Raw genomic sequence first — 52424 nt, 5'->3', positions numbered from 1 at the left:
CTAACTCCTCCCCTTTCAACTTCGCCGCTCTCTTCAAAGCCCGCTACGCTGCATGATTTTCTATTTCTTAAAAGAACTTTATCGGCCTCTGTCGCAGAGAGCCTGTATGTTTTACCGTTTCTGGTTTTAAACTTTCATTTTAAATAATCAGAAATCGCTTCTGATTATATTTTTTTAACCTTTTGCCTCGTTACCGAAGCGGCTGCAAAGATGCGAATAATTTAGTATATGTGTCAAGTGTTATTTTCACTTTTTTCAATATATTTTTTTACCTCGCAAATTTCAAAAAACAACCGCCTGTTTGATTAGGCGGGCTACAAATGTACGCAGAAATCATCGCGTAGCCAAAAGAAATTAACAAAATTTTAAAGCGATTTGTAACCACGTGAAAACTACCACATAGCTGCCCGAATTTTATGTTAATAACCTGCATAGGACAGGTAAAACCTGTAAGTTGTATATTTGAAATCAAATGAATAAAGACTTGTTTCCCGGCAATTTTCTTGATCTGTTAAATATTGAACCGGGCTTTGACCGAGATAATTTTATCAAAACGCATCAATTTAATGAGCCGCCAACTTCAATTAGGACAAATCCTTTTAAATTATCGGCACTAAAAAGCAATGAAAATATTGCCTGGTGCAAGGAGGGCTATTACCTTGACACCCGCCCATCGTTTACATTCGACCCGCTTTTTCATGCCGGATGCTATTATGTTCAGGAGGCATCATCTATGTTTATAGGGCATATTCTTAACCATATCAAGCCTAAAGGCAATGCTGTAAAAATACTGGACCTATGTGCTGCGCCAGGCGGAAAAAGCACCCTTATTAATTCCGCGATGGCCGACGACGACCTGTTAGTGGCTAACGAGATCATCAAAACACGCGTGCCTACCCTAATAGATAACTTAAGCAGGTGGGGTACAGCAAATACTATAGTGACCAATAATGACCCTAAAGACTTTACTCGCTTAACCAGCTTTTTTGATATTATATTAGTTGATGCTCCATGTTCGGGATCGGGTATGTTTAGGAAAGATCCTGCTGCCATGAATGAATGGAGTGAAGCCAATGTTAATTTATGCCATCAGCGGCAAGAACGTATACTGGCAGACATATACCCGGCTTTAAAGGAAGATGGATACCTTATATATAGTACCTGCTCTTACTCGCACCAGGAAAATGAAGATATACTGGATTGGTTGTGTAAAGAGTTTGAATTAGAAAGCATACGCATACCTATTAATAAGGAATGGGGGATTATTGAAACTACATCCACTGAACATAAAGCGTGGGGGTATCGGTTTTACCCTGACAAGGTAAAAGGTGAGGGCTTATTTGCGGCTTGCTTAAAAAAGAAAGATAACAGCGGCAACTTAATGTCCTTTAAAAACAATAACAACCAGAAGGTGCCGAATACTGAACTGGAACAAATAAAGGTTTATGTAAATGAGGTAGCCAATTACTATTTTTTTAAGGTGACTGATGACTGGATGGCCATTAATCATCAACAAAAAGAAAACCTTCAAATTTTGCAACGGCATTTATATATTAAAAAATCGGGTGTGCGAATTGGTAAATTGATGGGTAAAGATCTGATACCCGATCATGAATTAGCTTTGAGTTTACTGGTAAGTAAAGGTGCCGTATTACAGACACCGCTTGATCTTGATCGGGCTATAAAATACCTGCAACGAGAGAACTTAGTAATTGATACGGAAGAAAAAGGATGGAGTTTGATGACCTTTGAAGACCAGCCTTTGGGCTGGGCCAAATTATTGCCCAATCGTATTAATAATTATTATCCCAAGGAGTTGAGAATATTATCTCAAAAAATTTAAGCTTAAAACATTATGTCTGTTTTGGATGTTGATTATCATATTTTTTAAATCTGCTATGTCATACGATCTTAATTGGCATATAATTTTACTATTAAATAAATTATTTGTTTATTTTCAACCTTTTACTATTAATTTAAATTTTATAAATGGATAAAAACTCTACCCGCAAGATCATAATTTTTGATGACGATGAAGATATTCTTTCTATCTGTAAGTATGTCTTACATGAGCAGGGTTGGGAGGTGCATACTTTTACCGATTGCAATAACATTGTTGAGAAGGTATCGGGTATACTGCCCAATGTAATATTAATGGACAATTGGATACCTGATGTAGGCGGAATTGCTGCCACAAAGGCCCTTAAGGCTGCTGAAAAATTAAATGAAATACCTGTTATCTACTTTTCGGCAAATAGTGATATACAGCTATTGGCCAACCAGGCAGGGGCCGAAACTTATTTAGCAAAACCCTTTGATTTGGATGAACTTGAACGTATTATAAATACAGTAATATAACAACCACTATAAAGTAAAAACCCACCTGATAAATCAGGTGGGTTTTTTATGGGTGAATATTACGTTACTAAAAACCGCCGCCAAAGTTACCGCCACCTGGCCTGCCGCCACCGCCGCCTGGACCGCCTGCTCCACCATTAAACCTTCTTTCTGGTTGCTCAGGCGCTTTGCCGGCAAATTTTTGCAGCCTGATAGCCAGTGTAAACATAAAATAACGCCCTAACCTGTTAACATTGCTTTGGGTAAATGTATTACCGTTTTGGCTAGCCGAAAAACCTGTGTTTTGATTAAATATATCAAATGCGGCAACACGTATGGTTGCCTGATTGCCTTTTAAGAACCGGCGCTCTAAATAAGCATTAAATATGCTTGGATTGGTAACCGGCACTGAGCTATTATAACCAAAGTTTTTTTGCTTGGTATAATCATATCCTAATGTCCAGTCTTTTAATATATAATTCTTACCGCTTAAACCCATTACCCAGGTTTTAATATTTTGGTTGTTGTTTATTAACCCAATATTTGAACTATTATCGCTTTTATTAATGCTATAACTTGTAAGCGCTTGCACATCCATAATGTCATTTATATCAACCCTAAAACGCACTGTAGGGGTTAATGTAAGTGTTTTGGCAATATTTTTAACCGCTGCAGATTGTACATTATTAACATCTACCGAACTTGAATATCCAATGTTATTGGTATAACCTGCATTAAGCTGTGTTATTAATGTGTATCGTCTTTCCTGCCACGGTTTTGAATAGGTTACTTGCCCGTTTACACTATAAAACCCATCAGTATTCATGTATTGAATTAAGTTTGAGTTTTGCAAACGTTGTAAGTTGGGGTTGGCTGCAAGTACTGCGGGGCTTAAGGTTCTGTAAGTTACCGTATTTTGTACAATTTGATTATCTGTCTTTTGGTATGAGATATTAAAGAAGAATAAGTTACCAGACTCAATACCATAATTGTTATAGCGCAACTGCACTGTATTAGTAAATGCCGGTTTTAAATCAGGATTACCTTGTGTAGCAAATGAGGCGTTTGAAAAATCAATAACCGGCTGCAGCTGGGTAAAGCTTGGCTGGCTGCTTTGACCGTTATATAAAAAGTTAAATGCCTTGTTTCTTGAAAAATTATATACAAAGCGCGCGTTAGGTATCCAGTTAAACTGGTTAATGTGAGTTTTAATTCCTGTTGTTAACGATTGTCCGTCCAATACGCCCGGCTGAACGCCCAAACCTAACGTTAGATTATATTTAGTATCAATTAAGCGGTAGTTTAATGCTATACGGTTAGTTACAAAAGTAGAATTATAGGTATTGCTTAATAAATTAAATCTATTAATAGTATTAGCTGACGACAGAGTATCAGTTCGTTTATCATTTTCCTGATAAGATTGGCTATAGGTGTAATTTAACTCCAGGTAAGAAATTTTACCAATTGGCTCAAGATAAGAAACGTTTGCAGATAATGACCTGTTTTTATTACCCTGGTTAATATATTGTGTACCCGGCGAAGTTGGGATACCTACAGTATAGGTTGTTACAGGGTTATCAAATGATGTACTTTGTGACAGGTTTGTATTTAAATTAATACTCAAATTTCGCCTGCTGGAATTAAATCTATGATTGTATAAAGCTGTTAAACCAAAGGTTGGCGAAGTTGAACTACTTTTTGAAGTAGTTGTGTAAGAGGTTGCCAATACATTATTAAATGACCGGGTTCCGCTTTCTGTACCGAAAGAGTTTGTTTCTGAATATGAAAACGTAGGTGTTACCTTTAAATAGTTTATAGTATCTGGCTTCCACTCTGCATTAAATTGAAATCTTTGATTAATAGGATGGTCGTTTTGCCTGCTTATAGTATTATTTTCACTAGGCGTTGCATTGTTATTTCGCGAAAAACTAGATTGATTGGTTTCAGTTTGGTTGTTTGAATAGCTATAGCTACCATATACGGCTAATTTTTCGCCCCATTGATCGCGATAGTTTGCACCAATTGCACGCGCATCAGTAATACCACTTGCTGTAGAAGCCAAGCCACCGCCACCGCGGCCACCACGACCGCCACCACCACCAAAATTAAAGGTATTGGTGTTAGTGTTATTTGTGTTAGCTAATACAGTAATTTGCCTGTCACCTTTAAAATTGTAATAGTTTGCGGTACCCAGGTAACGTGTTTCATTTTTAACACCCGGCGCTGCAGGTAACAAGTCTCTACCAACTCCGCCCGTTGCCTGTAAGGTATAACCGTAATTTCTATCTGCCCTTATAGTCAGATTCAATATCTTTTGAGGATCGCCTGTTTTTATACCGGTAAGGTTTGCCTGATCACCGTAGTCATCAATAATTTGTATGCCTTCTAATATATCGGCTGGTAAGTTTTTTGTTGCGGCCTGTAAATCGCCGCCCATGTAATCTTTACCATTAATACGTACTTTAGTAATTGATTTTCCCTGCGCACTAACATTACCATTAGCATCAACGTCAAGGCCCGGGACTTTTCTAAGTACATCTTCAACCGGAGCATTCTCGCGTACTTTATAGGCTGCTACTTTATACTCCACGGTGTCCTCCTTAAATACTACGGGGTTAACACCAACAATAGTAACCTCTTTTAATTGGTTAGTTGTTGTCTGCAAAACGATATCGGGTAATACAACTACGTTTGTATCCGGCAATGTGTAGTTTTTTATTATAGCCTGGTAACCAAATAAAGAAATATATAATTTAATTTTTGCGCCTTTAACATTAGTAAAAGTAAATTTTCCGTCCACATTAGTTTGTGTCGTTGTGCTATCGCCAAGCTCTGATATTAACTTTACTTCTGTTCCGGGTTGGGTAACCTTTAGCGTATCAGTAACAACCCCGCTTACTTGCTTGCCCGTTTGGGCCTGCGTATTAGTTATTGCTAAAAAAGCCAATATAAAGGTTAAATAGATAAATTTCATGGTATAAAATGTATGCGTTTTTGATATTATGCTATTAACATAATTAGAATGCAAATGTTCAACTTATATTACATTTAAACATTATCAACCATACGATTGTTACAATTTTATTCACAAAAAACCCAAAACATTACAATTGTTACATAAAAATGGTCAATGAGTTGCTATTATTTAATGTGGGTTATTATTATTACTAACTACTAAAGCCCATAATAGGATTGCCTGTTAACCAGCGCTTCAATTATTCTAAAAAACAATTAACAATAGTTTATATAACGCTTTAAATATCAAAAACATATACTCATGTTTTTCGTTAATAATTAAAACATTAACCTATGAAAAACATTCGCGCTTCATTACATGCCAAGGTGCATGGCTGGATAGATACAATTGGATTTAGATTAAATGCTTCTGAAACCAATAATAAAAGTAAGGTTACATTTAACCATTACTTTTATGAAACATTTAATCTGATTGAAAAAGAAAAAAGCGGTGACCATAAAACTTCGCGATATTTATGTTTTGACCCTTATGGTGAAAAAATAAATGTACGGTCGCTATTGGATTTGCAAACTGCTTTTTTTGATAATTTAAGCAGGCTTAAATAAGTACTATATTCTGCGCTTTAAAGTCAAAATTACCCTCTCGGTTATTTCATTGTGATACACATCAAGCAATAATGATCGGTTATTGTGAGACTTAAACAAATTATCTATCTCTTCCAGGGTCATATTAGCAGTGGGTTTAAAATTTATGGCTGTTATCTCGTCATCTTCGCATATTCCTGCCTCATCTGCTGCAGACCCGGGCTCAACGCGTTCAACAATGATATGTTTATACCCCTTGCCCGCAGCATAATATTGCAACCCGCTCATATCGTGTTCAAAAGGTGCTTTAAACTCAACATTTGATTTTATGTACATTTCGTTACCAGAATAATTAAACACCAGGGTAAACCTTTTTAACACCTCCACGCCTAAATTGCCATCACGAGGTACTATTGGCGTCCGGCCATTATCTTCTGGAAAAGAGGCAAGCACATTTTTAATTTTATATTTTCCAAGCTGCATTTCTTTTACCCGCCCTTTATATCCGCTTATTAATCCGCTTAATCCTATACCAAGGTTAGCATTAATAAACTGTTGCGAATAAAGTGCTTTATCAGCTACCCTCTCTAAAGAAATTGCATGCCCTGCGCCTAAATCAACAATGAACTTCCTTACTTGCTGCGTGCCATTGCTAAGTGTTATAGGCGTTTTAACATATGGCTTATTCTCTTCAATACTTATTGGCAAACGGCTACCTTTTTTAAAACGGCGCATATTTTCGGGTTTGGTTACGGTTATCATACTATCTGTAAAATTAACCTTAACTGCCAGCTTGTTAAAAAACTCGTAGCCTAATAATCCGTGTATATGTGTACCGGCATACTGCGAGAGCCCGAAATGATCTTTTTTAAAAATAGCCGCTGATACATTATGGCTGATAACACCCGAAACATCTATACTTAATGGAGGTGTAACAAAAGCCTCGTAGGCTTCCCCATCGCCCAGCCCTGCTACTTTTATGGTTCGTTTGTTGGGTATATTTATTGAATCAACTAATGATGGGTCAGTTATGATCATAACACCAACTCCCGTATCCAATACAAAATTATAGGGGCCAGAATTGTTTATGTTAACTTTTACGACAACAAGGTTTCTAATTACCTTAAAAGGAAATATTATACGCCTTGAACCATCGCCTATACTAAAATATTGTGCACCGGCAGTTATAAACCAACAACACAATATAAAACATAGCCCAATAGATTTTTTATAAAGGTGGATAAAATGCACGTGCTTAATAATTGGAAATTAAATTTACAAAAATCTTATTAAGATTATGCTATTTATTTAACTGCCATTATTTTACGCTTTGTCTTTAGGTTTTAGTGCCGCTTTAATCTCTGGGTTTTGCACAGGTAATGTTTTAACTTCTACCTCTACTTCCGTTTGTCGTACAAATACAGCATATTCGGCCGGTTCAATGCGGCAGCCACGCGCTTCGGCATATACCTCGGTAAATTCCGCACCCATATATAATATAGCTGCGGTGTAATATATCCAAACTAAGATAACTATTAATGATCCCGCTGCGCCGTAAGTAGAAAAACTTGATGCGGAGAATTCAATATATAAACCAATTAAATACCGGCCTATCATAAAAAGTATGGCAGTAAAAAATGCCCCCGCCCTTACATCCTTCCATCGTATTTTAACATCAGGCAAAAACTTAAAAATTATAGCGAACAAAACAGATATCACAATAAATGTGATGCCGATATTAATTCCGTTTAACAGCCAAATGGTAACACCTGGTAAAAAATGTATTATCCGGTTACTTAATGAAAGTATCAATATATTTATTATAAGTGATGCCAGTAACAAAAATCCTAAGCTGATGATTAATGAAAATGATAAAAAACGGTTGGTAAGCAGTTTAACCCACCCTTTTTTAGGCTTTGCTTTAACTCTCCAAATGATGTTTAATGAGTCTTGTATCTCCACAAAAATGCTGCTTGCGCCAATTAATAGCGTAACTATACCTATTATTACCGCTACACCTGTTTTACCCGATAGTTGCAGATGTTTAATCATATCCTGTATTTGGACTGCCGCCTCCGCTCCTACATAATTTTTTATTTGCGGATACAGATTGTTGGTGATAGCATCCTGTCCTAAAAACAGCCCGGCTAACGATATTACTAATATTAATAAAGGCGCTATTGAAAAAACTGTATAGTAAGCCAGGGATGCGCTATGCTTAAGCCCATTATCCTCTACAAAACCATCAAAGGTAGCTACAATAATTTTCCAGATCTTTTTTAAATATGTCTTGTTAATAAATCTCATACCATTGTTATAACACAAAAAAGGCAGTTTGTTTGAGCAAACTACCTTTACTATTAATATAGTGGTAATTATCGGTTAGAAACTATCAGTAAATCAAGGTCTTTATATTGAAGCGAAAAGCGCTCGGCAATGTGCTTGTTAGTGAGGTTACCCTGATAAATATATACCGCTTCGCGTATTCCTGCCTTTTGCCAGATGAGGTTCTTAACGCCCCCTTGTTCGCCTATCTCCAATAATATTGGTGCAAAAATATTGGTCAATGCGTAAGTGGCTGTACGGGCCACGCGCGATGCTATGTTAGGCACACAGTAATGTATTACATCATATTTGCGAAATACCGGATGGGTATGGTTGGTTACTTCTGATGTTTCAAAACAGCCGCCCTGGTCAATGCTCACATCAATAATTACCGAATTTGGTTTCATGCGGCTTACCGTAGCTTCGGATACAATACACGGGCTACGGCCATCTTCGGCACGTATGGCACCTATGGCTACATCGCAGGTGGTTATAGCTTTTTCTAAAACTATGGGCTGCACTACCGAGGTAAATACCCGGTTGCCAATGTTATTTTGCAAGCGTCGCAGTTTATATATAGATGGGTCAAATACCTTTACTTCGGCACCCAGCGCAAGCGCAGTACGGGCGGCGTATTCGCCTACAGTGCCTGCACCTAATATTACAATTTCGGTGGGTGGCACGCCGGTTATACCCCCAAGCATAAGGCCCTTCCCTTCAAAAACATTACTTAAATATTCGGCTGCTATTAGTATAGATGTTGCACCTACTATCTCGCTCATGGCACGAATTACGGTTAAACATCCGCCTTCATCCAATAAATGCTCAAAACATAAAGCCGTTACTTTTTTATTTAATAAAGCTTGTAAACAATCAGCTTTTAAAGTCGCCAATTGCAGCGCGGATATTAAAATTTGACCCGGCTTCATCATGGCGATTTCCTGCAAAGTTGGCGGGGCTATTTTAATGATGATGTCTGCTTCGTAAACCTTTGCCGTATCAAAAACTATTTGAGCACCTTGCTCGCTGTAATGATTATCCAAAAAGTTAGCGGCTTTGCCGGCGTTGCTCTCCAGCATAACCTGGTGGCCGTTATTAACCAATAAGGCAACTGATAAAGGGGTTAAAGCAATACGGTTTTCCTGGAAAGAGGTTTCTTTTGGGATGCCGATATAAAGTTGATTTTTTTTATTCTTTACTTCCAGCATTGATTCTTGCGGCTGCATCATTGCCTGCTTGGCAATGTCCGAGAATCCACTGTATTTCCCTGAGCTCATAATCGGTTATTTTCTGGATGATGAAGATAGTAAAATCCTGTTTAAAATTAAACTTTATCTACTGTTATCTTTCGGGAATTATCTTCCTTGGTTTCAATACTAATACGCACGTAATTATAGGGTAACAGATCGGGTATTTTATCGGGCCATTCAATAAAACAATAGGCGCCCGAATAGAAATATTCTTCGCAGCCTATATCCAAGGCCTCGTTTTGGTTTTTTAACCGATAAAAATCAAAATGGTAAATTTTATTAGGGCCGGCATACTCGTTTACAATAGAAAAAGTAGGACTGGTAATTACGTCAGTGCTACCCAACTCGTCGCACAGCGATTTAATGAGCGTTGTTTTACCAGCGCCCATGTCGCCATAAAAAAGAAATATACGAGCATCTTTAGCATAGCTAACTATTTGTTGCGCAATGGCGGGTAAATCAGGAAGAGATGAAGCATTTAGTATCACCCTGCAAAAATAATATTTTTTACTTAGGCCCGTAAGTTGCAATAGGGATGATCACTTCTTCTAACGAAATACCCCCGTGCTGAAAAGTTTCATTATAAAAGTTAACAAAGTGGTTGTAGTTGTTCGGGTATACAAAATAAGTATCCTCCTTAGCAAATACAAAGCTCGAGCTTATATGCAGTTTAGGCAACATGGCATCATGTGGATTACGGATATGGAATACGTCTTTTGCATTAAAGTTTAAATTACGGCCCTGTTTGTAGCGTAAATTGGTATTTGTGTTGCGGTCCCCAATTATTTTGCTTGGCTTTTTAACACGGATGGTTCCATGATCAGTAGTTATTACAACACGCACACGTTTTTGCGCTAAAAATTTAAGCAAGTCAAACAACGGCGAATGTTCAAACCATGATAGAGTTAATGAGCGATAGGCGGCATCATCACTTGCCAGCTCACGTATCATTTGCATATCTGTGCGGGCATGCGACAGCATATCCACAAAGTTATATACTATTACATTCAGATCATTCTTCATTAAATTACTTACGGAGTCATTTAAAGCCCTGCCCTCATCAACGTTTAATATTTTATGATAGGAGTGCTTACAATCCTTACGTACCACGCGCTGTATTTGGTCTGAAAGGAAGTTGGATTCAAATAAATTTTTGCCCCCCTCATCTTCATCATTCTGCCACATTTCAGGAAAGCGCTTTTCCATTTCTAAAGGCATCAAGCCCGAAAATATAGCATTACGCGCGTATTGTGTGGCCGTAGGTAATATGCTGTAATAAGCGTCTTCTTCTTCCAGCCTGAAATATTCAGATATAATAGTGTTAATAATTTTGAACTGGTCATACCTCAAATTATCAATCAATATAAAAAACAAAGGCCCTTTACCATCCAGCTTAGGAAATACCTTTTTCTTAAATAACTGGGTTGAATTGGTTGGTGCCGTGTCCGGATTTTTTATCCAATCCAGGTAGTTCCTCTCAATAAACTTACAAAATTGTGTATTGGCCTCCGCTTTTTGCAGCGTCAAAATTTCGTGCATACCGGCATCTTCCAATTGCTGTAGCTGCAGTTCCCAGTATATTAATTTTTTATAAACATCTACCCATTCCTGATGTCCCAAATTATCGTTAAGTGTTATGCCAAGCGTTCTAAAATCCTGCTGATAGGCCATGGTAGTTTTTTGGGTTACCAGGCGCTTATTTTCTGTCAGTTTTTTAATGGTAAGCAGTATTTGTTTGGGATGCACGGGCTTGATCAAATAATCATCAATTTTTGAGCCTATGGCATCTTCCATTAAATACTCCTCTTCATTTTTGGTTATCATCACAATTGGAACATCGCTATTGATGTTTTTTATTTGCGACATGGTTTCTATCCCGGTAAGGCCGGGCATATTTTCATCCAAAAAAACCAGATCAAAGTAATTGTTCTTAAACGTTTCAACCGCGTCGTTTCCGTTGGTTACAGTAGTAACTTTATAGCCTTTATCGTTTAAAAAAAGTATATGTGGTTTTAACAGGTCAATCTCGTCATCAGCCCATAGTATCGTAATATCCTGCATAGTATCTTTATATAATGTTATTAACTTTTCGTATTGAACTAGTTAAGTCGATATAACCCTCAAAGCACGGGTTTTGTTAGCGATATAAAAAGGAATTAACATAAATTAACAAATATAAAATACACCGTGTGTGTTAATTTAACACTTTTGCATAAGATCTGACTCGTGTTAAACAAGAAAAAAATTATAAACGACCCTGTTTATGGGTTTATAACCATCCCTACCGATCTGGTTTATGACCTGATAGAGCATCCCTATTTTCAACGCTTAAGGTATATTAAACAGCTGGGAATGACGCATTTGGTTTATCCTGGCGCATTACATACCCGCTTTCATCATGCTTTGGGTGCCATGCACTTAATGAAGCTGGCTATTGATACGCTAAAAAGCAAGGGAAACGAAATAACTGCCGAAGAGGAAGAAGCGGTTGCCATAGCCATTTTATTACATGACATAGGGCACGGACCATTCTCGCACGCACTGGAACATACAATTGTTGAGGGTATATCGCACGAAGATATATCCATGTTGCTGATGGATAAGCTGAACAAGCAATTTAACGGCAAATTAGCTATGGCTATCAGCATATTTAATGGCACCTATGCCAAAGGCTTTTTACATGAAATGGTATCGAGCCAACTGGATATGGATAGGTTAGATTATTTGAACCGCGACAGCTTTTTTACCGGCGTTTCTGAGGGTGTTATCAGTTCAGAGCGTATACTAAAAATGTTAAACATTAAAGATGGGCATATTGTAGTTGAGGAAAAGGGCATTTACTCTATAGAAAAGTTTTTAGTTGCCCGCAGGCTGATGTACTGGCAGGTTTACTTTCATAAAACAGTAATAGCTGCCGAACAATTGCTGGTTAAAATACTAACCCGTAGCCGCCAACTGGCATTAAATGGCCATGATCTGTTTGCCACACCTGCCTTAAATCATTTTCTTAAAAAAACCATCAGCAGGGATGTTTTTATAAACGAGGACCACCATATTGAAACATTTACGGCATTGGATGATACGGACATTATATCGGCTGTTAAAGTGTGGGCATTAAATAATGATTTTGTATTAGCCAAACTTTGTAAAGATTTCATCAGCCGTAAGCTTTATCACGTTGATATTACAAATGAACTGCCTGATGATAAAATCATAGCTGATCTCTCTGAAAAAGCCGTTAACAAATACGGAATTACAGCTGCCGAAGCACAATATTTTGTTTTTAAAGACATTATATTAAACAATGCTTATACCGCCGGCGATGGGTTTATACGAATACTAATGAAAAACGGAACTATAAAGGATATTACCGCGGCCAGTGACAACTCAAATTTGGAAGCACTGGCCAAAACGGTAAAAAAATACATACTTTGTTATAGCAAGGATTTGGCTTAGTTTTGACAGCTTGTTGCGTATACAACATATAATATTAACTTTTAAATTTGTCTGATGCAATTTACGGCCCAGGAGATAGCCTTTATACTAAACGGAACTGTTGAAGGTGATGCCTTTGCATCCGTTAATCAACTGGCAAAAATTGAAGAAGGCAATACCGGTTCGCTTTCATTCTTAGCTAACCCTAAGTATGAGCAGTACTTATATAGCACCAATGCTTCAGTAGTAATAGTAAATAAAGACCTGGTGCTTTCTGAACCTGTTAAAGCCACCCTGATTAGGGTAGCCAATGCCTACAGCGCTTTTTCTGTGTTGCTTGAAAAATATAATACCATTAAACTCAATAAATCAGGAATTGAACAGCCTTGCTTTATACACCCATCGGCACAAGTTGGCGAAAATGTTTATATAGGTGCCTTTGCATATATTGGTCCGCATGTGAAAATAGGTGATAATAGTAAAATTTATCCCAACACCTACGTGGCAGATAATGTTACCATCGGCTCTGATACCACACTATTTTCGGGTGTAAAAGTCTATTTTGATTGTGTATTGGGCAATAATGTCATTATACATTCGGGGGCTATTATTGGGAGCGATGGTTTTGGTTTTGCACCCAACGCAGATGGCACTTATACTAAAGTGGCCCAGATAGGAAATGTAATAGTAGAAGATAATGTAGAGGTGGGTTCGAATACAACTATTGACCGCGCCACTATGGGCTCAACTATAATACGTAAAGGTGTAAAGCTGGATAATTTGGTGCAGATAGCGCATAATGTGGAGATCAACCAAAACACGGTAATTGCGGCACAAAGCGGAATATCAGGCAGTACCAAAATTGGCGAAAACGTGGTTGTTGGCGGACAAGTTGGTATGGTAGGCCATATAAGTATTGCTAAAGGCTCGCAGTTCCAGGCGCAATCGGGCGTCGGCCGCTCAATTACCGAAGAGGGGAAAAAATGGGCCGGCACCCCGGCATTTGCTTATGGTGACAACATGCGCTCGCAGGTAATTGTACAAAAACTACCTGATTTGGAGAAAAGAGTTAGAGAATTAGAAAAAATAATTGCTGAGTTGAAAAACGGGCAATGACTATAATGCTTTATGAATATTAAACAACGTACTATAAAATCTCCTGTTTCAATAGCAGGAACAGGCTTACACACCGGCCAAAGGGTAACTATGACCTTTAACCCGGCGCCAGAGAATCATGGTTATAAGTTTAGGAGGATAGATATAGAAGGGAAACCTATTATTGATGCTGATGTTGACAATGTTACCGATACTTCACGTGGTACAACCATATCGCAAAACGGCGCCAGTGTAAGCACCGTTGAGCACGTATTAGCTGCATTGGTTGGCTTAGAAATAGACAACGTTTTGATAGACATGGATGGCCCGGAAACGCCAATAATGGATGGCAGCTCTATCCAGTTTATTGATGCGATACAGGAAATTGGCTTAATTGATCAGGAAGCTGATCGAGAGTATTACCATATCCCTTATAATATACACTATACCGAGCCCGAGCGCAAAGTTGAAATGGTTGCTATGCCTTTGGATGATTACCGCTTTACTTGTATGGTTGATTACAACTCGCAGGTATTGGGTAGCCAGCATGCCAGTATCTCCAGTATAACCGAATTTAAAAAGGAAATAGCTTCCTGTCGTACCTTTTGTTTTTTGCATGAGTTGGAAATGCTGTTAAAACATGACCTGATTAAAGGCGGCGACCTTAATAATGCCATTGTAGTGGTGGATAAAGACGTGGACGAAGAAGAGCTTGCTCATTTGGCCAAGCTATTTAACCGTAAAGATATTAGTGTAGCGCCACAGGGCATATTAAATAATATTGAACTTCGCCATCAAAATGAACCCGCCAGGCATAAACTATTGGATATGATTGGCGACCTGGCATTAGTGGGCGTGCCGCTACGCGGGCATATCATGGCAGCAAGGCCGGGCCACGCGGCTAATGTGGCGTTCGCTAAAAAAATTAAGACCTTAATAAAAAAAGAAAGAAGCCGTAAACATTATAAAGTTTACGACCCCAACATGACCCCGGTATACGATACCGTGCAGATCATGAATATATTACCGCACCGTCAGCCAATGCTAATGGTTGACAAGATTTTGGAGCTAACCAAAAGCCATGTGGTAGGGTTAAAAAATGTGACCATGAACGAGGATATTTTTCAGGGCCATTTTCCGGGGACACCCCTTTTTCCGGGTGTTTTACAAATTGAAGCAATGGCCCAAACCGGGGGTATATTAGTTTTAAATACCGTGCCTGATCCTGAAAATTATATTACCTTGTTTTTAAAGATTGAAAATGCAAGGTTTAAAGATAAGGTTGTACCGGGCGATACACTGATATTCCATTGCAGCTTATTGGCACCGATACGCCGTGGTATAGCGCAAATGAAAGGTGTGGGAATGGTAGGCAGCCGTGTAGTTGTAGAAGCGGAGCTGATGGCTCAAATAGTTAAAAAAACAAAACCTGAAACCGAAGAATAATTATGATCCAGCCGTTAGCATACATACACCCACAGGCAAAAATAGCCGACAATGTTGTAATAGAACCCTTTGTTACCATACATAAAGATGTTGAAGTTGGCGAAGGCACCTGGATAGGATCAAACTCGGTAATTATGGATGGCGCGCGCATCGGTAAAAACTGCCGCATTTTCCCGGGAGCTGTAGTATCGGCCCCACCACAGGATCTGAAATATAAAGGCGAACCAAGCACGGTTACTATTGGAGATAATACCGTCATCCGCGAATGCGTAACCCTTAATCGCGGTACCGCTTTAGATAAAAATACGACTACCATAGGCAGCAATTGCTTACTAATGGCCTATGTACACGTAGCGCATGATTGTGTTATTGGTGATAATGTAATTGTGGCCAACTCGGTACAATTGGCCGGGCATATAAACGTGTATGATTATGCTTTTATTGGCGGCGGATCATTGGTACACCAGTTTGTTGAGATTGGCGCGCATAGTATGATATCAGGCGGATCATTAGTACGTAAAGATGTGCCTCCGTATACCAAAGCGGGCCGCGAGCCATTATCATACATCGGCATTAACTCTGTTGGTTTGCGCCGCCGTGGATTTTCGGCAGCAAGTATTAACGAGATACAGGAGATATACCGTATCATATTTCTTAAAAAATATAACATGACCAAAGCTTTGGATATTATAGAAGCAGAGTTTAAACCTACGGTAGAGCGGGATGAGATCATCAACTTCGTTCAAGGCTCGCAACGGGGTATCATGAAAGGGTTTGGGAACAGTTAATCAGACCATGGTCCATGGTTTATAGACCATAGTACCTAATACTTTAATTTTGTCCATGGACTATGGACTATCGACTATGGACAAGACAAACCAAATAAAAATCACTCTCGAAAACCTTGGCCGACGTTTTAACCGCGACTGGATTTTCAGGGGGATAGATTATACTTTTAATTCCGGCGAAAGTTATGCCATATTAGGCCCTAACGGCTCAGGTAAATCAACTTTATTACAGGTTTTAAATGGCAGCCTTACGCCATCGGCAGGCACTATTAAGTTTTTTGAGGGAGGTAGCATTATTGATATTGAAAAGGTTTTTCAACACCTAAGCTTAGCGGCACCCTATCTGGAATTAATAGAGGAGTTTACACTAACTGAAATGATTGATTTTCATTTCAAGTTTAAAGCCTACCTGCCGGGCATGGATAATAACGCGGTTATTACCTTATTGAATATGCCTGCCAGCAAACATAAAATGATCCGCTATTTTTCATCGGGCATGAAACAGCGGCTTAAACTGGCGCTGGCTTTCTGCGCTGATACTTCAATGCTTATACTGGACGAGCCTACATCTAACCTGGACACACAAGGGGTTGACTGGTATTTAAGCCTTGTACAGCAATACGCCAAAAACCGTTTAACCATTATTGGTTCCAACCAACAACATGAGTACGATTTTTGTACACATCAAATCCATATTACAGATTATAAAAAATGATATTTATTTACAGCATTACCATAACTTCAGTAGGTATCATCCTGATCCTGTACGTATTGGTAAGCCTTAAAAGTATCAAACCATTAAAAAGTCAACCCATTATTTCTGACCATCCTGCATTAGCCATTATTGTAGCCGTGCGTAATGAGGAGGAGGATGTAGAAAAAGCGTTGCAAAGCCTTTGCAATATCAATTATAACAATTACCGGCTTATTGTAGTTAACGATAGGTCAACGGACCGAACAGGAGAAATATTAAGCCGGTTCAATCATCCCCATCTTCAGGTTATTACACTTACCGATCTGCCACACGGGTGGCTGGGTAAAAACAATGCCTTATATCAAGGCTACAAAAACAGCACGGAGGACTGGATGCTATTTACCGATGCCGATATTGAATTTCATCCTGATGCAATAAGCCGGGCCTTAGGCTATGTCGAAAAACACCGGTTGGACCACCTATGTGTTTTACCGGATATTCGTTCAAGATCGGCCATATTAAACAGCGTAATAGCAACATTTGGAATGATGTTAATGCTATTTACCCGCCCCTGGGATGCACGTAAACCAAAAAGGAGTGGGTCAATAGGGGTTGGGGCGTTTAATTTGGTTAAACGTACCGCATATGAGCAAGCGGGCACCCATGTAGCCATAAAGCTGAGGCCTGATGACGACCTCAAACTGGGTCAAAATATAAAAGATGCCGGGCTACAACAAGATGTATTAGGCGGCAAGGAAACTATTAGCTTGGAGTGGTATAAAAACACCGGCCAGTTTATAAATGGGCTAATGAAAAACACTTTTGCAGTGAGGGACTATAACGTATTATGGACCATTGCTGATGTATTAGCCACTTTGTTTACAATAGCGCTCCCCGTTCCTATCATGCTTATTTTTGGAGATGCCGATATCAGGATAATGGGCGGATTGTTATGGGCAACACAAATGATATATATGATAGCTACACCACCCAACAAATGGTGGTATGCTTTAATGATTCCTTTTGCCGGATTACTTATGGCTTATATCATAGCCAGATCGGCCTACATAACCCTTAAACAAGGCGGCATTTATTGGCGGGATACTTTTTATTCATTAGCTATGCTCAAGGGTAAATAACTTGCTTATTTGGCTGTAAGTACCTAATTTTGCGCCTCAAACAAAAAATTATGGCTAAAGCATCAGACATAAAAAATGGAAGCATTCTTCGTTTTAACGGAGAGTTAGTACAAGTAGAAGAATTTATACATCGCACCCCGGGAAACCTGCGCGCTTTTTATCAGGCACGCATGCGTAATGTTAGAACCGGCAAAATAGCCGAATATCGTTTCCGCACAGATGAGGAGGTTGACATTGCACGTGTAGAAACCAGCAATTATCAATATTTATATGAAGATGGCGACTCATTAGTGATCATGGATAATGAAACTTTTGATCAGCATAACGTACCTAAAGCCCTGTTTGGCCCTGCTATAAAATTTTTAAAAGAGGGAATGAATTTGATTGTTGCTTTTGAAAGCGATGAGCCTATTACCGGCCAGATACCCAATTCGGCAGAGTTAGAAATTACTTATACCGAGCCCGCGGTTAAAGGCGACACATCAACCGGTGCCATGAAAAAAGCTACCGTTGAAACCGGGGCCGAAATTAACGTACCATTATTTATTAATATTGGCGATAAAGTAAAAGTTGACACCGCCAGCGGAACTTATGTGGAACGCGTAAAATCATAAGCTGAAAAGCTATTTAAACAGAAAAGCCTCCCATGTGGAGGCTTTTCTGTTTAACAATAGAGGTGTTCCATTTTGCGTAAGTGAAACACTTTGGAACACTATTAATTTATCGATTTTAAAACCCTGTTCCAACGTACCTTGTTGAAAAAATTCGCTGTCGAATCCGTACTCATAAATGTAAGCATTGCTTTGCCAATAATATGATCTTCGGGAACGTATCCCCAAAAACGCGAGTCTAAAGAGTCATGGCGGTTGTCGCCCATCATCCAGTAATAATCCATTTTAAAAGTGTAGCTATCGGCTTTTTTGCCGTTTATTAATATATCCTTACCGTTAACGGTTACCTTATTATTTTCATAAACTTCGATAGCGCGGCGATATAACGTCAATGTTGAATCATTTAGCGCTACTGTCCAACCTTTTTTGGGTAGTTTGATGGGGCCATAATTATCCACGTTCCATTTAAATTTTTCATGATGCGGGAAGATATAAGGGTCATACATACCCGCCCGGGCAATTACCGGGGTAATACTTTTAATGTTTGAATAGCTTTTTAATTCTGCCAGGTGATCTGCAGGGATGATCATCATATAGGTATTAACATCCTTTTGTTGTAACACAGCTATATTAAAGTCATGCAATAGTTGAGGATTAATATCAACGCCATTGGTTATCACTGTGTAGGACGTTTGTAATTTTGGTGCATTTTTAGCCGCTATACCGTTGATATAAACCTGCGAGTTGACAATGCTCACCACATCGCCGGGCGTGCCCTGGCAGCGTTTAATTAAAGTGGTGCGCTCGTCAACAGGTAAACCTAAATCAGCTTCTTCGGGCTTATTAAAAACTACTATATCTTGCTTTTTTATAGAAGATAAACCAGGCAGCCTGAAATAAGGTAATTGAATCCCATCCCAATAGGTTTTAACGCCGCCAATAGTAGGCTCGGTGAACGGAATAGCCAGTGGCGTAATGGCCATACGCGGACCATAGCTGATCTTGCTTACAAATAAATAATCACCCGCAAACTGCGTTCCTTCCATTGATCCGGACGGTATCGCGTAAGCAGAAAACAGCAAGCCACGTATTACCGTAGATGCTACTAATGCAAACAAAAGGGCATCACCCCATTCGCGTAAAAATGATTTCTTTGGCTTTGGATTGGTTGTGCTTTTTTTAAAATTGATGTTCCATTTCATAATTCGGCGGTTTATTGTTTGTTAGATAATTAAACCGCCGTAAATGTTACAAATCCAGCTCCAACAATACCGGGCAATGGTCCGAGTGGCGCGCTTCCGGCAATATGGCTGCCCTCTTAATTTTATCCTCTAATTCCTTACTGGCCATGGCATAATCAATACGCCAGCCCAGGTTTTTGGCGCGGGCATTAAAGCGGAAACTCCACCAGGTATAATGGTGGGGTTCATCATTTAAATGGCGGAAGGTGTCTATAAAGCCCGATTCAATAAAGTTTTCCATCCATTCCCTTTCCTCGGGTAAAAACCCTGATGAATTAGCGTTTGATTTAGGGTTGTGGATATCAATAGGGCGGTGGCAAATATTATAATCGCCGCATATGACCAGGTTAGGGTGCTCAACTTTTAATAGGGTCAAATATTTACCAAACTCATCCAAAAACCTAAATTTAAACGCCTGCCTTTCCTCACCGCTTGAACCTGACGGAAAATAAACACTCATTACTGATACTTCATCAAAGTCAACCCTAATGTTTCTTCCCTCGCGGTCAAAATCGGGGATACCGCACCCATATTCAATATGATTTGGAGTACGCTTGGTTAATATGGCCGTACCGCTATAACCTTTTTTTTCTGCCGGGAACCAATAGTGCTGGTAGCCTAATGCTTCTACTAAATGCAGGTCGGTCAACACATCAGGCGTAGCCTTAATTTCCTGCATACAAACTACATCTGCATCAGTTGCCTGTAACCAGGCCAAAAAGTTTTTATTAATTGCCGAACGTATACCGTTAACGTTGTAAGTAATGATTTTCATAATTGTGATTTCGGATGTCGAATTTTCAATTTCGAATTTAACTTAATTTTTGAGTTGCAGTATTTTGTCCAAATGGCGACGCTCCCGTTTTTTCAGCAACTCTATTGTCATTGATACATTATCTAACGGTCGGTCTTTAGCATCCTTTTTTACCGCGGCTATGCGGTCAACCATGTCAATGCCGCTTACAACTTCGCCATATACGGTATAGTTTTGATCTAAATGCGGTGACCCACCAACAGATTTATAAATAGCGCGTTGCGATAAAGGTATTTTTCTACCCTGTAGCCTTCCCTGTTCCAGTTTATCCAGTTCTTCATCAGTAAAACGCTTACCTTCTACAATATAAAACTGGCATCCGCTTGATGCCTTGCTGGGTATATCGTCCCGCGCGGCAGCCAATACACCCCGTTTATGAAACAGGCTATCCCTAAATTCGGCAGGTACCGTATAACCCACATCACCATTACCCAATTCGGCACCTGGCTTAGCCGTTTTTGAATCCGGGTCGCCGCCCTGTATCATAAAGTTTTGTATTACTCTATGAAACAAGGTGCCATTATAAAAGCCTTTTTTAACCAGTTTAATAAAGTTATCCCTGTGCTTTGGAGTTTCATTATATAAGCGAATTATACAATCGCCATAAGCTGTTTTTATCCTTACATAATAGTTTGGCTTGGCCGTAGCTGTTAGGGTTAAAAATAAAATAACTATGGTTAAAAGCCTTTTCATATCAGTTCATATCTTCTGCGGGTAATTCAGTTTCAAAGTATTCAATTATTAATGATTTTAAAACCATTTCCTGTTCCATTAAGGTATAATTAGGTACCGTTTTTACCAGTTTCCAATGCGGCCAACCATCCTGGTCCAGGCCTTCCAACTCATAAAAACCCATCAAGCTAAATAGCTTGCAGGTGGCAATATGCATCAATTCTTCCTTTTGGCGCTTGGTAAACTTTTGCGGACCCTGCCCCAGTTCCTGCACCCCAATTAAAAACAATAATACTTTTATATCTGGCTTTTCGTTATCAAAATCGGTGGCTATCCGCTCCTGTAACGCGCTAAATTTTAAATTAATTTGTGCCGGTGTCATATCAGCAAATATACAGGTTTAGTCACCTTCAAACATGCACTTCTTTAATCTGACGTTTGGATTTAAATTTTAACACTTGCTTAACATATAAATCCCTATTTTTGCCATAATCTATTGGGATTTGAAACAAAATAAATTAAATATTATATGCTCATGGCTGTTTTTGCTCTGCTTTATTGCGGGCCAATACACCGTTACTATTCACCAGCATAATATTTTAAAGCAAAACCAACGCACAGCCGGTATTGCGAAACATAACCAAGACCCTACAACTACCCTGCAAGAAAAATGTTACCTGTGCGATGCCATGCATCATACAAACATGGTGTTAAACAACCCTTCCTATTACCACCCAATTGTAATTACTAACCATGTTTTTAGGGTTGGCGATTATAATTTTAAAAGTATCGCGCTTATTCTTGCTGCCGGACGCGGTCCGCCTGTATTTTATTCTGCATGCTAACTTAGCGGCATTGATTCATTATTGAATTGCTTTTCTCAGGACGATATCCTTCCTGAATTATTCATCCATTTTATGTTTTAAAACGCTGTTATGCTAAAGAATAACTCGTTTAATATTATTAGTTATCATGAAAATCAAGCTCAAATTATTCGCTTTATTATATATGCTTTGCCTTGCCGTAGTTTCAAGCGCGGCCAATACAAATATATCAGACTTGAAAGGTACAGTAACCGATGCCAAAACCAACCAGCCTATTCCAGGCGCTACTGTTTCAATACCGCAATTACGTTTAAATATAGTAACTGATGTCAACGGTAAATTCTCATTCACTTCACTGCCACCACAAGGCCGATATGTAATAGAGGTAAAATATATTGGCTATCAATCTATTGTAAAAACCATTGACTTAGCATCGGCTGAAGCGCTGAACATTGCATTAACCCCAAGTATTTCTGAAATACACGAGGTTATTATTACCGGTACACCCATTGCTTCAACCAATAAATCAAATAGTACATCGGCGGCTGTGGTATCCAGAAATGAATTACTGGTACCCGCAGGAAACCTGATTGATGCGCTCGCCAGGCAGGTGCCCGGTGTAAGCCAAATTACTACCGGTCCGGGTATTTCAAAGCCTATTATACGCGGGTTGGGTTACAACCGTGTAGTGACCATTAACGATGGTGTAAAACAACAAGGCCAACAATGGGGCGATGAACATGGCATTGAACTGGACCAAAACGCCGCCGACAGGGTAGAAGTATTACGCGGCGCCGCTTCGCTGCTATACGGATCAGATGCTATTGGTGGGGTAATTAATGTTTTGGAGCCATTAGTGCCGCAATCGGGCAAGGTAAAAGGGGAGTTTTTATCTAACTATTCTACCAATAATGGTTTAACCAGCAACTCGCTGATGCTTACCGGAAATAAAAATGGTTTGGTTTGGCGCGGACGCGGATCATACCAAAACGCCGGCAATTTTAAAACTCCCGATGGCTATTATATTAACAGCGGTTATAACAATACCAGTTTAAGCGGGATGCTGGGCCTCAATAAAAAATGGGGATACTCGCACCTTAATTTTTCTTATCTTAAAAATAACATCGGCTTTCATGAAGCTGAGCCCGGTGATGAATTATATACTACCGACCAAACCCGTACGCTTGATTTCCCCCGCCAGGATATACGCCATTATAAACTGGCTTTAAATAACAACATTGTAATTGGCAATAGTACTTTAAAGCTTGATCTGGGCTATCAAAAAAATCAACGGCGCGAATTGGATAGTGCCCTTCCATCATTATTTTTTGATATGAATACCTATTCGATAGACGCCAAGTATTACCTGCCCGAAAAAAATGGATGGCAGCCTTTACTGGGCTTTAGCAGCAGTAACGAAGTGAGCCGCAACAAGGGCGAAAATGTGCTGATACCGGAATATGATCGCTTTTCGGCTGGTGCTTTTGTTTATGTTAAAAAATCATGGGAGAAAAATACCTTTAATGCGGGCCTTCGATTTGATCATATTAATAATGATGGTAAAGCATTTGAGCAAGGCGGCACACCCATATTCCCTGGCTTTAAAAACAGGTTTAGTAATGTAAGCGGCGCTTTAGGGTATACGCATGTATTTAATGATGCCCTGAACTTTAAAGCCAATGCCGGTTCGGCATTCCGTGCGCCCAACCCTGCCGAATTAGGATCAAACGGAGCGCACGAGGGCACAACCCGTTTTGAAATAGGCAACCCTAACCTTAAAGCCGAAAGAAGCTACCAGGCTGACGCTACATTGGAATTTGGGCATAGCGTGGTTACCGGAAGCATTGGTGTTTATGAGAATTATATCAATAACTACATATACGCATCCGGCGCACAAGGCGATCAAACTGTTATCCCTGATGATAATGGCAATCCACAAACATTTGATGTTTATCGTTATGGGCAGGTGAATGCCAATTTATACGGATTAGAAGGTAGCCTTAACCTGCACCCTACAGAATTTATACATTTGGATAACACCTTTAGCTATACCCACGCGCAAAACACCTCGTTTAACAAACCCTTACCGCTTATACCTGCAGGGGTTATACATAACACCATAAGGTTTGAGCCAAAAGTTAAGGGCTTAAATGATTTTTACTTTTATGCCGGGGTAGATAACTATTTTAAGCAAAATCGCATTGATGCCACATTTGAAACCAGTAATAATGCCTATACTTTACTCAACGCGGGTATTGGCACTACTGTACATTTGGCGGCACAGGCTTTAAAAGTATATGTAGCAGCCTCTAACTTAACCGATAAACGCTATTATGATGCTTTAAGCCGCTTAAGGCCGGGCAGGTTGGCACAAACAGATCCAACTTTTGGGGTTTTAAATCCGGGGCGTAATATTACGTTTGGTGTTTATTTGCCGTTAAGTTTATAGCCATTAACAGCACACGTGCATATTTAGCGCGTGTTGCTTTTATGCTTGTATAATACCTTGCTAATGTGTAAGTTGTAGGCTAAATTATTACTCATGGCCGAAGCTGCTGTTCAAACAAAAAAGCGAATAGATTCGATTGATATTTTACGCGGTATAGTAATGGTTGTTATGGCACTTGACCATACCCGTGATTTTTTTACCTTCAGCAGTTCCGATCCAACTAATCTTAAAGTGGTATCATCCGCTTTATTTTTAACCCGCTTTATTACCCATTACTGTGCAGCTACCTTTGTTTTCCTGGCCGGCACCGGTGCCTATTTATCTCTTAGCAGGGGTAAACATAAACATGAAGCATCTAAATTTTTAATAACACGCGGCCTTTGGCTAATATTCCTTGAGCTAACAGTTATACACTGGGCATGGGGTGGCGATACTTTTTTACAGGTAATTTGGGCTATAGGCGTTAGTATGATCGTATTGGCACTATTAATACACCTGCCGAAACCCATTATTTTACTATTTGGGTTGGTGCTTATTTTCGGTCATGATCTGTTTGACAAAGTTGATATTGCTAAATTTACTAACGAAGGGAAAACTTTATGGATATTTTTACATCAGCAGGGACAGGCCCATCTTTGGGGGAATAATTCTGTTTTGGTATTATACCCACTTATTCCGTGGATAGGGGTTATGGCAACCGGCTATTGCTTTGGCACCCTGTTTACCATTGATGCCGCCAAAAGAAAAAAATGGTTACTTATATTGGGAATCTCGGCCATTGCCTTATTTATAATTATCAGAAGTTTTAATTTTTATGGCGACCCCGCCTTGTGGACCGAACAATACAATTTACACCGCACCATCCTATCATTTATAAACGTATCCAAGTATCCGCCTTCGCTGGATTATTTATTAATTACACTTGGGCCAGGAATGCTAATGCTGGCTTATTTAGAAGATAAAAACAACAAACTGACTGATATTTTTGTAGTGTTTGGACGGGTGCCCTTGTTTTATTATATCCTACATATATACCTGATACACCTCATGGCTATTATTACATCAAGCATTACGGGCACAGATAATAATTTCAGCCTACCCGTTGTTTATTTATTTTGGATAGTTGCGGTTACTATTTTATACTTCCCAAGCAGATGGTTCATGAAGTATAAAAAGGAACAAAAAAAATGGTGGTTAAGTTATTTATAAGAATTTACTTTTTTCCATCTCGGCCCATATTTGATCGCTTATGGATCGCATACCTTTATCCGACGGATGATCGGCTATGCCTGGATTGGTATACATACCCAGTGCAAAGTTTGACAGGTCATTTTGTAAGGAAAGAAGAGATATATAGATACTATGGCGGCTCATTACTGTATTAGCCAAATTGTGATTAGGCCAAACTGAACCTGCCGCAAGTATTTTAACTCCTGTATTGTTTACTTTTAAGTAGCTCAATAACTCAACATATTTTGCTTCAAACAATGCAGCTTCATTTTCTCGCAATACATTCTCACCAATTCTTAATATGATAATATCAGGTTTAGCATCACGATAAGCTTGCAGTTTGTTAAAATCATAGGTGTCAAACTCCCTTTCAAACTGGGCAATATTTACTGCGTCAACTGTTGTATTGATATTTAGTGCTTTTAAACGGGCTGTTAGCAAATGCACAAAATCTTTCTCTACTGTACTGGCCGCCATGCCACAGGCACAATTCCATCCTTCTGATGGGTTTGCCGGGGCATAGGTAATGCTATTACCCAATATTAAAACTTTATGAGAAATTGAAGGGTCGGGCACTTTTTTAACTTCCTTTTTGCTGCATGCAAATAAAAACCACGGCAGAAAAAAAATTAAGTACCTAAGTAAATTATTCCTCATCCGGCTGGCGATCTTCTTTGCTTATCTTATCAAAGATCTTATCCATACGCTCTACATATTCGCTGGTATCGTCAATAAAAAACTCCAACTGTGGTATTATTCTCACCTGGTCTTTTATGCGGCTGCCCAGTTTATAACGTATTTCAGAAGCGTGCAGCTTTACTGTTTGCAATGCCTGCAACGGATTTACCGCGTTAAAAAAACTTAAAAATATACGTGCTATAGCCAAGTCGGGCGTAACCCGTACTTTGGTTATAGTTAAAAGAGTATTGGGCAGATAGTTCATACCTTCCCGCTGAAATATGGCGGCCAGATCCTGCTGTAGTACCCCGGCAAATTTTTGTTGACGTTTTGACTCCATAGTAAATTTATTAACGCCGATATGGCAAATGAGTTTTTATTTTTTACCCGCAAAGCTAATATAGCAAAAGCTCCACACTTTTATTAATTAATTACAGCTTACCGGGATTTCTTTAGATATTTTAATAACCTTGTAAACTACCAATGTACTGTCAAACGCCATATTAGCGTCTCCTTTAACAGATGGCACCTTTTCGCCGGTTACTTCAATATAAACCGGTACATAGGGTTGTTCTGAAACCACTAATTTAGAATACTCCAATTCCAGTTTATTTGAACTATCAACTACCCAAAATGTTGTGGCTCCATTACAATCCTTGAATGACCTGTCTTCGGCACCAAAGCTGTACATCCCTTTATATATTATGGGTTGGCTAGTTTTCTCTTTAGGCTTTTCTTTACATGCCGGGAAGAAAAAAAATGCTGAAACCAATAAAAAAAGCAGCTTATATAATTTCATAAAACAAATTTATAAATCCTGTTTAATATCATCCAGTCCTTTAATACTTAATTGCGCACTTATAGCTGATGCTACAACGGATATTATTCCTACTGTTAAAAATACAAGGCCAAAATCGCTCAGTTTCATATCAATAGGGTATGCATCAATTACGCTCATTTTTCCGCCCATTTTTATCAGGCTAAAACGTTGTTGTAATATACAAAATGTTACGCCTAATATCATGCCCGCTATACAACCTACCAATGATATCAGCATGCCTTCACAAAAAAATATACCTTTTATTATTTGCTTATTAGCCCCAAGGCTGGTTAAAACAGCAATGTCTTTCTTCTTATCAATAACCAGCATAGTTAATGTGCCTATTATATTAAATATTGCTATGATCAATACAAACGTAAGGATCATGAATATAGACCATCGCTCAAAATTTAAAGTCTTATAAAGCTCAATATCCTGTTGTGCCCTATTTTTAACCGTAAACCTGTCGCCTATTTTGTCTTCAATTTCCTCTTGAACGACATCCAGGTTTGTACCCGGTTTATAATTAAGCTCGATAGAGGAAACATCCTCTGGTTTATCCAAAAGCTGGCGCAGGAAACTAATAGGCACTACAACTATATCATCAAAGTCCTGCTGAATAGAAAACACGCCTGAAGCGTAAATATTATCACTATTAAACTGAGCTAACGGGTCAGGTGAATTGACTACTACATGTTTTGGCGACAATATATTCAAGGGCAGAAACTCATTGTTGATATCCATGCCCAAACTGGACTGTACAGAAGTTCCTATTACTGCATAACCTCTACCATTACTTTTTAGTGTAAATGATCCGTTTTGGATAATACTATCTAATTTAGTGTTGCGCAAAAACTCATCGCTCACACCTTTTACGGTGGCTATATAAGTACGTCTTCCATACTTGATTAGTGCCCGCTCCTGTAAAACTTCCGTGAATGAAAACAACCTGGCATCCTTATGCAGGTTGCTAAAATAGGGGGTATTGGGGTCGAACGTTTTTCCTATTTGTGCCTCAATTTTTATTTCCGGTGTAAAATTACTGTACAGAGACAGGATGACTTTTTCGAAACCGTTAAATACCGATAATAATATAACCAGGGCCGCGGTGCCAAACAATACGCCCATCATTGATATACCCGAAATAATATTTATAGCGTGCATTTTTTTGCTCGAAAACAGGTAACGCTTTGCTATATATATGGACGTGTTCAATAGAGTTATATATTTTAATATTGTTGGATAATTTACTTAAAAAATGGATTGTGTTTCTTCTCAAAACCAATGGTGGTTTCGGGGCCGTGCCCGGGGTATATCGTACAGGTATCAGGCAGGGTAAATAGTTTATCTTCTATATTTTTTATCAATTGATTATAGTTGCCGCCGGGTAGGTCTGCGCGCCCTATGCTGCCTCTAAATAGTACATCGCCGCCTATCAACAGGTTTGCATTGGCATCATAAAAACAAAGATGGGCGGGTGAATGCCCCGGAGCAAAAATTAAGGTTAAAGTAGTATTGCCAAAAGTGATGTTCCCGCTTTCCGGTAAAAAAACCTCCGGCGAAGGCGAAACCTCATACCTGAAACCCATAGCCGGTGCATAGGCTACAACGGCCTCCAAAACATCCAGCTCGCCTTTATTAAACTGTGGCTTTAAGCCGTACTGATCAAATATAAATTTATTACCCAGCACATGGTCAATATGGCAATGGGTGTTAAGCAATAAAACAGGCTTTAAATGATTGTCTTTTATAAAATTTACAACGGCATTTTGCTCGGCAGCAGTGTACATTCCAGGGTCAATAATAACACACTCGCCGGTTTCATCATATAAAATATAGGTATTTTCCTGGTATGGATTATTCTCAAAACGTTTAACAGTAGACATATTATGCTGCTTTATTTCAATACGTCAAAAGTAAGAATATATATTCGCCAAAGCTATTTAAGGCAAATCACTCCCATTGGCAAAAGTGTCGCCTTGTCGCAGGTCGCCGGTATCATACCCTTTTTTAAACCAGTACATCCTTTGCGCGCTGGTACCATGCGTAAAGCTATCCGGTGTAACACGACCCTGTTGCTCCTGCTGCAGGCGGTCATCACCAATTTGATTGGCGGCGTTTAATGCCGATTCCAGGTCGCCGGGTTCAATAATAATATTGTTATGGCGGCTTTTGTTGGTATAATGCATCCATATCCCTGCATAAAAATCCGCCTGTAGTTCTAACTTAACAGATAGCTTATTATACTCCGTTTCGCTCATTTGTTGCCTTGCCGCGTCCATTTTTGCTGATGTCCCTAATAGATTTTGTACATGGTGCCCCACCTCATGTGCTATAACATAGGCCGCTGCTGCCTCGCCCGGCGACTGAAACCTGTTTTGCAATTCGTCAAAAAATGAAATATCCAGGTAAACCTTGCTATTGGCCGGGCAATAAAACGGCCCGGTAGCTGATGAGGCAAAACCACAGCCTTCAGCATCAACACCTCCGGTAAAAAAGTGCAATATAGGGCGATCATATTTTTGGCCGGCTTCTGTAAACAAGCTATCCCAAACCACAGCAGTACCTTCAAATATTACCCGGGCAAACTGCTCTTCGCGGCTTTGGCTGCTGCCGGGTTGCGTGTTTATCTGCTCGGTATTTTGGCTTACATTTAATAACTGCGATGGATCGATCCCAGTAAACATATAGATCACTGCACCTATAAGCCCTAAAATGCCGCCGCCTGCCAGCAACCCACGGCCACTGCTGCTGCCTGTTTCTACATCGTTACTTTCTCGTCCGCCAAACCATTTCATAGTGTTGTTTTTTGTTTAGTTAACAGGATTAGTTTTAGTATTGTTTGATGACAGTATACTACAATTAACTATCGGCTAATGCGTTCTGTTATTTTGTCAGTATAAATAACAATAATAAGCTAAAATAGCTATCGGAACACTTTTTGAATGACCTTATTAAAGATAATTTATTATGGATCACTTAGGATTAATATTAGGATATATAAGTAATGGCTCGGCATGGCTACTGATGATCGGTATCGCTTTAATAAGCTTTGCTGTACAGTGGCGCTTTAAAAGCAAATTCAAACAATATTCGGAGATCGGCTTGCTATCCGGCCTTTCGGGTAAAGATGTGGCCGAGCGTATGCTAAAAGATAACGGCATTTACGATGTACAGGTAATATCTGTTGAAGGACAGCTTACAGACCATTACAACCCCGAAAACAAAACCGTTAATTTAAGCCCGGATGTTTATCATAGCCGCAGCGTAGCAGCTGCATCTGTGGCAGCACACGAGTGCGGACACGCGGTACAACACGCCCGTGCTTACAGCTGGTTAACATTCCGTTCGGCTATAGTGCCTATTATTAACGTGGCTTCTACCTTAGTACAGTGGACATTATTTATTGGTGTTATGTTGTTATTCATGGCCAACAATCCTTACGTACTGGGTATAGGCGTAGCCGCGTTGGTGTTGGTAACTTTGTTTAGCTTCATCACCCTGCCGGTTGAGTTTGATGCCAGCCAGCGCGCGTTAGCCTGGTTAAACAATAACTACACCGTTATGCAAACCGCCGAAGAACATGAGCAAGCTAAAGACGCCCTATGGTGGGCCGCTATGACCTATGTAGTAGCCGCGTTAAGCGCCTTAGCTACTTTGGTTTATTATGCTTCGATGTTATTTAATAGGAGAGATTAATCCCTCCAGTCCCTAAAGGGGGAGCTTTTGAAACATCGCTTGCCTTATAATATATAAACAAAAGCCCTCGTTTTTCTAACGAGGGCTTTTTATGTGGTCTCCAAACTCCCCCTTTAGGGGGTTGGGGGGCTTTAATTCAACCTATAAGGCGCTATTAAATAAAACTCAGGGATTTGTACGTTGAACAAGGCATTATCAATTAGGCGGGTCATTTGATATTCGCCTTTCATGCTGCCCATATCTGTTTTTAAATTACAGCCTGATACATATTCGTGCGAGTGGCCCGGCTCAATAACGGGTTGTAAACCTACTACACCTTCACCCTCTACTTCGCGCTTAGCTCCGTTTGAGTCAAATATATACCAGTGCCTGCTTAGTAAACGTACCGCGTATGTGCCCATATTTTCAATGTTCACCTTATAAGCAAACATAAAATGGTCGTTTGACGGGTTGGAATACTCCGGCTGATAAATGGTTTCTACTGAAACCTTAACACCTTCTGTTATATAAGTAACCATGTATTTGGTAATCGTTTAATTCAAATATATAGCATCTATTTAAAAATCATGCCATTATAGGGACATAATTTTTGCCAATCTATACTTTTTTTACAAAGATGTGGGATAAAGGCTACTAAATTTCTATAGCTGAGGCTATTTGATTAAACCTGGGCTCATGCTCTATTTCCTGCAAAATAAAGTCAAGTTCGTCAAATGTGCCGGCCGTAACTAATTTCATGCGGTACTCTTTAAAATTATCTATCCCTTTAAAATAGTTGGCATAATGGCGGCGCATTTCAAATACTCCTGTTTTTGGGCCCTTCCATTCAATAGACTTTTGCAAATGCGTTTTACAAGCATCAATACGTTCGGCCATAGTTGGTTTATCTAAATGCTGGCCGGTTTTAAAGTAATGCTTTATCTCGCGAAAAATCCATGGATAGCCAATGGCAGCTCTTCCTATCATCATACCATCTACACTATACTCCATGCGCCAGGCAGCAGCCTTCTCCGGCGAATCAATATCACCATTGCCAAAAATGGGTATCTCAATATTCGGGTTCTTTTTGATCTTGCTTATCAATGTCCAGTCGGCTTCACCTTTATACATTTGCGATCGGGTGCGGCCATGTATGGTTAAAGCTTTAATGCCTACATCCTGTAAGCGCATAGCAACCTCTTCAACGTTTTTGGTGTTATCATCCCAGCCGAGACGGGTTTTTACGGTTACAGGTAAATGGGTAGCCTCAACAACCGCTTTGGTCATCGCTACCATTTTATCAATATCCTGCAGCAAACTGGCACCCGCACCTCGGCAAGCTACGTTTTTTACAGGACAGCCGTAGTTAATATCTATCAGATCAGGGTTGGCTTGTGATGATATAGCCGATGCTTCGCGCATGTGCTCAATATCACTGCCAAATATCTGTATGCCTATAGGGCGCTCGTATTCAAATATGTCCAGCTTTTTACGGCTTTTTGCCGCGTCGCGGATCAATCCTTCAGACGAGATAAACTCGGTGTACATCATATCTGCGCCATGCTGTTTGCATACGTAACGGAAAGGCGGATCGCTCACGTCTTCCATCGGTGCCAGCAGCAGCGGGAACTCTCCTAAATCAATATTTCCTATTTGTACAGACATCCTTATCTTTATCCACTGCAAAAATACGTATTTTAACACAAATGACCACAAATCAGCGCAAGCAACCCTCTCCGGCTATTCAGCTGATCTTATTTATTGGCATTGCCGTCGGGGTTATGATGATAGGGTACCTGTTAGGGGTATTGGCAATATTTGCTGTTTATGGACTGGAAACCTTAATGCAATTGGCACAATTAAACTTAACTAACCCTGATACTATTAATGCTTTATGGATATTGCAGGTTGTAAGTACTACTATTCCGCTATTTATTGCGCCTGTGCTTTTTGCCAAAGTTATTGTTAAAGAACCCCAGGAATATTTGAGGCCCACATGGAGCTTTCCACCCGTATTATTGGTGCTGGTTTTTTGCATCATGTTCATATCATCGCCCCTGATCGAATTTTTGGCTAATATCAATCAAAAAATGTCGTTCCCTCCATCATTAAAATTTATATATGATTGGATGCGCGAAAAGGAAGATGCCGCCCAAAAGCTAACCGGCATACTATTACAGATGAAAACGGTTGGCAGTATGATCAGAAATGTCATCATAGTGGGCCTGCTCACCGCCATTGCCGAGGAATTTATGTTTAGAGGGGTTATACAAACCATTTTTACCCGCTGGACCAAAAATTATCATGCCGCTATATGGATTACCGCCATATTATTCAGCAGCTTTCATATGGAGTTTTTTGGCTTTTTACCCCGGTTGATGTTGGGTGTAGTTCTGGGTTATTTTGTAGCATGGGGCGGCAGTATATGGCCGGCAGTTTGGGGGCATTTTATTAATAACGGCACCGCTGTAGTGGTAACCTATTTATATCAGCATAAAAAAATAAAAGTAAACCCGGACGACCAGCATATGTTTAATTATGTCGCCTATATAATTAGCCTGATAATTGTATTATTTTTACTATTTATGTATAAAAAACTGGCAACAGAAAAAACGTAAATACAGGCAGGTTAAATGGAAAAAGACTGGATCAAAATTTTTACTTCTTCAGATTTTTACCGGTCAGAAATTGTAAAGCAAGTGCTTATTGAAAACCAGATAGACGCCGTTTTACTAAATAAGCAGGATTCATCATACCGCACTTTTGGAGTCATTGAAGTTTATATACACCAGGAAGATTTTAGCAAGGCTGTGGAAATAATGGCCCTGAACCAACTTTAAACTATGAAATTACGCGCCATAACCGGGTTCTTTTTTATTATTGTGATGCTGGGTTCTGTTTTATTAGGACCATATGTATTTGATATATTTTATTTAGTGCTAAGTGTTTTTTGCTTATGGGAGTTTTATACCAACGTTAAAAAAAGCGGCACTAACCCTAACTGGATAACCGGTATAACCAGCGGGATTTTGATCTATTCTGTTTATGCTATTATAACGCACCATCACGATTCCTTCCATGCTAAATTACCGGCACTATTGCCTGTAATACTAAGCACTATATTTATACAGGAACTTTTTAAAAAACACGAAAAGCCTTTTACTAATGTAGCCTATACCTATCTGGGTATATTTTTTACAGTGGTGCCGTTTACCTTTTTTCATCGCTTAGGTTATGTAAACAGTGCTTTTAACTTTCACTACCCGATGGCATTTTTATTAATGCTGTGGACCAATGATACCGGTGCCTATTTAGTGGGCACCAAATTTGGTAGAACAAAATTATTTGAAAGGCACTCGCCAAAAAAAACCTGGGAGGGCTTTATAGGCGGTGTATTGATTACAGCCGGTGCGGCTTTTATTATCAGTAATTACTTTGTAGACATTACAGTAACGCACTGGATAATTATGGGTGTATTAATTAGCTGCTTTGGTACTACAGGCGATTTGATAGAATCTATGTTTAAACGCAGCATCAACATCAAGGACTCCGGCGGCTTATTACCCGGACACGGCGGCCTGCTTGACCGTTTTGATGGCCTGCTTATTGCTGCCCCAGTTGTGTACGCTTATTTATACTTCATTACAAATTCGTAGTTTTGCATTAAATTAATACCAAATGAAATTTCATAAAGAAGGATATACCTCAATGGCACTTTGCATTCTGTTCATATTTGTACTGAATGCATTTATACAATTTTACTTCCCTACCGCCTTTTTTGTGAAGTGGTTGATCTATATTTTATCCTTTGCCTTATTTGTTACTATCCTGCAGTTTTTCCGCAGCCCGGCAATTACTATAGCTAAAGACGAAACTCAAGTGCTTTGCCCTGCTGATGGTAAAGTGGTGGTTATTGAAGAGGCTGACGAAACCGAATATTTAAAAGACAGGCGCATACAGATATCTGTTTTTATGTCGCCTATAAACGTGCATATTAACCGTAACCCTATAAGTGGGGTGGTTAAATATTTTAAATATCACCCGGGCAAATACCTGGTAGCATGGCACCCTAAATCATCTACCGAAAATGAGCGTACTACGGTAGTTACCGAAACCAGTACGGGCATACCGGTTTTGTTCCGCCAAATTGCAGGCGCATTGGCCCGCCGTATTGTTTGGTATGTAAAAGAAGGTGATGTGGTAGAACAAGGCGATGAGTTTGGCTTCATCAAATTTGGATCAAGGGTTGACATCTTTTTACCGTTAGGTACCAAAATCAATGTTGAGTTGGGCCAGGTTGTTAAAGGCGGTAAAACCGTATTAGCCGAGTTGCCTGCAGCTAAACCAACACCCACCAAAAAGGTTAAAGAAAAAACTGCTTAATTTTTTTTGAGCGATTGGTTACCACCATCGCTGAATATTATCGTCTTTTTTAGGCTCAGGGGCTTTTCTTGGCGGAGCAACGGGTAATTTTTCCTCTGGTTCTTCCTGTATAATTTGTTCGGCTGCGGGTATTGGTGGGGTAGCCTGTTTAGGTTCTTCCTTTTTAAAAGGTTCAATTTCTTTAACCGTTTCCGGCTCAGGTAACGGTTGTTTGGATTGTGGCTGAACGGCCTGGGCAGGAGGTGGAGTAACTAATTCCTTTTTGGACCCGGCTATTGTTGCCGGTTTATCTAATGCCTCGTCCTTAGAGTGTTCATCTAAAGATCTTGCCTCCGCATATTCTTCAGCGGTATGCTTTTTAATTCGGCTTGCCAAAGTTGTAGCCGCCGCTTTGTCTTCGCCAATAGTAATAGCGCCATTAACCACGGCGCCCGGCTCAATGCAGATATCGGTAGCCCTTATTTTACCTTTTATTATGGCGGTTTTGGTTATCTCCAGCAACTCGGTTGCTGATATATTACCGCTGACAGTACCGCTTATTACGCAATGTTTTCCGCAGATATTGCCTGCTAATTCCCCATCTTTTTCAATAAATATATTTTCGGAGCAAAACAGGTTGGCTGCTAATTTTTGGTCAAGAAAAATCACCTTGTCAGACAAGTAATCATTTCCTTCCCTCACCAGCCCATTAATATTACTCAAAGAGTTTATTACAGGCTTTTGCGGCGTTTTCCTGAAAAATTTCAGCATTTACTGTTGTTGTTGTTCGCCGGCAAAACGGGTTACTACAGTTGTAGAGTTGCCAATATCAATACCTATTGATGATTTTTCCAAACCACCTGAAATACGTAATGAATTAAGCGCATAACCTTTACTTGCCAAAGCAGCAGGGTCATTTACCACTTCAATTTGTGTAATATCACCAAACTCGGCCTTAAAGCAATCTACCAGGTCCTGGTAATACATACCGCCACCGCATAAGTAAATTTTGTTGGCGCGCATTAAGTTTTTATCGGTAATAACATTACGCAGGTTGGGCGAAATAACCTCGTTGTAGTATGATTTTAAAGCGTTTTTGCGGATCTCTCTTACATCAACATTTTTCTTATCGATAAATAAGTGCCCTTTTTGGAAGGCTTCATCCAGGGTATGTGCTGTTCTCAAGTCCAAATAATGGCTTTTTGAAAGCTCATTGATCATATAATTGATAGCGTAGCGTAAGCCATGGGTACTTATCATACTTTGCTCAACAACGCCAGAATCCATACTTAATACAGACTCAAACGTACCGAAACCACAACTTAATATAAAGAAGTTACCTGTTGCTTTTTCTTCACCTTTACGCAAGGCTATCGAACATCCTACAATCTCAGGGATAACATCTACATTTTTAACATCCAGTATAACCGTTTTTTTACCCGAACCCCCGTAAGTTGATGTATCGTGGTCAATAATATGCGTTTTCCTTAACTCTTCTGTCGCGGTATCTTTGTAGATGCGGTAAGTTGCATAAGGGAAACCGGTAGTGATCGTTAGTGGTTGCTCCACATTATCAGCCACTAATAGCATAGCCGCCTTAACCAATAATTGGTAATCCAAGTCATTTGGCGATGAATTGATCAGTTTATGGGGAGCCTGTCCTTCGTAAAGCGCCAAATTGCCGCAAATGTACCATTGATTATTATGAAATACCTTCAGTCCGTTCAGTAAATCTGCAGATGTGTTATTCAACGCAGAATTGTTGTTCTCAATTAAACTGGAAAAAGATTGCGATAGTAACATACAATTATTTTATTAAGGTTCTTATACGGTTATAATTCAACTGCTATTTATAGTTATTTTAGTTTGTAACCACCTAAAACACGTGAAAATACATTTTATAAATGACAATATATATATTATTACCTTTCAGCAGCAATAATTTTTAAAATTACAGCATTTATATGCATAAAAAAAGCCTTACTGAAAAACAGAAAGGCTCTTTTTTTATAAGGTTGTAATTAAACTCTTTTTGATTTGATACGGGCTGCTTTACCGGTAAGGGCACGCAGATAGTAAAGTTTGCTGCGGCGTACTTTACCGTGGCTATTTACTTCAACCTTTTCAATATTAGGGGAATTGGCAGGGAATATACGCTCAACGCCAATACCGTTTGAAACTTTACGTACAGTAAATGTTTCAGAAACACCAGCACTATTACGCTGAATAACAACACCCTGGTAAACCTGGATACGTTCTTTGTTTCCTTCTCTGATTTTATAATGTACGCTCACAGTATCACCCGCCTTAAATGACGGAAACTTATTAACTGTTACTGTTTGCTCTTCTACAAATTTTACTAAATCCATGATTTTAAGCTGTTAAAGCGACTTTTAGCTCCCTAAAAATCGGATTGCAAGTATAGGGATTTTTTTTAATAATAAAAAGTTGATTTTAAAAATTTCAACAAATTATGATTTGTTAACAAATTTGCTGTAGAGACGGAGTACTTTGCGTCCCTAATCCAACATATCCGGCCGGCGTTGCCTGGTACGCTCCAACGCCTGGTCATGGCGCCATTTTTCAATATCGCCGGCGTGGCCACTTAATAATATGTCGGGCACTTTATGGCCGTTCCAATCGGCAGGTCGGGTGTAAACCGGGGCATCCAATAAGCCATCCTGGAAAGAATCAGACAGCGCCGAAGTTTCGTCAGACAGCACACCTGGTATCAACCTTACTACGGCATCTACCAGTACCGCTGCTGGCAGTTCGCCGCCAGACAGTACATAATCTCCAATTGATATCTCGCGGGTCACAAACAGGTCGCGTATACGTTGATCAATACCTTTGTAATGCCCGCAAAGGATAATGATATTTTTTTTGATAGATAACTGGTTAGCTATTGGCTGGTTCAACGTCTCTCCATCCGGCGACATGAATATGATCTCATCGTACTCCCGCTCGGCTTTTAATTTTGCTATACAGGCGGCAAATGGCTCAATGGTCATTACCATGCCGCTGCCGCCACCATAGGGGTAATCGTCCACGCTTTTTTGTTTGTTGGTAGCATAGTCGCGAAGGTTATGCACCACTATTTCGGCAATGCCCTTTTTTTGCGCACGCTGTAAAATAGAGTGTGCAAAAGGACTTTCCAACAAACCCGGCAAAACGGTAATGATATCAAAACGCATGGTGCAAATTTAGAGATTAGTTATTGGAGATTAGAGATTAGTTTTATGAGCACTTACCCTTTCCAATCAGGTGATGCGGGGATTTTGCACTGTATTACCCATTGATGACCAAAAGGATCTTTCAGCTCTCCCTGCCGATAACCATATTCGTAATCAATAACCGGCGACAGGATAGTAGCTCCGGCTGCCACAGCCCGGTTAAACATGCCATGCACATCGGCTGTAAACAAACCGATGACTACTGTACCGGCATTGAATGTACCAGGACTTACCTTTTCAGGGCTTTGCGGCATCATTTCATGGAGGTGAAACATGGCGCCTTCTATTAAAAATTCGGCTACGTGAATGCTACCGTCATCATTATTAAGTCGCCAGTTTTCAATTGCTCCAAAAGCATTTTTATAAAAATCAATATCTTTTACCCCTTTGTTAATAGTAAGCAGCGGGGCAAACGCGGTTATTGTATCCATAATTAATCCGTGTCCTCTAAATTAAATATTTCTTCAACCGGTTTGCCAAAAACCTTTGCAATTTTTAGGGCCAGTACGGTTGAGGGTATGTATTTATTACTCTCAATAGTATTAATGGTTTGGCGCGATACGCCTATCAATTCGGCCAATTCGCCCTGAGTTATATTTTTTATAGCGCGTTCAACGCGTAATGAGTTTTTCATATGCTGTCCTCTTTAGAGTATTGGCTGTTACGGAACATTTTCCAGCGGAAAATAGTAATAAACACCATTAATGGAACCCAGACATGCATATAGGTAATATCTTTCAAACCAGCTTTGCCATGGAACGCCAGTTCAAGGATTAAAAGTATATAGCTCAGGTAAACTGCCCATTGTAGTGAATCCATGCGTAATTGCGCAATTTGTTCATCCTCAATTCTTTCTTTTGAAAAGGCGAACAATACCAGGCCTGTTATCATGAATAATGTAGTTACTACAAAAAACACATGATTGCTGCCTAAACCCTCGTCTGTAGCCGAAACCGTCCGGTGCCAGAACATCCAAACAGGCAGATGAACTAAAAAAAGTGCTAATCCTAAATACTTGCACCAATAAGGGAATAGGAACCGTGTTTTCATAATTTTTGTCAACTTTGTTTCACCAAATGTAAAACAAATTTGACAAAAGTCAAATAAACTTGACAAAAAATTTATTTTATTTCTAATTAGTTCCCCCTTTAGGGGGTTAGGGGGCTTAGTCGAGATAAATCTCTAGTAACCCGTCAGGCAAATCAATAGTTACAATCTCGCTCACCACATCAATGCCCTTTATTATTTCTTCATTTAGGGGAAACAGCACTTCGCATCCTTTATAGGTAACCGCGGCTATTAATTGCTGTGGATATTCGTGTATGGCAGTTATTTGGCCAAGTTCTCCTTCGTTTTCATCGATGGCTGTAAAACCTTTCAGGTCCTTTAAAGTAAAATCGCTTTTTTTCTTTTTGGGTTTAAGTTTATTGGGCAGGTAGATGTCCTTTTTAACCAAGGGAGTAGCTTTTTCAATAGTATCTACATCTTCCAAATAAAGGTAGGCGGCATTTTTTTGCTGATATTTTATCGACTCGACAAAAAAGGGGGCCAACTTGCCGCCTATTTCAATAAACAGGGCGTCAAAATCAATAGCGTCCAGGTTCTCAAAATCAACGTATAGCTGCATTTCGCCTTTTAGCCCCTTGGTTTTTAATACGCTGCCTATCCTGAAACAATCTTCTATTTTCATCTAAAAATGTCTTAAAAGTAAAAAAGCGAAGACCTTTAGGTTCTCCGCTTTTTTGATAATGTTTTTTTAAATATAATTATTCTGCTTTATCGTCAGCAGGAGCCTCTTCTTCTGCAGGAGCTTCAGCAACTGGTGCTTCTTCTGTAGCAGCCTCTGCAACCGGAGCCTCTTCTACTTCAGCCTCTGCAACTGGTGCTTCCTCTACTTCTGTTTCAGCAACCGGAGCATCTTCTACTTCTTCAGCCTCTTCTGGTGCAGGAGTGTTTTTAGCTAAAATAGCTGCTGCTTTTTCTTCTTTCTTAATTGCCTCTGCTGCTAATGCCGCTTTACGAGCCGCATCTTTAGCTGATATTAAGTCAGATTTTTTTCCTGTTATTTTACCTTGTTTTTGTTCGGTCCACTCAGCAAATTTAGCATCTGCCTGCTCCTGGGTTAATGCGCCTTTTTTAACGCCACCCTGTAAGTGTTTTTTGTATAATAAACCGTTATGTGATAATATAGCACGGCAGGTATCTGTTGGCTGTGCGCCCTCGTTTATCCAGCTAAATGCTTTATCAAAATTAATATCAATAGTTGCAGGGTTGGTGTTTGGGTTGTATGAACCTAAACGCTCTATAAAACGTCCGTCTCTTGGTGCGCGAGCATCCGCTACTACAATATAGTAAAAAGGTTTTCCTTTTTTACCGTGTCTTTGCAATCTGATCTTAGTTGCCATTCTTTTTTATTGTTTATGTGTTCAACATTATCCCCGGAGTTTCGTTCAGCGGGGCTGCAAAGGTAACAAAATATATTTATTATAAAATTTTATCTTTCAAAAATATAGCACAACCCTGCTGATTGTAAAAAGTCTGTATATTTATTACTTTTATACATTATCTACTTAGTTACTATGCTTGATACGTTCAGCGTATTGTTTGATCATAGTCCAAATCCCATGTGGATCTATGAAATACCAACCCTACGCATTTTAAAAGTAAATGAAGCCGCTACAGCTGCTTACGGTTATACCGAGCATGAGTTTTTGGCAATGAATATGATTGATATTCGCTCCCCCCTGGAAGCATCGAAGCCTGCTGATTACTTAAGTAAAGATGGTGAAGAGTTATCAAAAAAATTTACCACCATAGGGGTATGGAGACATGTGCATAAAAATGGTGAACCTGTTTATGCGCTGATAAACATCGGTAACATTCAATACGACAATCGTAATTGCCGCATAATCGTCGCCCCGGATGCTGCCGAAAAAGTTCAGTCACAAAAAGAAAGTAATATCCGCGAGCAATTTTTAAACTCATTAATTGATTCGCAAACCAATTTTTTGATCCGCATTAATACTAAAGGAGAGTTTACTTTTGCCAACCGGCAATTTTTAAAGACATTGGGATATAAGGCTAATGAAATTATAGGCAAACATTTTTCAATAACATCCTTACCCGAAGACCTCCCCTTATGTGAAAAAGCGTTTTATAAATGCCTAAATCAGCCGGGCAAAGTCATTCATTTAACGCATAAAAAATCGGCAAAAAACGGCGAGGTGTATGATACCCAATGGGAGTTTATATCCGTTACCAATGACACCGGGCAGGTTACAGAAATCCAGGGTATTGGCCAGGACATCACCCAAAAAAAGATCATCGAACAGGAGATCCTATTAACCAAAAACAATATTGAAGGGTTAATTGATAATACCGACGATCTGATATGGTCCATTGACAGCGAACGCCGGTACGTTTATATGAACAAGGCTTACAAAAAAGCCGTGTTCGCTCATATTGGGATTACTCCTGTAAAAGGCGAACATCATCACTCAGCCAAATACATTGAAAGTTATGGCGAACCGCTAATAAATGAATGGCGCATGTATTATGATCGGGCTTTTAACGGTGAAAAATACCTGATCACTAAAAAAGGGATTAACTACACGCAGGATAACCCCATTTATTATGAAACCTATTTTAACCCAATATATACTGCAACGGGAGAAATTATAGGCGTTGGCTGTTTTTCGCGCAATATTACAGAAAGGCTTAAAACCGAAAGGGCATTAATTGACCAAAATGAGCGTTTAAAACACATTGCTACACTTAGTTCACATGATTTGCGGCGTCCGGTTGCCAGCATGCTGGGCCTCATCAATATTATTGATAAAGAAAATTTTAGCAACCCTGCCAATAAAGAAATCATTGACCATCTCTTTACAGTTAGCAAGGAGATAGATACGGTTATATATCAAATTGTTGACAAAACCTTTACTACCGATTTAAATATTGGCTATGGAACAATAAAACAAGAAGAGGATTAAGCGCACTTTATAAAGAAAGTATTTCTACAATCTTTTTAAACTGCTCATTTATTTTAACGTGATGTTTAACGGCCTTTTCTAAGGGTGTATAGGCAATTTCGCCATGTACCACACCAACCATCTCGTTTGAATGACCCGCTAATAAACGCTCAACAGCAGCAACGCCTAAGCGGCTTGCCAATACCCGATCCATACATGTAGGGTGGCCACCGCGTTGTATATGGCCCAATACCGAAACACGCGTATCGTAATTAGGAAATTTTTCCTTCACCATGCGCCCAATCTCAAACCCGGCACCCGGCTCTTCACCTTCCGCAACAATGACAATTCTTGCCGACTTATCTTTACGGCCATGCTTCAACCTGTAAAATAATGCCTCCGTGTCCGAACTGGTACCGGGAACTAAAACTACTTCGGCACCGGCGCCTATGCCTGTACGTAAGGCTATCAGGCCCGAGTCGCGGCCCATTACCTCAACAATAAATAAACGCGCGTGCGATTCGGCAGTATCGCGTATCTTATCAATAGCTTCCATTGCCGTATTTATAGCAGTATCATAACCAATAGTAAAATCGGTGCCCAACAGGTCGTTATCAATTGTTCCGGGCATACCTATTACGGGGAAATTGGTTTCACTTACAAATGCCTCGGCACCAATAAATGTACCGTTACCACCAATAACCACCAAACCATCAATTCCGTGTTTTAATAATTGTTCATGGGCTTGCTTACGGCCTTCAACTGTTTTAAACTCCTCACTTCGGGCGGTTTTTAGCATGGTGCCGCCACGTTGTATAATGTTTGAGACGGATTTACGGTACATCTGGAAATAATCGCCATTTATCAACCCATCAAAGCCACGGCGTATGCCAAATATCTCTAAATCATAATACATGCCCGTACGCACAACCGCACGTATGGCCGCATTCATTCCCGGCGAGTCGCCCCCTGATGTTAAAACCCCTATCCTTTTAATCTTTGTCATTATTTATTATGAAAAGCGCGTATACCGCTATCTAAAAAATCTTTATAACTTCTTGTGTTGTAATTAGCCGGCGATGGTTTAATTTCAGCTCCGGAATCGTCTTTAAGCAGATTACCATTACCATCCAGCATTACATAAAACGGCTGCGAATTGGCACCAAACCTGTCAGCTTCCAGGTCGCTCCATTTTGCGCCTAAATTACTAATTTTTTTTCCGCTATAGGTAGAAACGTACTGTTCTTGTGGCAAAAGTTCGGTTTTATCGTCCACATATAACTGTAGTAAAATAAAATCATCGCGCAGCAATTTAAATACTGCCGGATCGGACCATACATCATTTTCCATTTTACGGCAGTTAACGCAGTTCCACCCGGTAAAATCAATCAGTATAGGCTTATTCAGTTCTTTTGAGGCTTGTAATGCCTGCTCATAATCATACCAGGCATCTAATCCTTTTACTTTACCGCGACTAAATATATCCTCGTATTTTTTTTGCTTGATGGATGTAACCTGTGCGGTTGCAGGAGGCAATGCTGCCGGATTTCCGGTCAGATCAAAATCCTGCGTGGCCGGTGGTGGTAAAAATGCGCTTATTGATTTTAATGGCGCACCCCATAAACCGGGCACCATATATATTGTAAATGCAAAAACTACTATAGCTATTAATGTTCTTGGTATAGATAGATAAGGCAGTTCGCTATCATGCGAAAATTTGAGTTTGCCTATCAGGTATAGTCCCATTAATAAACCAATGGCTATCCAAATGGATAAAAACACCTCACGATCCAATAAATTCCAATGATAAGCAAGGTCAACATTTGATAGGAATTTAAGCGCAAAAGCCAGCTCTAAAAACCCTAATACCACTTTAACGCTATTGAGCCATCCGCCAGATTTAGGGAGGCTTTTTAATCCCGAAGGAAACAATGCAAATGCCGTAAATGGCAGGGCCAGGGCCAATGAAAAACCAAGCATACCTATAGCCGGGCCCAGCTTGTCACCTTTTGATGCGGCTTGTACCAGCAGAGAGCCAATTATTGGCCCCGTACAGGAAAACGAAACCACAACCAGCGTGGCTGCCATAAAAAATATACCCACCAGCCCCCGCTTATCCGAATTAGCATCCATTTTGTTGGCTAATGAACTTGGCAGCGTAATCTCAAATGCACCCAAAAAGGATATACCAAATATGACGAGCAATGCAAAGAAAAACAGGTTAAAAACGGCGTTAGTAGCTAACTGATTCAAGGCATCAGAGCCAAACAGGATAGAGACAATAAGCCCAAGCGTTACATAAATAACAATAATGGATAACCCATATATCAACGAGTGTAAAATTCCCTTTGAACGCGACCCCGCCTTTTTGGTAAAAAAGCTAACCGTTAAGGGCAGCAACGGATAGATACAAGGTAATATCACCGCGGTAAAACCACCTAATAAGCCGGCAATAAATATTTCCCAAAGGGATTTTTCTTTTTCTTCGCTAACCGTAGTTTTATTTATTGCAGATGCTGATTTGGCCGCCGCTTGTTCTTGTTTGCGGGCAGCTATGCTGTCGGCTGCGGTAGGTATGTCGGTAAACGTAACATCAGCGGTAGATACCGTATCGGCAGTTTGTGTTTGACTGGCAGATGCCGGTGTTACCCCGGCCATCCAAAAAATGGCGACCAACATTAGCAACTTAATTGCCAATTTAATATAACTGCGTTTATTGGATGCCATCATAAATTTATTTTATAGGAATGTTAAACGCAAGCTCTTCGGGCGGCAGGCAGCCTATTTTATTACATACCGCGTATTCCAAAACACCTTTTACCTCAGTTGAAGATGTAGATTTAAGCTTAACTTTTTGCTGAAAAATTACTTCCTTTTCAAAATAGCCAATATTCATTTTAAATCCCTCTTCATACTTTGTTTTTGGAGTTGGTTCTATTGTTTTACCGGCTAAAGTATAAGTTTCAGATGGTGCAAATGTGAATGAGGTTTTAATTGGCCCCCCTTCATTTACAATTTGCGAATAAATATGCCAACCGGGTTGTATACGTGCCCTCAATAATACCATGGCTTCGGTATCGCTGATCCGTTTAGACCCTTGGGCCCACCTAATCGGGGTTTCTATTTGTGCATTTGCAACCACGCTTAACACTAAGACACCAATTAACACCAATAGCTTTTTCATTCAACTGCTTTTATTTGCCTACAGCAACTATAAAGTTAACTTCTTCTGGTGGCAGGCATTTTAAATCATTACATACCATATACTCCAGTTTGCCTTTTACGGTAACAGTATTTGTCGATTTAACTTTTATTTTTTGCTGAAATATAACTTCTTTTTCAAAATAGCTCACGTTCATTTTGAAGGCCTTTTCAAACTTAGTGACAGGCTTTGGCTCAATTGTTTTGCCAACCAGGGTAAAGTCTTTTGATGATGCAAATGTGAATGAGGTTTTAATAGGTCCACCCTCTTTAACGTTTTGTGAATATATATGCCAGCCTGGCTGTATAGTAGCTTTTAAGAATACAACCGCTTCTGTTGGGCTAATCCTTTTTGCCGCGTATGACCATTTTACAGGTGCTTCGATCTGCGCAAATGCGCCGATAGTTATCATTAACGCAGCTATCAATAATCCTAATTTTTTCATTTTATTTATTTAAAAACTCAATCTCTTTTAGATTAAACTCCAATTCTTCGTCCTTATCATTTTTTATAACAAGCAGTCCGTTGCTTTTTACGTTGGTTATAACGCCGGCAAAGGTGTTATTATTTGATCTGAATTGCTTTTGCTGGTTTAACCAATATAGTCGGTCAAGATAAGCAATCCTTACAGTTTCTTTTTTAGCCTCACGCAATTTTAAGTACCAGGCTTCAATATGACTGCAAATGTCTGACAATAACGCCCGCAAATCGTAATCTTTATGTAAGATTTGTTTTAACGAAGTAGCATTACCCGCAGCCTCAGGAAAACTTTCCTGGTTAATATTTAAACCAATACCGATTATGGCGTGTTTGAGTTGTGTGCCCTGTACTAAATTCTCAATTAAAATCCCGCCCATCTTTTTATCGCCATAATAAATATCATTGGGCCATTTTATTTTTAATTCATTACCTAACAATAGCTCCAATGCATCCACCACTCCCAGGCTTATTACCCTATTTAAATCAAACTGATCAGCTATAGCTAAAAATAAGGGGTTAAGCAGCAAACTAAAAGTTAAATTTTTACCCGGCTGGCTATGCCATTTGCTTTGCTGCTGCCCCCGGCCGGCAAATTGACTTTCTGCCATAATGACCGTTCCCTCTGGCAATGGCTTGGAATTTGACAATAAGTTCTTGAGGAAATCGTTTGTAGAGTTTACTTCTTTTAATGTCAGTAAATTTTGACCAACAAATAATGCCGAAAATGTGTTATTTTGCAAAGTAATATATAATGTTTAACTCAAAAACGTTCAAAACTAATTCTTTTTAATGGTAAAAAATAAAGCGATAAATGAATCGACTTACATTTCTGAATTAGCCATACATGGCATACAGGAAAAAAAAGGCAATGACATTGTCAGGTTAGACCTCAGAAATATACATAGTTCCGTGTCTGATTATTTTGTAATATGTCATGCAGACTCGGCCACACAAGTAAAAGCGATAGCAAATAGTATTGAAGACGAAATATATAAAGCCATACAACAAGATCCGTGGCGAAAAGAAGGCCTCGAATATGGCGAATGGATACTGCTGGATTATGTAAATGTGGTTATCCATGTTTTTAGAACAGACAAAAGGGAGTTTTATGGCGTAGAAGAATTGTGGGGCGATGCCGAAGTGAAAAGTTATAAAAGCGCTTAAACTTACTCCTACCTATATAATTAATACTTACATAGTGAGATCATAAAAAAATGAAAGACGATAAATTGGATAAACCCAAACCGATACGTAAAATACCGAATAAAAAAATTGCACCTAAGCCGCCTAAATTTAATTTTATGTGGCTTTACGCCGTTGCTATAGGCATGTTTTTAATTGTTGCCCTTTTTTCGGGCAACAATGGGGGTGCACTTATTGATTATAAAAGGTTTGAAAGTAAAATGCTTATTCCGGGTGATGTTGACCATCTGGTTGCCTTTAAAAATGGAGAGTTGGTAACTGTTGAGGTTTTTATTAAAAAAGACAGTTTAAAAAAGCCGGAATATGCCGATGCAAATAAAGCACAGCGTTCTTTTAGCATGTCTGTGAATGACCCTCAGTATTCTTTTCAATACCCCTCTAATGAGTCTTTAAAGCTATCTATAGATGCTGCCCAAAAAGATGTACCTGAATCGCAAAAAGTAGCTGTAAAATACGAGCAGCGCGATAGCTTTTTTTCAGGTCCGATTATGCAGTTTATCATCATGCTGGTATTAATAGTTGCTGTATGGATGTTTGTTATGCGCCGTATGACGGGTGGCGGCGGTGGCGGCCCCGGTGGTCAGATATTTAATATTGGCAAATCAAAAGCTACCCTGTTTGATAAAGAAGCGCAGGTATCCGTAACATTTAATGACGTTGCCGGGTTGGAAGAAGCCAAGCAGGAAGTAATGGAGATTGTTGACTTTTTACGCAATCCAAAAAAATACACCAACCTGGGTGGTAAAATACCTAAAGGCGCACTATTGGTAGGCTCGCCGGGTACAGGTAAAACGTTATTGGCAAAAGCTGTAGCAGGCGAGGCACAGGTACCTTTCTTCTCCCTGTCAGGATCAGACTTTGTGGAGATGTTTGTTGGTGTGGGAGCATCGCGTGTTCGTGATCTGTTCCGCCAGGCAAAAGATAAAGCTCCTTGTATTATTTTTATTGATGAGATTGATGCTATTGGCCGTGCACGCGGTAAAAACAATATGGTAGGCGGTAACGATGAACGCGAAAACACCTTAAACCAGTTATTAGTGGAGATGGATGGTTTTGGTACCGACTCGGGTATCATTATCCTGGCTGCAACTAACCGTCCGGATGTGTTGGATTCGGCATTATTGCGTCCGGGCCGTTTTGACAGGCAGGTATCTATTGATAAACCTGATTTGATCGGTCGCGAGCAAATATTTAAAGTTCACCTTAAACCGGTAAAATTAGCCGAAGGTGTTGACGCTAAAAAGTTATCGGCACAAACCCCGGGTTTTGCAGGTGCCGAAATTGCCAACGTTTGTAACGAGGCCGCATTGATTGCCGCCCGTAAAAACAAAGAAGCGGTAGATATGCAGGATTTTCAGGATGCTATTGACCGTGTAATTGGTGGATTAGAGAAAAAGAACAAGATCATATCTCCTGAAGAAAAACGTATTGTTGCATACCACGAAGCTGGTCACGCTATTGCAGGCTGGTTTTTGGAGCATGCCGATCCGTTGGTTAAGGTTTCTATCGTTCCCCGTGGCGTAGCCGCTTTAGGATATGCGCAGTATTTACCTAAAGAGCAGTTTTTATATACTATAGAGCAGTTGGAAGACGGCATGAGCATGACCTTAGGTGGCCGTGCTGCTGAAGAGTTGGTATTTGGTAAAATATCTACCGGTGCGCAAAACGATTTGGAACGTATTACCAAGCTGGCTTATGCTATGGTTACCATTTACGGTATGAATGCCAAAGTGGGTAACGTTTCTTTTAACGATTCGCAAGGCGAGTACCAGTTTAGCAAGCCATACTCTGAAAAAACATCGCAGTTAATTGACGAGGAAGTACGTAACCAGATCAACGTTATCTACGAGCGCACCAAGCAATTATTGACCGACAAACGCGAAGGTTTAGAAAAGCTGGCAGAGAAGTTAATAGAAAAAGAAATTTTATTCCAATCAGACCTGGAAGAGATTTTAGGTAAACGTCCGTTTGAGAACCGTACCACTTATGATGAATTTGTAAATGGGCCAGAGTCAAACCAGGAGCCTGCTGCTCAAAGTTTGGTTCATGAAGGCGTGGGCGATCATTCAGGCACCTTTGAACGCAACCCTGAAGAAAAAGATGCAACAGGAGAATAGTGATTGGAGATTAGTTAATTAGTGATTAGTCCGCTTTTCACTAATTAACTAATCTCTGGTTAACTAATTTACTACCACATGAGGGATATAACTACATCCAAAGAAAAACTACTTAAAAAAATAAGACAGGCATTGCTTGAAAAGCGCGATAACCCTTATCCGCAATTAGAGATATTGCCGCATTACGAGCCTAACAATGAAATGTTGGAGGTAGTATTTGCCGAACAGTTTACCGAGGTATCGGGCCAGTTTGTTTATTGCGAGGATGAGATACAATTTATTGAAACGTTACTAAGCCTTGCCGAAGAGCGTAAATGGCATAAAATATATTGCTGGGAACCTGCCTTGCAAGAAGTATTAGCCCGGTACGAATATCCTTACTTTGAAACTGACAAAGATTTTGATGATGCCGAAGTGGGCTTTACACTTTGCGAGGCTTTAATTGCCCGTAATGGCAGTATCCTGCTGTCAAACGCTAATGCTGCAGGCCGGCGTTTAAGTATTTATCCCCCGGTACATATTGTATTGGCTTATTCCTCACAATTGGTGCTTGATCTTAAAGATGGGTTAAAACTTATTAAAGATAAATACGGCGCCAATATGCCATCCATGATCAGTAACGTGACCGGACCAAGCCGTACTGCTGATATTGAAAAAACATTGGTTTTAGGTGCCCACGGCCCTAAAGAGTTGTTTGTTTTTTTATTAGACGGATAATTTCAACTCTTCCAACTTACATTCTTCTAAAATCCTGCGCAGGGTTTGTTTGCCTTTATACTCCCATTTAATAAGTCGGATGTATTCATCAGCTATTTCCAACCCGGTAATATCGCCATCATCAAAACAGCAGCAGCCGCTGTTAAAATAGGTATCCAGGTATCCGGTAAAATCAGGAGCCATGCCGCCCTCTAAGCGCAGTTCAAGTATCTTGCGTTGTAAGTCATCAACTAATTTATCATTCTCATTCTTTTTTGCTTCATCCAACTTTTCATACACCCTTTCCAATTCAGTTAATGATCTAAATACAGGTTGATGCGTATGTCCGGTTATTAATAATGTGTTTTTCCGTTTAGCACTCCATTCGTACATTAAACGGTTATGGTCTGTTTTTAATAAATTATTATTGGCGGGTGTATTGGGGTTAATACTTAAATACGCCTCAAACGGCGCCCAAATGGTAGATACAAACCATTTGCTTAACCAGTTACCATCGCTCTGCAGATCCCCCTGGTGGCCGTGGGTTAGATAAATATTAAGTGGCTTATTATTCACTGTAGTTTGCAGTATGGCGCCCTCATAAACCTTTATCGCTTCGCCATAAATCTGCATCAGGCTTATAGCAGCAAGCGGGTCGTTATCCCAATACAGGTCATGGTTGCCAAATATTTTAACAAAGGCATTTCTGTGCAAAAACTTTTTTTCGGCCTCAAAAGTGCTTTTATTATGTCTTTTTATGGTGACAAAAAGGTTTTCCCAAAGCTCCTCGCTATCGCCAAGGTTGATGTAGGTAAAACCCTCCTTATTATAATGGTCTAATGCGGCCAGGTAATTCTTTTCTGATTTGGCAAACATATCCGACCCATCTCTTGCACCCTTATGCTGATCAGAAAAAATAATAAACTTGTCCTTAGCCCCATCAAACGGAATTATAACGCCCCTTTTACCGGAGTTGCTAATAATTTTTTCATACAGTTTACTCAACGATTTAAAAACCCTGCGTTTGTCAGGCCGACTTGATACCCGGTTGGCCAGTTTAATAACGGGTTTTGTTAAAAGACGTTTTAAAAAGTTGCGCATTAGCTATTGAACAGAAACGGCAAAGTAGTGTTTTTCTTTAAAATATTTTCTCCACACCGTATTGCTATTTGCTAAAAATATTAGCAAATTTGTTTGATGGCACATCAGGAAAATTCCGAATTTTTTAAGGGGCGCGGGGCGCAGGTTAATACCGACAATAAATTTTTAAAACGAAAATATGTACTGGACCATATTGAAGGATTAGATGAGCCTTTACTTGAAAATACCGCCACGCAGCTGTTTGAAGAAACACCAAAAAAAATTGTAAGCGAATCAAACAGTCCTGATCTGAGCCATATGTATTCCATTAATCCCTACCAGGGATGCGAACATGGTTGCATATATTGTTATGCCCGTAACAGCCATGAATATTATGGCTTTAGTGCCGGGCTGGATTTTGAGCGCAAGATCATTGTAAAACGTAACGCCCCCGAATTATTGGAGCAGTATTTTAACAAGAAGAACTATAAACCGGTAACTATATTACTATCTGGTAATACGGATTGCTACCAACCCATAGAGCGCCGGTTAAAAATAACGCGTGGATTGCTACAGGTATTTTTACAATACAAAAACCCGGTAAGCATTATCACCAAAAATAATGTGATATTGCGCGATTTGGATATTATTTCGGAACTGGCTAAACTACGGTTGGTACACGTTAATGTATCCATCACCTCGCTAAATGAGCAGCTACGACAAAAACTGGAGCCACGTACGGTAACTGCAAACGGAAGATTAGGGGTTATCCAAAAGCTATCCGAAAGTGGCGTACCGGTAAGGGTTATGGCTGCGCCGATCATTCCCGGGTTAAACAGTAACGAGATACCGGATATCATTAAAGCATCGGCAGATAGGGGCGCTTTGGGCGCCGGATTTACCATTGTGCGATTAAATGGCAGCATTGCCGAAATATTTACCGACTGGGTGCACAAGGCATTTCCGGACAGGGCAGAGAAAGTTTTAAATATG

General features: G+C 39.7%; 56 protein-coding genes (1 of these 56 cut by a window edge). 23 read left to right on the top strand and 33 right to left on the bottom strand.

Translation table 11 applies throughout. From position 1 onward, the window contains the following. Positions 1-472 precede the first annotated feature (472 nt). On the top strand, positions 473-1843 hold the full coding sequence (locus ACYVJ6_RS16095) for a methyltransferase RsmF C-terminal domain-like protein (protein ID WP_460695119.1): 1371 nt from the start codon (positions 473-475) through the stop codon (positions 1841-1843). Positions 1844-1989: 146 nt separating this feature from the next. Continuing rightward, the gene (locus ACYVJ6_RS16090) at positions 1990-2358 is read left to right on the top strand and encodes a response regulator (RefSeq protein WP_460695118.1); all 369 of its coding nucleotides are present in this window, start codon (positions 1990-1992) and stop codon (positions 2356-2358) included. Between the two features lie 67 nt (positions 2359-2425). Here ACYVJ6_RS16090 and ACYVJ6_RS16085 read toward each other — a convergent pair whose 3' ends face one another. Continuing rightward, positions 2426-5311 carry an outer membrane beta-barrel protein gene (locus ACYVJ6_RS16085; RefSeq protein WP_460695117.1) on the bottom strand — a complete coding sequence of 962 codons (2886 nt, stop codon included), beginning with the start codon at positions 5309-5311 and terminating at the stop codon, positions 2426-2428. A 335-nt stretch (positions 5312-5646) separates the two neighbouring features. Here ACYVJ6_RS16085 and ACYVJ6_RS16080 point away from each other — a divergent pair, with 335 nt between their 5' ends. Beyond that, on the top strand, positions 5647-5919 hold the full coding sequence (locus tag ACYVJ6_RS16080; protein WP_460695116.1) for a hypothetical protein: 273 nt from the start codon (positions 5647-5649) through the stop codon (positions 5917-5919). A gap of 3 nt (positions 5920-5922) precedes the next feature. On the opposite strand, the gene ACYVJ6_RS16075 is transcribed toward ACYVJ6_RS16080, so the two are convergent. From ACYVJ6_RS16075 to porX, 5 genes are all read right to left on the bottom strand, one after another. After that, on the bottom strand, positions 5923-7149 hold the full coding sequence (locus ACYVJ6_RS16075; RefSeq protein WP_460695115.1) for an aspartyl protease family protein: 1227 nt from the start codon (positions 7147-7149) through the stop codon (positions 5923-5925). Between the two features lie 72 nt (positions 7150-7221). After that, complete coding sequence (locus tag ACYVJ6_RS16070) at positions 7222-8205, bottom strand: YihY/virulence factor BrkB family protein (protein WP_460695114.1); 984 nt, start codon at positions 8203-8205, stop codon at positions 7222-7224. A 68-nt stretch (positions 8206-8273) separates the two neighbouring features. After that, a complete protein-coding gene (locus ACYVJ6_RS16065) occupies positions 8274-9500 on the bottom strand; it encodes an alanine dehydrogenase (protein WP_460695113.1) in 1227 nt (408 codons plus the stop codon). Positions 9501-9547: 47 nt separating this feature from the next. Continuing rightward, on the bottom strand, positions 9548-9961 hold the full coding sequence (tsaE, locus tag ACYVJ6_RS16060) for a tRNA (adenosine(37)-N6)-threonylcarbamoyltransferase complex ATPase subunit type 1 TsaE (protein ID WP_460695112.1): 414 nt from the start codon (positions 9959-9961) through the stop codon (positions 9548-9550). 19 nt (positions 9962-9980) lie between these two features. Further along, entirely contained in the window at positions 9981-11534 is a 1554-nt protein-coding gene (gene porX, locus ACYVJ6_RS16055; RefSeq protein WP_460695111.1) for a T9SS response regulator signal transducer PorX, read from the bottom strand. 165 nt (positions 11535-11699) lie between these two features. On the opposite strand from porX, the gene ACYVJ6_RS16050 reads away from it, so the two are divergent. The 7 genes from ACYVJ6_RS16050 to efp all read left to right on the top strand — a co-directional run bounded on the left by ACYVJ6_RS16050 (position 11700) and on the right by efp (position 18684). Further along, positions 11700-12929, top strand: coding sequence for an HD domain-containing protein (locus ACYVJ6_RS16050; RefSeq protein ID WP_460695110.1), 1230 nt, complete (start codon positions 11700-11702; stop codon positions 12927-12929). 54 nt (positions 12930-12983) lie between these two features. After that, the gene (lpxD, locus tag ACYVJ6_RS16045; RefSeq protein ID WP_460695109.1) at positions 12984-14024 is read left to right on the top strand and encodes a UDP-3-O-(3-hydroxymyristoyl)glucosamine N-acyltransferase; all 1041 of its coding nucleotides are present in this window, start codon (positions 12984-12986) and stop codon (positions 14022-14024) included. A gap of 12 nt (positions 14025-14036) precedes the next feature. Further along, positions 14037-15449, top strand: coding sequence for a bifunctional UDP-3-O-[3-hydroxymyristoyl] N-acetylglucosamine deacetylase/3-hydroxyacyl-ACP dehydratase (locus ACYVJ6_RS16040; RefSeq protein ID WP_460695108.1), 1413 nt, complete (start codon positions 14037-14039; stop codon positions 15447-15449). Positions 15450-15451: 2 nt separating this feature from the next. After that, on the top strand, positions 15452-16237 hold the full coding sequence (lpxA, locus tag ACYVJ6_RS16035) for an acyl-ACP--UDP-N-acetylglucosamine O-acyltransferase (RefSeq protein WP_460695107.1): 786 nt from the start codon (positions 15452-15454) through the stop codon (positions 16235-16237). 94 nt (positions 16238-16331) lie between these two features. Then, positions 16332-16952, top strand: a complete 621-nt coding sequence (locus ACYVJ6_RS16030) for an ABC transporter ATP-binding protein (protein WP_460695122.1) — start codon at positions 16332-16334, stop codon at positions 16950-16952. After that, a complete protein-coding gene (locus ACYVJ6_RS16025) occupies positions 16949-18070 on the top strand; it encodes a glycosyltransferase family 2 protein (protein WP_460695106.1) in 1122 nt (373 codons plus the stop codon). Before ACYVJ6_RS16030 ends, ACYVJ6_RS16025 begins: the two co-directional genes overlap by 4 nt. Before the next feature lie 50 nt (positions 18071-18120). Then, positions 18121-18684, top strand: coding sequence for an elongation factor P (gene efp, locus ACYVJ6_RS16020; protein ID WP_460695105.1), 564 nt, complete (start codon positions 18121-18123; stop codon positions 18682-18684). A 101-nt stretch (positions 18685-18785) separates the two neighbouring features. On the opposite strand, the gene lepB is transcribed toward efp, so the two are convergent. The 4 genes from lepB to ACYVJ6_RS16000 are packed head-to-tail and all read right to left on the bottom strand — an operon-like array spanning position 18786 to position 21790. Beyond that, on the bottom strand, positions 18786-19883 hold the full coding sequence (gene lepB, locus ACYVJ6_RS16015) for a signal peptidase I (protein ID WP_460695104.1): 1098 nt from the start codon (positions 19881-19883) through the stop codon (positions 18786-18788). A gap of 46 nt (positions 19884-19929) precedes the next feature. Continuing rightward, positions 19930-20697, bottom strand: coding sequence for an exodeoxyribonuclease III (locus ACYVJ6_RS16010; RefSeq protein WP_460695103.1), 768 nt, complete (start codon positions 20695-20697; stop codon positions 19930-19932). Between the two features lie 42 nt (positions 20698-20739). Further along, a complete protein-coding gene (locus ACYVJ6_RS16005; RefSeq protein ID WP_460695102.1) occupies positions 20740-21429 on the bottom strand; it encodes a peptidylprolyl isomerase in 690 nt (229 codons plus the stop codon). 1 nt (position 21430) lies between these two features. Beyond that, complete coding sequence (locus ACYVJ6_RS16000) at positions 21431-21790, bottom strand: hypothetical protein (protein WP_460695101.1); 360 nt, start codon at positions 21788-21790, stop codon at positions 21431-21433. Between the two features lie 121 nt (positions 21791-21911). On the opposite strand from ACYVJ6_RS16000, the gene ACYVJ6_RS15995 reads away from it, so the two are divergent. From ACYVJ6_RS15995 to ACYVJ6_RS15985, 3 genes are all read left to right on the top strand, one after another. Then, complete coding sequence (locus ACYVJ6_RS15995; protein WP_460695100.1) at positions 21912-22253, top strand: hypothetical protein; 342 nt, start codon at positions 21912-21914, stop codon at positions 22251-22253. 127 nt (positions 22254-22380) lie between these two features. Then, entirely contained in the window at positions 22381-24681 is a 2301-nt protein-coding gene (locus tag ACYVJ6_RS15990) for a TonB-dependent receptor (RefSeq protein ID WP_460695099.1), read from the top strand. Between the two features lie 93 nt (positions 24682-24774). Continuing rightward, the gene (locus ACYVJ6_RS15985) at positions 24775-25890 is read left to right on the top strand and encodes a DUF1624 domain-containing protein (RefSeq protein ID WP_460695098.1); all 1116 of its coding nucleotides are present in this window, start codon (positions 24775-24777) and stop codon (positions 25888-25890) included. On the opposite strand, the gene ACYVJ6_RS15980 is transcribed toward ACYVJ6_RS15985, so the two are convergent. From ACYVJ6_RS15980 to ypfJ, 6 genes are all read right to left on the bottom strand, one after another. Continuing rightward, positions 25885-26568 carry an SGNH/GDSL hydrolase family protein gene (locus ACYVJ6_RS15980; protein ID WP_460695097.1) on the bottom strand — a complete coding sequence of 228 codons (684 nt, stop codon included), beginning with the start codon at positions 26566-26568 and terminating at the stop codon, positions 25885-25887. The two genes, ACYVJ6_RS15985 and ACYVJ6_RS15980, sit on opposite strands and share 6 nt — an antisense overlap. Next, on the bottom strand, positions 26558-26929 hold the full coding sequence (locus ACYVJ6_RS15975) for a ribosome-binding factor A (RefSeq protein WP_460695096.1): 372 nt from the start codon (positions 26927-26929) through the stop codon (positions 26558-26560). Before ACYVJ6_RS15975 ends, ACYVJ6_RS15980 begins: the two co-directional genes overlap by 11 nt. A gap of 87 nt (positions 26930-27016) precedes the next feature. Next, the gene (locus ACYVJ6_RS15970; RefSeq protein ID WP_460695095.1) at positions 27017-27388 is read right to left on the bottom strand and encodes a hypothetical protein; all 372 of its coding nucleotides are present in this window, start codon (positions 27386-27388) and stop codon (positions 27017-27019) included. Between the two features lie 9 nt (positions 27389-27397). Then, entirely contained in the window at positions 27398-28573 is a 1176-nt protein-coding gene (locus ACYVJ6_RS15965; protein ID WP_460695094.1) for an ABC transporter permease, read from the bottom strand. Between the two features lie 83 nt (positions 28574-28656). Continuing rightward, positions 28657-29295, bottom strand: coding sequence for an MBL fold metallo-hydrolase (locus ACYVJ6_RS15960; protein WP_460695093.1), 639 nt, complete (start codon positions 29293-29295; stop codon positions 28657-28659). Positions 29296-29352: 57 nt separating this feature from the next. Next, positions 29353-30207, bottom strand: a complete 855-nt coding sequence (ypfJ, locus tag ACYVJ6_RS15955) for a KPN_02809 family neutral zinc metallopeptidase (RefSeq protein WP_460695092.1) — start codon at positions 30205-30207, stop codon at positions 29353-29355. Positions 30208-30379: 172 nt separating this feature from the next. Here ypfJ and ACYVJ6_RS15950 point away from each other — a divergent pair, with 172 nt between their 5' ends. Continuing rightward, entirely contained in the window at positions 30380-31108 is a 729-nt protein-coding gene (locus ACYVJ6_RS15950) for a zinc metallopeptidase (protein ID WP_460695091.1), read from the top strand. A 131-nt stretch (positions 31109-31239) separates the two neighbouring features. Here the strand turns inward: ACYVJ6_RS15950 and apaG are convergent, their stop codons facing one another. Both apaG and dusB read right to left on the bottom strand, forming a co-directional pair. Next, complete coding sequence (gene apaG / locus ACYVJ6_RS15945; protein ID WP_460695090.1) at positions 31240-31626, bottom strand: Co2+/Mg2+ efflux protein ApaG; 387 nt, start codon at positions 31624-31626, stop codon at positions 31240-31242. Between the two features lie 115 nt (positions 31627-31741). Continuing rightward, positions 31742-32752 carry a tRNA dihydrouridine synthase DusB gene (dusB, locus tag ACYVJ6_RS15940; protein WP_460695089.1) on the bottom strand — a complete coding sequence of 337 codons (1011 nt, stop codon included), beginning with the start codon at positions 32750-32752 and terminating at the stop codon, positions 31742-31744. A 41-nt stretch (positions 32753-32793) separates the two neighbouring features. Between dusB and ACYVJ6_RS15935 the strand changes: the two genes are divergently transcribed. Genes ACYVJ6_RS15935 through ACYVJ6_RS15920 form a run of 4 tightly spaced genes read left to right on the top strand, consistent with a single transcriptional unit; the run spans position 32794 to position 35470 of the window. Beyond that, entirely contained in the window at positions 32794-33705 is a 912-nt protein-coding gene (locus ACYVJ6_RS15935; RefSeq protein WP_460695088.1) for a lysostaphin resistance A-like protein, read from the top strand. Between the two features lie 15 nt (positions 33706-33720). Then, positions 33721-33927 carry a putative signal transducing protein gene (locus tag ACYVJ6_RS15930; protein WP_460695087.1) on the top strand — a complete coding sequence of 69 codons (207 nt, stop codon included), beginning with the start codon at positions 33721-33723 and terminating at the stop codon, positions 33925-33927. A 3-nt stretch (positions 33928-33930) separates the two neighbouring features. Continuing rightward, positions 33931-34743, top strand: coding sequence for a phosphatidate cytidylyltransferase (locus ACYVJ6_RS15925; protein WP_460695086.1), 813 nt, complete (start codon positions 33931-33933; stop codon positions 34741-34743). 22 nt (positions 34744-34765) lie between these two features. Then, positions 34766-35470: a phosphatidylserine decarboxylase family protein gene (locus tag ACYVJ6_RS15920; RefSeq protein ID WP_460695085.1), complete on the top strand. Its 705-nt coding sequence runs from the start codon at positions 34766-34768 to the stop codon at positions 35468-35470. An 18-nt stretch (positions 35471-35488) separates the two neighbouring features. Here the strand turns inward: ACYVJ6_RS15920 and ACYVJ6_RS15915 are convergent, their stop codons facing one another. From ACYVJ6_RS15915 to ACYVJ6_RS15875, 9 genes are all read right to left on the bottom strand, one after another. Then, positions 35489-36220, bottom strand: coding sequence for a bactofilin family protein (locus ACYVJ6_RS15915; RefSeq protein WP_460695084.1), 732 nt, complete (start codon positions 36218-36220; stop codon positions 35489-35491). Beyond that, positions 36221-37252: a hypothetical protein gene (locus ACYVJ6_RS15910; protein ID WP_460695083.1), complete on the bottom strand. Its 1032-nt coding sequence runs from the start codon at positions 37250-37252 to the stop codon at positions 36221-36223. Between the two features lie 218 nt (positions 37253-37470). Then, complete coding sequence (gene rplS / locus ACYVJ6_RS15905) at positions 37471-37818, bottom strand: 50S ribosomal protein L19 (protein WP_460695082.1); 348 nt, start codon at positions 37816-37818, stop codon at positions 37471-37473. Positions 37819-37968: 150 nt separating this feature from the next. Then, complete coding sequence (gene trmD / locus ACYVJ6_RS15900; protein WP_460695081.1) at positions 37969-38643, bottom strand: tRNA (guanosine(37)-N1)-methyltransferase TrmD; 675 nt, start codon at positions 38641-38643, stop codon at positions 37969-37971. Between the two features lie 53 nt (positions 38644-38696). Continuing rightward, positions 38697-39113: a VOC family protein gene (locus ACYVJ6_RS15895; protein WP_460695080.1), complete on the bottom strand. Its 417-nt coding sequence runs from the start codon at positions 39111-39113 to the stop codon at positions 38697-38699. 2 nt (positions 39114-39115) lie between these two features. Beyond that, complete coding sequence (locus ACYVJ6_RS15890; protein ID WP_460695079.1) at positions 39116-39316, bottom strand: helix-turn-helix transcriptional regulator; 201 nt, start codon at positions 39314-39316, stop codon at positions 39116-39118. Then, on the bottom strand, positions 39313-39732 hold the full coding sequence (locus ACYVJ6_RS15885) for a hypothetical protein (protein WP_460695078.1): 420 nt from the start codon (positions 39730-39732) through the stop codon (positions 39313-39315). Before ACYVJ6_RS15885 ends, ACYVJ6_RS15890 begins: the two co-directional genes overlap by 4 nt. A gap of 115 nt (positions 39733-39847) precedes the next feature. Beyond that, positions 39848-40372: a ribosome maturation factor RimM gene (gene rimM, locus ACYVJ6_RS15880; RefSeq protein ID WP_460695077.1), complete on the bottom strand. Its 525-nt coding sequence runs from the start codon at positions 40370-40372 to the stop codon at positions 39848-39850. Positions 40373-40448: 76 nt separating this feature from the next. Then, the gene (locus ACYVJ6_RS15875; protein ID WP_460695076.1) at positions 40449-41087 is read right to left on the bottom strand and encodes a 30S ribosomal protein S16; all 639 of its coding nucleotides are present in this window, start codon (positions 41085-41087) and stop codon (positions 40449-40451) included. Positions 41088-41261: 174 nt separating this feature from the next. Between ACYVJ6_RS15875 and ACYVJ6_RS15870 the strand changes: the two genes are divergently transcribed. Continuing rightward, the gene (locus ACYVJ6_RS15870; protein ID WP_460695075.1) at positions 41262-42674 is read left to right on the top strand and encodes a PAS domain S-box protein; all 1413 of its coding nucleotides are present in this window, start codon (positions 41262-41264) and stop codon (positions 42672-42674) included. A gap of 7 nt (positions 42675-42681) precedes the next feature. Here the strand turns inward: ACYVJ6_RS15870 and pfkA are convergent, their stop codons facing one another. Genes pfkA through ACYVJ6_RS15845 form a run of 5 tightly spaced genes read right to left on the bottom strand, consistent with a single transcriptional unit; the run spans position 42682 to position 47075 of the window. Further along, positions 42682-43659, bottom strand: a complete 978-nt coding sequence (gene pfkA / locus ACYVJ6_RS15865; protein WP_460695074.1) for a 6-phosphofructokinase — start codon at positions 43657-43659, stop codon at positions 42682-42684. Further along, complete coding sequence (locus ACYVJ6_RS15860) at positions 43659-45383, bottom strand: protein-disulfide reductase DsbD family protein (protein ID WP_460695073.1); 1725 nt, start codon at positions 45381-45383, stop codon at positions 43659-43661. Before ACYVJ6_RS15860 ends, pfkA begins: the two co-directional genes overlap by 1 nt. Positions 45384-45387: 4 nt before the next feature. Beyond that, positions 45388-45837, bottom strand: a complete 450-nt coding sequence (locus tag ACYVJ6_RS15855) for a protein-disulfide reductase DsbD N-terminal domain-containing protein (RefSeq protein ID WP_460695072.1) — start codon at positions 45835-45837, stop codon at positions 45388-45390. Positions 45838-45847: 10 nt separating this feature from the next. After that, entirely contained in the window at positions 45848-46300 is a 453-nt protein-coding gene (locus ACYVJ6_RS15850) for a protein-disulfide reductase DsbD domain-containing protein (RefSeq protein ID WP_460695071.1), read from the bottom strand. 1 nt (position 46301) lies between these two features. Continuing rightward, positions 46302-47075 carry a biotin--[acetyl-CoA-carboxylase] ligase gene (locus ACYVJ6_RS15845; protein ID WP_460695070.1) on the bottom strand — a complete coding sequence of 258 codons (774 nt, stop codon included), beginning with the start codon at positions 47073-47075 and terminating at the stop codon, positions 46302-46304. Positions 47076-47124: 49 nt separating this feature from the next. Here ACYVJ6_RS15845 and rsfS point away from each other — a divergent pair, with 49 nt between their 5' ends. The 3 genes from rsfS to ACYVJ6_RS15830 all read left to right on the top strand — a co-directional run bounded on the left by rsfS (position 47125) and on the right by ACYVJ6_RS15830 (position 50372). Beyond that, positions 47125-47499, top strand: coding sequence for a ribosome silencing factor (gene rsfS, locus ACYVJ6_RS15840; protein ID WP_460695069.1), 375 nt, complete (start codon positions 47125-47127; stop codon positions 47497-47499). 50 nt (positions 47500-47549) lie between these two features. Beyond that, positions 47550-49655 carry an ATP-dependent zinc metalloprotease FtsH gene (gene ftsH, locus ACYVJ6_RS15835; RefSeq protein ID WP_460695068.1) on the top strand — a complete coding sequence of 702 codons (2106 nt, stop codon included), beginning with the start codon at positions 47550-47552 and terminating at the stop codon, positions 49653-49655. Between the two features lie 78 nt (positions 49656-49733). Then, positions 49734-50372, top strand: coding sequence for a LutC/YkgG family protein (locus ACYVJ6_RS15830; protein ID WP_460695067.1), 639 nt, complete (start codon positions 49734-49736; stop codon positions 50370-50372). On the opposite strand, the gene ACYVJ6_RS15825 is transcribed toward ACYVJ6_RS15830, so the two are convergent. Continuing rightward, complete coding sequence (locus ACYVJ6_RS15825; RefSeq protein WP_460695066.1) at positions 50361-51452, bottom strand: metallophosphoesterase; 1092 nt, start codon at positions 51450-51452, stop codon at positions 50361-50363. The two genes, ACYVJ6_RS15830 and ACYVJ6_RS15825, sit on opposite strands and share 12 nt — an antisense overlap. Before the next feature lie 96 nt (positions 51453-51548). Here ACYVJ6_RS15825 and ACYVJ6_RS15820 point away from each other — a divergent pair, with 96 nt between their 5' ends. Further along, on the top strand, positions 51549-52424 hold the 5' portion of the coding sequence (locus tag ACYVJ6_RS15820; RefSeq protein WP_460695065.1) for a PA0069 family radical SAM protein. The gene runs 195 nt beyond the window's last position; the window shows 876 of its 1071 coding nt (coding positions 1-876); it begins with the start codon at positions 51549-51551; its stop codon lies beyond the right edge, outside the window.

It is taken from the genome of Mucilaginibacter puniceus (assembly GCF_054783175.1).
Note: the sequence above shows the minus strand (reverse complement) of the source record. Positions and strands in the feature narration are given on the sequence as shown.

Bases quoted from the DNA above. Each gene is read 5' to 3' on its own strand.
- ACYVJ6_RS16085 (WP_460695117.1), bottom strand. From the start codon at position 5,311: ATGAAATTTATCTATTTAACCTTTATATTGGCTTTTTTAGCAATAACT.
- lpxA (WP_460695107.1), top strand. From the start codon at position 15,452: ATGATCCAGCCGTTAGCATACATACACCCACAGGCAAAAATAGCCGAC.
- ACYVJ6_RS15965 (WP_460695094.1), bottom strand. From the start codon at position 28,573: ATGCACGCTATAAATATTATTTCGGGTATATCAATGATGGGCGTATTG.
- ACYVJ6_RS15985 (WP_460695098.1), top strand. From the start codon at position 24,775: ATGGCCGAAGCTGCTGTTCAAACAAAAAAGCGAATAGATTCGATTGAT.
- ACYVJ6_RS15890 (WP_460695079.1), bottom strand. From the start codon at position 39,316: ATGAAAAACTCATTACGCGTTGAACGCGCTATAAAAAATATAACTCAG.
- trmD (WP_460695081.1), bottom strand. From the start codon at position 38,643: ATGCGTTTTGATATCATTACCGTTTTGCCGGGTTTGTTGGAAAGTCCT.
- pfkA (WP_460695074.1), bottom strand. From the start codon at position 43,659: ATGACAAAGATTAAAAGGATAGGGGTTTTAACATCAGGGGGCGACTCG.
- ACYVJ6_RS16000 (WP_460695101.1), bottom strand. From the start codon at position 21,790: ATGACACCGGCACAAATTAATTTAAAATTTAGCGCGTTACAGGAGCGG.
- apaG (WP_460695090.1), bottom strand. From the start codon at position 31,626: ATGGTTACTTATATAACAGAAGGTGTTAAGGTTTCAGTAGAAACCATT.
- ACYVJ6_RS15855 (WP_460695072.1), bottom strand. From the start codon at position 45,837: ATGAAAAAGCTATTGGTGTTAATTGGTGTCTTAGTGTTAAGCGTGGTT.
- ACYVJ6_RS16065 (WP_460695113.1), bottom strand. From the start codon at position 9,500: ATGAGCTCAGGGAAATACAGTGGATTCTCGGACATTGCCAAGCAGGCA.
- ACYVJ6_RS15850 (WP_460695071.1), bottom strand. From the start codon at position 46,300: ATGAAAAAATTAGGATTATTGATAGCTGCGTTAATGATAACTATCGGC.
- rsfS (WP_460695069.1), top strand. From the start codon at position 47,125: ATGGTAAAAAATAAAGCGATAAATGAATCGACTTACATTTCTGAATTA.
- efp (WP_460695105.1), top strand. From the start codon at position 18,121: ATGGCTAAAGCATCAGACATAAAAAATGGAAGCATTCTTCGTTTTAAC.
- ACYVJ6_RS15950 (WP_460695091.1), top strand. From the start codon at position 30,380: ATGGATCACTTAGGATTAATATTAGGATATATAAGTAATGGCTCGGCA.
- ACYVJ6_RS15980 (WP_460695097.1), bottom strand. From the start codon at position 26,568: ATGAGGAATAATTTACTTAGGTACTTAATTTTTTTTCTGCCGTGGTTT.
- ACYVJ6_RS15970 (WP_460695095.1), bottom strand. From the start codon at position 27,388: ATGAAATTATATAAGCTGCTTTTTTTATTGGTTTCAGCATTTTTTTTC.
- ACYVJ6_RS15975 (WP_460695096.1), bottom strand. From the start codon at position 26,929: ATGGAGTCAAAACGTCAACAAAAATTTGCCGGGGTACTACAGCAGGAT.
- ACYVJ6_RS15925 (WP_460695086.1), top strand. From the start codon at position 33,931: ATGAAATTACGCGCCATAACCGGGTTCTTTTTTATTATTGTGATGCTG.
- ACYVJ6_RS15935 (WP_460695088.1), top strand. From the start codon at position 32,794: ATGACCACAAATCAGCGCAAGCAACCCTCTCCGGCTATTCAGCTGATC.
- ACYVJ6_RS15920 (WP_460695085.1), top strand. From the start codon at position 34,766: ATGAAATTTCATAAAGAAGGATATACCTCAATGGCACTTTGCATTCTG.
- ypfJ (WP_460695092.1), bottom strand. From the start codon at position 30,207: ATGAAATGGTTTGGCGGACGAGAAAGTAACGATGTAGAAACAGGCAGC.
- lepB (WP_460695104.1), bottom strand. From the start codon at position 19,883: ATGAAATGGAACATCAATTTTAAAAAAAGCACAACCAATCCAAAGCCA.
- ACYVJ6_RS15910 (WP_460695083.1), bottom strand. From the start codon at position 37,252: ATGTTACTATCGCAATCTTTTTCCAGTTTAATTGAGAACAACAATTCT.
- ACYVJ6_RS16025 (WP_460695106.1), top strand. From the start codon at position 16,949: ATGATATTTATTTACAGCATTACCATAACTTCAGTAGGTATCATCCTG.
- ACYVJ6_RS15930 (WP_460695087.1), top strand. From the start codon at position 33,721: ATGGAAAAAGACTGGATCAAAATTTTTACTTCTTCAGATTTTTACCGG.
- ACYVJ6_RS15960 (WP_460695093.1), bottom strand. From the start codon at position 29,295: ATGTCTACTGTTAAACGTTTTGAGAATAATCCATACCAGGAAAATACC.
- ACYVJ6_RS16070 (WP_460695114.1), bottom strand. From the start codon at position 8,205: ATGAGATTTATTAACAAGACATATTTAAAAAAGATCTGGAAAATTATT.
- ftsH (WP_460695068.1), top strand. From the start codon at position 47,550: ATGAAAGACGATAAATTGGATAAACCCAAACCGATACGTAAAATACCG.
- ACYVJ6_RS15860 (WP_460695073.1), bottom strand. From the start codon at position 45,383: ATGATGGCATCCAATAAACGCAGTTATATTAAATTGGCAATTAAGTTG.
- ACYVJ6_RS15885 (WP_460695078.1), bottom strand. From the start codon at position 39,732: ATGAAAACACGGTTCCTATTCCCTTATTGGTGCAAGTATTTAGGATTA.
- rimM (WP_460695077.1), bottom strand. From the start codon at position 40,372: ATGAAAATAGAAGATTGTTTCAGGATAGGCAGCGTATTAAAAACCAAG.
- rplS (WP_460695082.1), bottom strand. From the start codon at position 37,818: ATGGATTTAGTAAAATTTGTAGAAGAGCAAACAGTAACAGTTAATAAG.
- porX (WP_460695111.1), bottom strand. From the start codon at position 11,534: ATGCAGGATATTACGATACTATGGGCTGATGACGAGATTGACCTGTTA.
- ACYVJ6_RS15990 (WP_460695099.1), top strand. From the start codon at position 22,381: ATGAAAATCAAGCTCAAATTATTCGCTTTATTATATATGCTTTGCCTT.
- ACYVJ6_RS16005 (WP_460695102.1), bottom strand. From the start codon at position 21,429: ATGAAAAGGCTTTTAACCATAGTTATTTTATTTTTAACCCTAACAGCT.
- ACYVJ6_RS16090 (WP_460695118.1), top strand. From the start codon at position 1,990: ATGGATAAAAACTCTACCCGCAAGATCATAATTTTTGATGACGATGAA.
- ACYVJ6_RS16095 (WP_460695119.1), top strand. From the start codon at position 473: ATGAATAAAGACTTGTTTCCCGGCAATTTTCTTGATCTGTTAAATATT.
- ACYVJ6_RS15825 (WP_460695066.1), bottom strand. From the start codon at position 51,452: ATGCGCAACTTTTTAAAACGTCTTTTAACAAAACCCGTTATTAAACTG.
- ACYVJ6_RS15830 (WP_460695067.1), top strand. From the start codon at position 49,734: ATGAGGGATATAACTACATCCAAAGAAAAACTACTTAAAAAAATAAGA.
- ACYVJ6_RS16080 (WP_460695116.1), top strand. From the start codon at position 5,647: ATGAAAAACATTCGCGCTTCATTACATGCCAAGGTGCATGGCTGGATA.
- ACYVJ6_RS15915 (WP_460695084.1), bottom strand. From the start codon at position 36,220: ATGCTGAAATTTTTCAGGAAAACGCCGCAAAAGCCTGTAATAAACTCT.
- ACYVJ6_RS15870 (WP_460695075.1), top strand. From the start codon at position 41,262: ATGCTTGATACGTTCAGCGTATTGTTTGATCATAGTCCAAATCCCATG.
- dusB (WP_460695089.1), bottom strand. From the start codon at position 32,752: ATGTCTGTACAAATAGGAAATATTGATTTAGGAGAGTTCCCGCTGCTG.
- ACYVJ6_RS16010 (WP_460695103.1), bottom strand. From the start codon at position 20,697: ATGAAAATCATTACTTACAACGTTAACGGTATACGTTCGGCAATTAAT.
- lpxD (WP_460695109.1), top strand. From the start codon at position 12,984: ATGCAATTTACGGCCCAGGAGATAGCCTTTATACTAAACGGAACTGTT.
- ACYVJ6_RS16040 (WP_460695108.1), top strand. From the start codon at position 14,037: ATGAATATTAAACAACGTACTATAAAATCTCCTGTTTCAATAGCAGGA.
- ACYVJ6_RS15895 (WP_460695080.1), bottom strand. From the start codon at position 39,113: ATGGATACAATAACCGCGTTTGCCCCGCTGCTTACTATTAACAAAGGG.
- ACYVJ6_RS15875 (WP_460695076.1), bottom strand. From the start codon at position 41,087: ATGGCAACTAAGATCAGATTGCAAAGACACGGTAAAAAAGGAAAACCT.